Source organism: Streptomyces cellostaticus (genome assembly GCF_001513965.1).
Classification (GTDB): Bacteria; Actinomycetota; Actinomycetes; order Streptomycetales; family Streptomycetaceae; genus Streptomyces; species Streptomyces cellostaticus.
The window spans coordinates 537,124-585,240 of record NZ_KQ948016.1 but is presented as its reverse complement, the minus strand read 5'-3'; the positions used below and the strand labels follow the sequence as shown (position 1 = coordinate 585,240).

Here is a 48,117-nt window from a genome sequence, read left to right as displayed (position 1 = left end):
CGTCCCCCGAACTGTGCCCACCACGCACCCGTCCCCCGAACTGCGCCCACCACGCACCGGCCCCCCGAACTGCGCCCACCACGCACCCGCCCCACAACACCCGAACAGGCACGCCCCAAGCCACAAGCACCTGCACGGGCGGCTGCAGGCATTCCCACCACGCACCCGCCCCCCAACCGCCCCAGAGCCCCAGCCGCCCTCTCCGGTTAGGCTCTGGCCAGGACGACCGAGACCCCAGGGGAGGCCGCGGATGACGCCGGGGCGCAGGAGCAGTACCTTCACGCGGCTGCTGCGGCACGGCTTCACCGCCCCTTCCGCAGCCGAGCGCCTCCTGGACAGCGCTGAGCTGTCCCCGGTCCGCGACGACCCGGTCCTTCTGGAGGCCCTGGGCGCCACGGCCGACCCCGACCTGGCCCTGCACGGCCTGGTCCGGCTTCTGGAGGCCCAGCCCGGGCCTACCGCCCACCGCGAGCTGCTGGACACCCTGACAGCGGCCAAGCCCCTGCGCGACCGCCTCCTGGGCGTCCTCGGCGCCTCGGCCGCCCTCGCCGACCACCTCGCCCGCCACCCGAGCGACTGGCAGGCCCTGGTCACCTACGAGCCCCGGGACCTCCACCCCGGCGTGGAGGAGTTCGAGCGCGGCCTGGCCGCGGCCACCGACCCCATCTCCCTGCGTGTGGCCTACCGCCGCTGCCTGCTGTCGATAGCGGCGCGTGACGTGTGCGGCACCACCGACCTCGCCGAGACCGCCGCCGAACTGGCCGACCTCGCCACCGCCACGCTGCGCGCCGCCCTGGCCCTGGCAGGCGCCGCCGCCCCCGGGGACGCCGCAGCCTGCCGCCTCGCGGTGATCGCGATGGGCAAGTGCGGCGGCCACGAGCTGAACTACGTCTCCGACGTGGACGTGATCTTCGTGGCGGAGGCGGCCGACGGCGCCGACGAGGGCAAGGCCCTCAGATCCGCCACCAAGCTCGCCTCGCACATGATGCGGATCTGCTCGGAGACGACGATCGAGGGCTCGATCTGGCCGGTCGACGCCAACCTCCGCCCCGAGGGCCGCAACGGCCCCCTCGTCCGCACCCTCAGCAGCCACCTCGCCTACTACCAGCGCTGGGCCAAGACCTGGGAGTTCCAGGCCCTGCTCAAGGCCCGCCCGGTCGCCGGGGACGCCGAGCTGGGCCGGGCCTACGTCGACGCGCTGGAACCCCTCGTCTGGAAGGCGGCCGAGCGCGAGAACTTCGTCGCCGACGTCCAGAAGATGCGCCGCAGGGTCGTGGAGAACATCCCCGCGGCCGAGATCGAACGCGAACTCAAACTCGGCCCGGGCGGTCTCAGGGACGTCGAGTTCGCGGTCCAACTCCTCCAGTTGGTGCACGGCCGCACCGACCCCGCCCTGCGCAGCGGCACCACCCTCGACGCCCTCCACGCCCTCGCCACCGGCGGTTACGTGGGCCGCGAGGACGCCGCCCGCCTCGACGAGGCCTACCGCTTCCTGCGCTCGATGGAGCACCGCATCCAGCTCTACCGGCTGCGCCGCACCCACCTCGTCCCCGAGGCCGAGCCCGACCTGCGGCGCCTGGGCCGGTCCCTGGGCCTGCGCACCGACCCGGTGGCCGAGCTCCAGCGCGAGTGGAAGCGGCACACCGGCGTCGTACGACGGCTGCACGAGAAGCTCTTCTACCGCCCGCTGCTCGACGCGGTCGCCCAGCTCGCCCCCGGCGAAGCGAGGCTGAGCGCCGAGGCGGCCCGGGAACGCCTGGTCGCCCTCGGCTACGCCGACCCGGCCGCCGCCCTGCGCCACCTGGAGGCTCTCGCCTCCGGCGTGACCCGCAAGGCGGCCATCCAGCGCACCCTCCTGCCCGTCCTCCTCGGCTGGTTCGCGGACTCCGCCGACCCGGACGCGGGCCTGCTCAACTTCCGCAAGGTCTCCGACGCCCTCGGCAAGACCCCCTGGTATCTCAGGCTGCTCAGGGACGAGGGCGCGGCGGCCGAGAACCTGGCCCGGGTCCTGTCGGCGGGCCGTCTCGCCCCGGACCTGCTCATGCGCGCCCCCGAGGCGGTGGCCCTGCTCGGCGACGGCGACGGCGGAGGCGGTTTGGAGCCGCGCGACCGCGCCCCGCTGGAGCAGGAGATCCTGGCCGCCGTGGGCCGCGCCGAGAACGCCGAGCAGGGCGTCACCGCGGCCCGTGGCGTCCGCCGCCGCGAGCTGTTCCGGACGGCCGCCGGGGACATCGTCTCGTCGTACGGCACCGAGACCAGCCCCGCCGAGCCCGACCAGGGCGCTCTGGTGGACCGGGTCGGAGCCGCGGTGTCCGACCTGACGGCCGCGACCCTGGCGGGCACCCTGCGGGCCGTCGTACGGGGCGGCTGGGGCGACACCCTGCCCACCCGGTTCGCGATTATCGGGATGGGCCGTTTCGGCGGCCACGAACTGGGCTACGGCTCCGACGCCGACGTGCTGTTCGTGCACGAGCCCCGGGACGGCGTGGCCGAGCAGGAGGCGGCTCAGGCCGCGAACAAGGTCGTCGCCGAGATGCGCCGCCTGCTGCAGCTGCCCAGCGCCGACCCGCCGCTGCTGATCGACGCCGACCTGCGCCCCGAGGGCAAGTCGGGACCGCTGGTGCGCACCCTGAAGTCGTACGAGGCCTACTACCGCCGCTGGTCGCTCGTATGGGAGTCGCAGGCGCTGCTGCGGGCCGAGCCGGTCGCCGGGGACGAGGACCTGGCCCGCCGGTTCACCGAGCTGATCGACCCGCTGCGCTACCCGGACCGCGGCCTGGGCGACGAGGCGGTCCGGGAGATCCGCCGGCTGAAGGCCCGGATGGAGTCCGAGCGCCTGCCGCGCGGCGCCGACCCGAGGCTGCACACCAAGCTCGGCCCGGGCGGTCTCTCCGACGTCGAGTGGACCGTCCAGCTGCTCCAGCTGCGCCACGGCTGGCGCGAGCCCGGCCTGCGCACCACCCGCACCCGCGCGGCCCTGGCCGCCGCCCATGAGGCCGGGCTGCTGTCCGCCGAGGACACGGCGGTGCTGGACGAGGCCTGGGTGCTGGCCAGCCGGGTCCGCAACGCGGTCATGCTGGTGCGTGGACGGGCCGGGGACACCTTCCCCACCGAGCCCCGCGAGCTGGCCGCCGTCGGCCGCTACCTGGGCTACGGCTCCGGGCACGCCGGGGACATGCTGGACGCCTACCGTCGTACGACCCGCAGGGCGCGCTCGGTCGTGCAGGAGCTGTTCTACGCGGCCGGGACCTGAGCCGGCGCGGCGGCCGGGTCCGGGGCCGGCCTCGGCAGGGTGTACGGCAGGCTGCCGAACCAGAGCCGGGCCACGGTGAAACCGAAGGTCAGGCACAGGACCCCGCCGACCGCGTCCAGCCAGAAGTGGTTGGCCGTGGCAACGATCACCAGCAGGGTCCCCGCCGGGTAGAGCAGTCCCAGCACCCGCACCCACGGCACCGACGCCAGCGCGAAGATCGTCAGCCCGCACCACAGCGACCAGCCGATGTGCATCGACGGCATCGCCGCGTACTGGTTCGACATGTGCTTCAGATCGCCCGAGGCCATCGAGCCCCAGGTGTGGTGGACCATGACCGTGTCCACGAAGTGCCCGCCGTTCATGAGCCGGGGTGGGGCGAGCGGGAACAGGTAGTAGCCGACCAGGGCCACGCCCGTGGTCGCGAACAGCACCAGCCGGGTCGCCGCGTAGCGGCCGGGATGCCAGTGGTACAGCCACACCAGGACACCCAGCGTGATGACGAAGTGCAGGGTGGCGTAGTAGTAGTTCATGCCGATGATCAGCCAAGTCGCCGAGTTCACGGCATGATTGACCGACTCCTCGACTGCGATGCCCAGCTGGTGCTCGACGCGCCAGACCCAGTCGGCGTTGCGCAGCGCCTCGGCCTTCTGCTCCGGGACGGCGTTGCGGATCAGCGAGTAGGTCCAGTAACTCACCGCGATCAGCAGGATCTCGAACCACAGCCGGGGCCTGCGCGGGCGGCGCAGCACACCCTGTCTGTCCTCGCCCGTGACGGCCTGCGGAACGGCCACTTCCTCGCGACCTTCCTGCTCTGTCACGGTCGAGTCACTCATAGGCACAGAGTCTGCCAGAAAAGGCTTCCTCGCCAGATCATCCCAAGGTTGGGTCCGCCGTGCATGTTCTACGACATACGGAGGACTTGCGCGTACACCCCTGATTGCTGCTGATCACCCGCGATTACGGTCACTTCGGTCATGCGGGGCCGAAGCGGTTGAACCGCGCACCACCAGCTCCGGCATGAACACGAACTCGCTGTGCGGCGCGGGCGTCCCGCCGATCTCCTCCAGCAGCGTGCGCACCGCAGCCTGGCCCATCGCCGGGACCGGCTTGCGGACGGTGGTCAGCGGCGGGTCGGTGAAGGCGATCAGCGGGGAGTCGTCGAAGCCCACCACGGACATGTCCCGGGGCACGTCCAGGCCCAGCTGCCGGGCCGCCCGTATGGCACCGAGCGCCATCATGTCGCTCGCGCACACCACCGCCGTGCAGTTCCGCTCGATCAGCGCGGTCGCGGCCGCCTGACCGCCCTCCAGGGTGTACAGCGAGTGCTGGACGAGCTCCGTCCCGACCGTCCCGGCGCTCAGTCCCAGCTGGTCCTGCATCGCGCGCACGAAGCCCTCGATCTTGCGCTGTACCGGCACGAACCGCTTCGGGCCGAGCGCCAGACCGATCCGGGTGTGGCCCAGCGACGCGAGGTGGGTCACCGCCAGCGTCATCGCGGCGCGGTCGTCGGGGGAGATGAACGGCGCCTGCACCTTCGGCGAGAACCCGTCCACCAGCACGAACGGCACGCCCTGCGCCCGCAGCCGCTCATAGCGCTGCATGTCGGCGGTGGTGTCGGCGTGCAGCCCGGAGACGTAGATGATCCCCGCCACCCCGCGGTCCACCAGCATCTCGGTCAGCTCGTCCTCCGTCGACCCGCCCGGGGTCTGGGTGGCGAGCACCGGGGTGTAGCCCTGCCGGGTCAGCGCCTGGCCGATGACCTGGGCCAGCGCCGGGAATATCGGGTTCTCCAGCTCCGGGGTGATCAGGCCCACCAGACCCTCGCTGCGCTGCCGCAGCCGCACCGGACGCTCGTAGCCGAGCACGTCCAGCGCGGCCAGCACGGACTGGCGGGTGGTGGCGGCGACGCCCGGCTTCCCGTTGAGGACGCGGCTGACGGTCGCTTCGCTCACCCCCGCCTGCGCAGCGATGTCCGCAAGCCGTGTGGTCACGGCACCGGACTGTACCGGCCGCACCGCGCCTTGCACACCGACGGGACGTCGTGCGCGGGCGGCCGACCGGCCTGCCGCGGATTGCTGCGTCATCGCGCTCCTCGTCCTTCTGTGTGGGGCCTCGATCGGCAAGAGCTTGCAGAGTCTTGCACAAGTGTGTCGCTACCCGCTGAGCGGCGCCAGAACCGGGCGGCGGCGACTTGTGCACAGGTCACGACGGGGTAACCGTCGTGTTTCCTTGCACTTTTTTTCTGCAAGGTCTTTCGCGGCGCTTACATCGCTGTTACGTTCCGAGTCGCCCGGCCGCCGCAACGGCGCAGTCGGCACCACTCGGGCTTAACCCTCAAGGAGAACTCATGCGGCGTGGCATAGCGGCCTCCGCGCTGGTGGCGTCCCTCGCCCTGGCGGCGACGGCGTGCGGCGGGAGCGACAGCGACAGCAAGTCGGACGGCCCGGTCACCGTCACCTGGTGGGACACGTCCAACGCCACCAATGAGGCACCGACGTACCAGGCCCTGATCAAGCAGTTCGAGGCCGCCAACAAGAACATCAAGGTCAAGTACGTCAACGTCCCCTTCGACCAGGCGCAGAACAAGTTCGACACCGCGGCCGGCTCCAAGGGTGCCCCGGACGTGCTGCGCTCCGAGGTCGGCTGGACCCCCGCCTTCGCGAAGAAGAGCTACTTCCTGCCGCTGGACGGCACCGACGCCCTCGCCGACCAGGCCAAGTTCCAGCCGAACCTGATCAAGCAGGCCCAGTACGAGGGCAAGACCTACGGCGTGCCGTTCGTCACCGACACCCTCGCCCTGGTCTACAACAAGGCCCTCTTCAAGAAGGCCGGCATCACCGAGGCCCCCAAGACCTGGGACGAGCTGAAGTCGGATGCCGCCAAGGTCAAGGCCAAGACCGGCGCCGACGGCTACTGGGGCTCCACCCAGGCCTACTACGCCCAGACCTTCCTCTACGGCGAGGGCACCGACACCGTCGACGCCACCGCCAAGAAGATCACCGTGAACTCGGCCGCCGCCAAGAAGGCCTACGGCACCTGGCTGAGCACGTTCTCCGGCAAGGGCCTGCACAAGGCCGACACCACCGCCGACGCCTACGCCCACATCCAGGACGCGTTCGTCACCGGCAAGGTCGCCGCGATCATCCAGGGCCCCTGGGAGATCACGAACTTCTACAAGGGCTCGGCCTTCAAGGACAAGTCCAACCTCGGCATCGCCACCGTCCCGGCCGGCTCCGCCGGCAAGGCGGGCGCCCCGACCGGCGGCCACAACCTCTCGGTCTACGCCGGCTCCGACAAGGCCCACCAGGCCGCGGCGCTGAAGTTCGTGCAGTTCATGACCTCGGCGAAGTCCCAGGAGACCATCGCCCTGAAGAACTCCACCCTGCCCACCCGCTCCGACGCCTACACCGCCCAGGTCAAGGCCGACCCCGGCATCGCCGGCTACCAGGGCGTCCTGGCCGCAGCCCAGCCCCGCCCGGCCCTGCCCGAGTACAGCTCCCTGTGGGGCCCGCTGGACATCGAGCTGCCCAAGGTCGCCGGTGGCAAGGAGTCCCTCGACAAGGGCCTGAGCAACGCCGAGGTGGCCATCGCCAAGCTGGTGCCCGACTTCAGCAAGTGACGCCCACGTGGCCGTCGGATTCTCTCCGAGGGGGGGAAGGATCCGACGGCCACCCGCCTGTGCCCAGGCCCGCCCCCTGATCTCCCGAAGGTGTCGAACATGACAGTCGCCATCGACCGCGCGACCGGCAACCGCCGCGGTGACCGCGCGCCGCGGCCCGGCCTGGGCCAGCGCATCAAGAACGGAATGCAGAAGTACTGGTACGCCTACGCGATGATCGCGCCGGTCGTCGTCGTGCTGGGCGCCATCGTGGGCTATCCGCTGGTACGCGGCATCTACCTGACCCTGACCGATGCCAACAGCCTCAACTCGGCCCGCACCATCGGCGTCAACCACATCGACGCCACGTACAAGTTCATCGGGATCGACAACTACAAGGACATCCTGTTCGGCCCGCTGTCGTACGACCGGTTCTGGTCGCACTTCCTGTGGACCGTCTTCTGGACCGTCGCCTGCGTGGCCCTGCACTACACCATCGGTCTCGGCCTCGCGCTCATGCTCAACCAGAAGCTGCGCGGCCGCACCTTCTACCGGCTGCTGCTGGTCCTGCCCTGGGCCGTGCCGACCTTCGTGACCGTCTTCTCCTGGCGGATCATGCTCTCCGACTCCGGCGCGCTCAACCAGTTCCTCGGCTCGCTCCACCTGCCCCAGCCGCAGTGGCTGGAGGACACCTTCTGGCAGCGATTCGCCGCGATCATGGTCAACACCTGGTGCGGTGTGCCGTTCATGATGCTCTCCCTGCTCGGCGGCCTGCAGTCCATCGACTCCACGCTCTACGAGGCCGCCGAGATGGACGGCGCCAGCGCCTGGCAGCAGTTCCGGCACGTCACCCTGCCCGGCCTGCGCTCGGTCAGCTCCACCGTCGTACTCCTCGGCATCATCTGGACCTTCAACCAGTTCGCCATCATCTTCCTGCTGTTCGGCCCCACCGGCGCGCCCGACGCCCAGATCCTCGTCACCTGGGCCTACTACCTGGGCTTCGGACAGCAGCCGCGCGACTTCGCCCAGTCCGCCGCGTACGGCGTGCTGCTGCTGTCGATCCTCACTGTCTTCACCTCCTTCTACTTCCGCTGGCTGAAGCGCAATGACCAGCTCGCCGTCTGACGCCGCAGGAGCCGCTGCCATGAGCACCACGACCCTTGAGAAGACCGAGGCCGGGCCCGCCCCCACCGCCGAGCCCCCGCGCCGCACCCGCCGGCGCGGCGAGCGTGGCCCGCTCGGCGCCGCCCTGCTGCACGGCGGCCTCGCCCTCGCGAGCCTGATCGCGCTGGCCCCGGTGGCCTGGCTGATCTTCCTGTCCCTCGGCCCGGACAAGGACGACTACCTGCACCCGGGCAAGATCCTGGGCAAGCTCACCTTCTCCAACTACAGCTTCGTGCTGCAGCACACCGGCTTCTTCGACTGGTTCAAGTCGACGATGATCGTGGCTCTCGGCACCACCTTCATCGGCGTGTTCGTCGCGGCCACCACCGGCTATGCCGTCTCGCGCATGCGCTTTCCCGGCTACAAGTCGCTGATGTGGGTCCTCCTGCTCACCCAGGCCTTCCCGATCGCCATCCTGATCGTGCCCATGTACGAGATCTTCAGCGAACTCGGTCTCATCGACACCTACTGGTCGCTGATCATCATCAACTGCACCACGGCCGTGCCCTACAGCGCCTGGCTGCTCAAGGGATACTTCGACACCATCCCCTTCGAGATCGACGAGGCCGGGCGCGTGGACGGGCTGAGCCCCTTCGGGACCTTCTTCCGGCTGATCCTGCCGCTGGCCCGCCCAGGGCTGGCCGTCGCCGGCTTCTACAACTTCATCACCGCCGTCAGCGAGGTCGCGTTCGCGACCACCTTCATGCTGGACGACTCGAAGTACACCTTCGCCGTCGGTCTGCAGACCTTCGTCAGCCAGCACGACGCGCAGTGGAACTACATGGCCGCCACCGCGGTGCTGATCGCGATACCCGTGTCCGTGTTCTTCTACCTCGTGCAGAAGAACCTCGTCACCGGCCTCACCGCAGGCGGCACGAAGGGCTGAGTCCCCTTTCCGCACAAGGGCTCCCGCGCGCCTGTCCGCGCGGGTAGGCGGCCGCGGTGCCCATCCGACCCCGCTGGCACCGCGGCCGCCTTGCACACCCGCCGCCGTACCCAGACACCCATGACCCGAACCCCGTTACGCATCAAGGAAGCCATGAGCCAGCAGCATCCTGCAGCCCCGGCCGACCACTCCGCCGTCGCCACCGTCGCCAAGCACCGCGACTGGTGGCGGGACGCGGTCATCTACCAGGTCTATCCGCGCAGCTTCGCCGACAGCAACGGCGACGGCATGGGCGACCTGGAAGGCGTACGCTCCAGACTCCCGTACCTGCGCGACCTCGGCGTGGACGCCGTATGGCTCAGCCCCTTCTACGCCTCCCCGCAGGCCGACGCCGGCTACGACGTCGCCGACTACCGCGCCGTCGACCCCATGTTCGGCAACCTGCTCGACGCCGACGCGCTCATCCGCGACGCCCATGACCTGGGCCTGCGCATCATCGTCGACCTGGTCCCCAACCACTCCTCCGACCAGCACGAGTGGTTCAGGCGCGCCCTCGCCGAAGGCCCCGGCTCGCCCCTGCGGGAGCGCTACCACTTCCGCCCGGGCAAGGGCGAGAACGGCGAACTCCCCCCGAACGACTGGGAGTCCATCTTCGGCGGCCCGGCCTGGACCAGGGTCGAGGACGGCGAGTGGTACCTGCACCTCTTCGCCCCCGAGCAGCCCGACTTCAACTGGGAACACCCGGCCGTCGGCGACGAGTTCCGCTCGATCCTGCGCTTCTGGCTGGACATGGGCGTCGACGGCTTCCGTATCGACGTCGCCCACGGACTGGTGAAGGCGGAGGGACTCCCGGACCTCGGCTCCCACGAGCAGCTGAAGCTGCTGGGCAACGATGTCATGCCGTTCTTCGACCAGGACGGCGTGCACGCCATCTACCGCCAGTGGCGCACGATCCTCGACGAGTACGCGGGCGAGCGCATCTTCGTCGCGGAGGCCTGGACCCCGACCGTCGAGCGCACCGCGAACTACGTCCGCCCGGACGAACTCCACCAGGCCTTCAACTTCCAGTACCTGGGCACGGAGTGGGACGCGGACGAACTGCGTACGGTCATCGACCGCACCCTGGAGGTGATGCGCCCGGTCGGCGCCCCCGCCACCTGGGTCCTCTCCAACCACGACGTCACCCGGCACGCGACGCGCTTCGCCAACCCGCCCGGCCTCGGCACCCAGATCCGCACGGCCGGCGACCGCGCACTGGGCCTGCGCCGGGCACGGGCGGCGACCTTGCTGATGCTCGCGCTCCCCGGCTCGGCGTACATCTACCAGGGCGAGGAGTTGGGCCTGCCGGACGTCGTGGACCTCCCCGACGAGGTGCGCCAGGACCCCGCGTACTTCCGGGGCGCCGGCCAGGACGGCTTCCGCGACGGCTGCCGGGTGCCGATCCCGTGGACCCGCGAGGGCTCCTCGTACGGTTTCGGCAGCGGCGGCAGCTGGCTGCCCCAGCCGTCGAGCTGGGCCGAGCTGAGCGTGGAGGCGCAGAGCGGCGTACCGGGCTCGACGCTGGAGCTGTACCGCGCGGCGCTGAGCGTGCGCCGCTCGCAGCCGGACCTGGGCGCCGGCGACGCGGTGGAGTGGCTCCGTGCCCCCGAGGGCGTCCTGGCCTTCCGCCGCGGCGAGTTCGTGTGCGTGGCGAACACGACCGGCGAGTCCGTGACGACCCCGTCCTACGGCCGCGTCCTGCTCACCAGCGGTGAGCTGACCGAGGCGGACGGCGAGACGAAGGTGCCGGCCGACACGACGGTGTGGTGGACGACCGTGGCCTGACGGCCCGTCTGAAAGTTCTTGCATAAACTTCACAACGGCCCGCTGTCTTTCGGACAGCGGGCCTTTAACATCTGCGTCACCGCAAGTTTGCTGAAATGTTGCAGCAAGCGCCTTCAAGGACGAAGGACCCCCACATGGCACGCAGAACCCTCCCCACGGCACTCACCCTCGCGACCGCAGCAGCGATTGGCATGTACCCGACGGAAGCCCAGGCCTCCCCGCCCGGCACCAAGGACGTCACCGCCGTCCTGTTCGAGTGGAACTACGCCTCGGTGGCCCGCGAGTGCACCACCGCCCTCGGCCCCGCCGGCTACGGATACGTCCAGGTCTCCCCGCCCGCCGAGCACATACAGGGCTCGCAGTGGTGGACGTCGTACCAGCCGGTGTCGTACAAGATCGCGGGCCGCCTCGGTGACCGCACGTCGTTCCAGAACATGGTCAACACCTGCCACGCGGCCGGCCTGAAGATCGTGGTCGACACCGTCGTCAACCACATGGCGGCCGGATCGGGCACGGGTACCGGCGGCTCGTCGTACACGAAGTACAACTACCCCGGCCTGTACTCCTCCTCCGACCTCGACGACTGCACGAGCCAGGTGACGAACTACGCCGACCGCTGGAACGTCCAGCACTGCGAACTGGTCGGCCTGGCCGACCTGGACACCGGCGAGGAGTACGTCCGCAAGACGATCGCGGGCTACATGAACGACCTGCTCTCCCTGGGCGTGGACGGCTTCCGCATCGACGCGGCCAAGCACATCCCGGCCGACGACCTGGCCAACATCAAGAGCCGCCTGACCAACCCCTCCGTCTACTGGAAGCAGGAGGTCATCTACGGCGCGAACGAGGCCGTCCAGCCCTCCGAATACACCGGCAACGGTGACGTCCAGGAGTTCCGCTACGCCTACGACCTCAAGCGCGTCTTCACCAACGAGAAGCTGGCGTACCTGAGCAACTACGGCGAGGGCTGGGGCTACCTGAAGAGTTCGGTGGCAGGCGTCTTCGTGGACAACCACGACACGGAACGCAACGGCTCGACCCTGAACTACAAGGACGGCGCCAACTACACCCTGGCCAACGTCTTCATGCTCGCCTACCCCTACGGCGCCCCGGACATCAACTCCGGCTACGAGTGGTCGGACGCGGACGCGGGCCCGCCGGACGGCGGCACGGTCAACGCCTGCTGGCAGGACGGCTGGAAGTGCCAGCACGCCTGGCCGGAGATCAAGTCCATGGTCGCCTTCCGCAACGCGACACGGGGCCAGGCCGTATCCAACTGGTGGGACAACGGCAACAACGCGATCGCCTTCGGGCGGGGCAGCAAGGGGTTTGTGGCGATCAACCACGAGTCCTCGTCGCTGACCCGCACGTATCAGACCTCGCTGGCGGCCGGCACGTACTGCAATGTGCAGAACAACACGACGGTGACGGTGAACTCCAGCGGGCAGTTCACCGCCACTGTGGGCTCGAACACGGCACTGGCGATCTACGCCGGCAAGTCGGGCTGCTGACGAGGCCAGGGGGCGTCAGACGTACATGGCATCCTCTGATCGTGGCCCATACAGACACGATCGAAGACCGGTACGACGACGAGTTGCCCCCTGTTCCGGCACCCACCACCCCCGCCGAGTGGGACGGCCTGATCGAGGAGTGGGACGAGATCCGGCACGGCTACTACCTCGGCGATGCGCAGCGCGCGGTAGTGGAATGCGCAAGGAACCTCGAGGTGAGTGTGGCGGCCGGCGGACCGGAGACCCCCCTGTGGACGCTCGGGCTGGTGCTGACAGGCCCTTACGTGGTCTACGCCCGCCCGGACGCGGCGGCCGAGACCCGCGTGCTGGAGGCAATGGGCGTGGTCGAACGTGCTCTTGGGGAGACCCCCTGTGCCCATGAAGCGCATCCCTGTGACGACATGCCGCTCGATGCCGAGCTGGACAACTTCCGGTACGTCCTGGAGATGCTGGCCCATCCGGAGCGGGACGCCGCCCATGAAGCGGCCCTGGCCGATGAGGAGAACTGGCCCGACGAGGACTCGGAGAACTGGTACGAGCGCCTGATGACGCGGGAGATATGGGCCTGCCCGCGCAATCTCGCCGGGTTTGCCCGGGCCTTTTCCGACTGAGACCGCCGGCGGAGTCGGCACACGCAGCGGCGCCGGTCCGCTCCGAAGGGGAGCGGACCGGTGGACCGGTTACTTCCAGGTGTCGCTCGTCGTGTAGCCGGACGAACTGCCCGTCGTGTACGAGCGGTTCGTTCCGGACTCCCAGGTCACGTTCCCGGAGCTGTCCTTCTTCAGGTACTTGTACTCGAAGGACGTGCTCTTGGGGACGATGACCAGCTTGCTCCAGGTCGGGTAGGACGCCGACGACAGCGCAATGGCGTCGCTCGTGTTCCAGGAGCCGAGGGAGGGGACGGAGCCGACGACGTAGACGTCGGTGCCCAGGTCGGTCGTCGCGGTCTCGTTGAAGGTGATGTCGGTCGCGCTCGCGTTCGCCACGTTCCAGGAGTTGTTCAGCGACAGCGCCGAGGTGGTCGTGGCGGCCGATCTGTTGGCGTTCGACTCCCAGGTCACATGGCCCGAGCTGTCCTTCTTGATGTATTTGAATGCGAACGAGGTGTTGACCGGCACGCTCACCTCCCCCGACCAGACCGGGTAGCCGGAGGACGACAGCTTGACCGCCTTCGAGGTGTCCCAGCCGCCCAGCGCCGAGAGGGACCCGACGACGTACACGTTCGTGCCGGACGCCGTGGAGGCGTACTCGTTGAAGGTCGCGCTCACCGTCGACGTCGAACCGCCGCCGCCCGTGTCGCCGCAGCCCACCGTGCAGGTGTAGGACGCGTTGGAGAAGGCGACCGCGCCCTTTGCCGGGATGGTGATCGAGGCGCTGCCGCCCGACACCGTCACCTTCGTCGCGCCGCCGTCGATGACGTTCGCGTACGTGCCGTCCGCCATGCCCGTCGTGAAGGTGTACGTCGCCGACGACGAGCCGTTGTTCAGCGCGAAGAAGCCCGCGCCGCTGCGGCCGAAGCCGATCACCGACGACGACTTGGTCTGCCGGTCGGAGACGGCCGCCGTGTCGACCGCGTTGTGCCAGGCCACCATGCCGACGACGGCGGTGTCGCGGTCCAGGCAGTACCAGGAGCCGCTGGAGCAGTCCGTGTCCGTGACGAAGCCCGAGGAGTTCGGCGGGGCCTGGTCGCTCTGGGTCCACTCCCAGCTGGCGTACACCGTGGGGGTCGACCACTTGTAGGCGAGCTGGAAGAGGTTCGCCAGCTTGTAGGTGTCGCCGTCCTTGTACGACATGTGCAGGCCGTTGCGCTCGGTGTCGTGGTTCGTCACGAACGACACCGAGTCGGCGGCGGGCAGGATGCCGCTGCTCTCGATCGAGGACAGGTCGCTCACGTTGCCCTGGAACGCCGACTTCAGCCTGCTCGCGTAGGTGAAGTCCAGGACGTCACCGGAGGCGTAGTAGTCCGAGGGCTGTGGGGTCGAGCCCGGGTAGATCTCCTGGAAGACGTACGGCGCCGAGCCCGACGTGGTGTTCGTCAGCTTGGACTCGATCGCCGCCAGGTCGGTCTCGGGGATGTGCTTGGCCGCGTCCACGCGGAAGCCGTCGACGCCGAGGGCGAGCTGGCTGTTGAGGAAGTTCGCGATGCCCGCGCGGACCGTGTCCGAACCCGTCTTCAGGTCGGGCAGGCCCAGGAGCTCGCAGTTCTGGACCTGGGTGAGGTTCGAGTAGTCCTGGATCGTCAGGTCGGACGTGGGGCACGACGTCGAGTCATGGTAGTCGGAGCGGTCCCACTGCGGGGTGTCGTACTTGTTGGTGACCGTCGTGCCGTTGTAGCCCGTGCCGGTCTGCGCGGCCGTGTGGTTGATCACCGCGTCGGTGTAGACCTTCACACCCGCCTGGTGGCAGGCCGTGATCATCGCGGCGAACTTCGCCTGCGATCCGAAGCGGCTGTTCAGGTCGTAGGAGTACGGCTGGTAGACGTCCCACCAGTAGGAGCTGGACTGTTTGAGGGACTCCGCCGGCGGCGCCACTTGCACCGCGCCGTAGCCGGCCGGGCCCAGTATGTTCGTGCACTCCGAGGCGATGGAGTCCCAGTTCCACTCCCAGAGGTTGGCGATCACGTCGCCCTTGGCGGTGGTGTCGGCCTGTGCGGGTTGTCGCCGGCAGGGCGATGGCTCCGGCCAGTGCGAGGGCGCCTGCGGCTGCGGCGGTCGCGGTGCGGCGGAGGGCACCCGGGGGTCGGTGTCTGTTCATGTGCGGCTCCGAACGGATCTCCGAAAAAAGGGACAGCGTTCAACAACCCGTGAGCGTGGGGCAGTTGAGAAGCCCGCGTCAAGGTTGACGTTGAAACTCCTTGCTATGAATTTCAAGGGTCTTGCTGTAAACCTTTCGCCAGCGGTACGGTCGCGCGGGGTCGGACCCAAGAGAGCCGCATTCGCTAGGAGTTACCGCCTGTGATACCCAGAGCGAGACGGGCCGCGGCCGTCACCGCCGTAGCCCTCGCCGCCGCACTGATCCAGCCACTGGCCGCCCATGCCGCCACCCCGCCCGCGCCCCCCTCGGACGCAGCCCTCGCCGCCCAGCCCGCCCGGCACGACGACACCCGCGACCAGTTCTACTTCGTCATGCCGGACCGTTTCGCCAACGGGGACAGGTCCAATGACCGGGGAGGGCTGACCGGCTCCCGCCTCAGCACCGGCTACGACCCCACCGACAAGGGCTTCTACCAGGGCGGCGACCTCAAGGGCCTGACCAAGCGGCTCGACTACATCAAGGACCTCGGCACCACCGCCATCTGGATGGCGCCGATCTTCAAGAACCGCCCGGTGCAGGGCACGGGCAGCAACGCCTCGGCCGGCTACCACGGCTACTGGATCACCGACTTCACCCAGGTCGACCCGCACTTCGGGACGAACAAGGATCTCCAGACCCTCATCTCCAAGGCGCACGCCAAGGGCATGAAGGTCTTCTTCGACGTCATCACCAACCACACGGCCGATGTCGTCGACTACGAGGAGAAGTCCTCCGACTACCTCTCCAAGGGCGCCTTCCCCTACCTGACCAAGGACGGTCGGCCCTTCGACGACGCCGACTACGCGGACGGCACCAGGAAGTTCCCGGCCGTCTCCGGCGCCTCCTTCCCCTACACCCCCGAGGTCACGAGCAACAGCAAGGTCCCGGCCTGGCTCAACGACCCGACGATGTACCACAACCGGGGTGACTCGACGTATGCCGGTGAGTCCACGACCTATGGCGACTTCTCCGGCCTGGACGACCTGTGGACCGAGCGTCCCGAGGTCGTCCGGGGCATGGAGAAGATCTACGAGCGATGGGTGCGGGACTTCGGCGTCGACGGCTTCCGGATCGACACCGTCAAGCACGTCGACCTGGATTTCTGGACCCAGTGGGCCACCGCGCTCGACAAGTACGCGGCCGCGCAGGGGCGGAAGAACTTCTTCATGTTCGGCGAGGTCTACTCCGCGGACACGAACATCACGTCCCCGTACGTCACCCAGGGGCGCCTGGACGCCACCCTCGACTTCCCCTTCCAGGACGCGGCCCGCGCCTACGCCTCCCAGGGCGGCAGCGCGCAGAAGCTGGCGAGCGTCTTCGGTGACGACTACAAGTACACGACCGACAAGGCCAACGCGTACGAGCAGGTCACCTTCCTCGGCAACCACGACATGGGCCGCATCGGGTACTTCCTGAAGCAGGACAACCCGAAGGCGACCGACGCGGAGATCCTGCGCAAGGACCGGCTCGCCAACGAGCTGATGTTCCTCAGCCGCGGCAACCCGGTCGTCTACTACGGCGACGAGCAGGGCTTCACCGGCTCCGGCGGCGACAAGGACGCCCGCCAGACGATGTTCGCCTCCAAGGTCGCCGACTACCTGGACGACGACGAGATCGGCACCGACCGCACTCACGCGAGCGACTCGTACGACACGAGCGCACCGCTCTACAAGGACATCGCCGCCCTCTCCCGGCTCCGCAGGGCCGACCCGGCCCTGACGGACGGCGTCCAGACCGAGCGGTACGCGGCCGACGGCGCCGGCATCTACGCCTTCACCCGTACGGACGCGAAGACGGGCGCCGAGTACGTCGTCGCCCTCAACAACGCGGGCGAGGCGAAGTCGGCCACCTTCGCAACCGGCTCGGCGGGCATGTCCTACCAGGGCATCTACGGCACGGACGCGACGACGAAGACCGACGCCGACCGCAAGCTCACCGTCACCGTTCCGGCCGGTTCCGCCGTCGTCCTCAAGGCCACCGGCGCCCTCGCCGAGCCCGCCGCCAAGCCGGCCCTCACCCTGAAGGCCCCGGCCACCGGGGCGACCGGGACCGTGGACGTCACGGCCGGTGTGGACGGTGGTCAGCTCAACCGGGTCGTCTTCGCCGCGCAGGTCGGCAACGGCCGGTGGAAGACCCTCGGCTCCGCCGACCACGCCCCCTACAAGGTCACTCAGGCCATCGGCAAGGACGTACCCGCCGGCACCGCCCTGCGCTACAAGGCGGTCGTGACCGACTCGGCCGGGCATACCGCGAGCGCCCTGGCGAGCAGCACCACCGGCACCCCGCCCGCGCCCGAGGCCCCCACGGCCTCCTCCCGGGACTATGCGGTCGTCCACTACAAGCGCACCGACGGCGACTACGGCAACTGGGGCCTGTACGCCTGGGGCGACCTGGCCGACGGCGAGTCGACCACCTGGCCGAACAGCCACCCCTTCGTCGGCCGTGATGCCTACGGCGCCTTCGCCTACGTCAAGCTCAAGCCCGGCGCTTCCCACGTCGGCTTCCTGGTCATCGACAAGGACGGCAACAAGGACGTCTCCGCCGACCGGTCCATCGACGTCACCAGGACGGGCGAGGTCTGGATCGAGCAGGGCAAGACCGACGTCCTGACGGAAAAGCCCGGCTCTCCCGCGCAGGACAAGACCAAGGCGGTCATCCACTACCACCGTGCCGACGGGAACTACGACGGCTGGGGTCTGCACGTCTGGACGGGTGCCGAGAACCCCACCGACTGGTCGAACCCGCTGAAGCCGGTGAAGACTGATGCCTATGGCGCGGTCTTCGAGGTACCGCTCACCGCGGGTGCCACCAGCCTCAGCTACATCATCCACAAGGGCGACGACAAGGATCTCCCCACCGACCAGTCCCTCGACCTCAAGTCCAACGGCTACGAGGTGTGGCTGTTGAACGGCCAGGAGAAGTACCTGCTGCCGCAGCCCGCGGGCAGTGCGGCCGCCCTCGACCTGACCACCTCCAAGGCGGTCTGGATCGACCGGAACACGGTCGCCTGGAACGGCGTCGACGGCGCCGCCTCCACTCAGCTGCTCTACTCCCACGACGGCTCGATCGCCGTCAAGGACGGTGCGCTGACCAGCGACGACGAGCGCTGGCTGCGCCTGACGAAGACCACGCTCAGCGACGCCCAGAAGGCGAGGTTCCCGCACCTGAAGGACTACACCGCCTGGTCCGTCGACCCGCGCGACCGGGACCGGGTGCGCGCGGCGCTCGGCGGGCAGCTCGTGGCCTCACAGCGCGCGGCGAACGGTGCCGTGCTGGCCGCGACCGGTGTGCAGATCGCCGGGGTGCTGGACGACCTGTACTCCGGCGCGACGAAGAGCGAGCTCGGGCCGGTCTTCCACGACGGCAGGCCGACCCTCTCCGTGTGGGCCCCGACGGCCCAGTCGGTGCACCTCGACCTCGACGGCACGGCCGTGAAGATGCGCCGGAACGCCACCACCGGCGTCTGGTCCGTCACCGGCCCGGCGTCCTGGAAGGGCAAGCCCTACCGGTACGTCGTGAAGGTCTGGGCGCCCAGCGTCCGCAAGGTGGTCACCAACAAGGTCACCGACCCCTACTCGGTCGCCCTGACCGCGAACTCCGAACGCAGCCTGGTCGTGGACCTGAACGACAGGTCCCTCGCGCCGAGCGGCTGGTCGGGTCTGCGTAAGCCCAAGGCCGTACCGCTGAAGGACGCGCAGATCCAGGAGCTGCACATCCGGGACTTTTCGGTCGCCGACAAGACCGTCCCGGCGAAGGACCAGGGCACCTACCTGGCCTTCACCGACAAGAACAGCGACGGCTCCCAGCACCTGCGGCAGCTGGCGAAGGCGGGCACCTCGTACGTGCACCTGCTGCCCGCCTTCGACATCGCCACCATCCCGGAGAAGAAGGCCGACCAGGCCAGAACCGACTGCGACCTGGCCTCCTACGCGGCCGACTCCGACAAGCAGCAGGAGTGCGTGGCGAAGATCGCCGCGAAGGACGCCTACAACTGGGGCTACGACCCGTACCACTACACGGTCCCCGAGGGCTCCTATGCCACCGACCCCGACGGCACCGCCCGTACCGTCCAGTTCCGCAGGATGGTCCAGGCGCTGAACGGGGACGGCCTCAGGGTCGTCATGGACGTCGTCTACAACCACACCGCCGCCAGCGGCCAGGCGGACACCTCCGTCCTGGACCGGATCGTGCCCGGCTACTACCAGCGGCTCCTCGCCGACGGCTCGGTGGCCGACAGCACCTGCTGCTCCAACACCGCGCCCGAGAACGCGATGATGGGCAAGCTGGTCGTGGACTCGATCGTCACCTGGGCCAAGGAGTACAAGGTCGACGGGTTCCGCTTCGACCTCATGGGCCACCACCCGAAGGCCAACATCCTGGCGGTCAGGAAGGCCCTCGACGCGCTGACCCCCGACAAGGACGGCGTCGACGGCAAGAAGATCATCCTGTACGGCGAGGGCTGGAACTTCGGGGAGGTCGCGAACGACGCCCGTTTCGTGCAGGCCACGCAGGCGAACATGGCCGGCACCGGCATCGCCACCTTCTCCGACCGCGCCCGTGACGCCGTGCGCGGCGGCGGCCCCTTCGACTCGGACCCCGGCGTCCAGGGCTTCGCGTCCGGGCTGTACACCGACCCCAACACGTCCACCGCCAACGGCACTGCGGCCGAGCAGAAGGCCCGGCTGCTGCACTACCAGGACCTGATCAAGGTCGGTCTGACCGGCAGCCTGAAGTCCTTCACCTTCACCGACAGCGACGGCAAGGAGGTCAAGGGCTCCGAGGTCGACTACAACGGAGCGCCCGCGGGCTACGCGGACGCGCCGGGCGACGCCCTCGCCTACGTCGACGCGCACGACAACGAGTCGCTGTTCGACGCCCTCACCTACAAGCTGCCCAAGGACACCTCCGCGTCCGACCGGGCCCGCATGCAGGTCCTGGCGATGGCCACGGCCGCCCTCTCGCAGGGTCCGGCCCTCTCCCAGGCGGGCACCGACCTGCTGCGCTCGAAGTCGCTGGACCGCAACTCCTTCGACAGCGGCGACTGGTTCAACGCCATCCACTGGGACTGCGCCGACGGCAACGGCTTCGGCCGGGGGCTGCCCATGGCGGCCGACAACCAGTCCAAGTGGAGTTACGCGAAGCCGCTGCTCGGCACGGTGAAGGTGGGCTGCCCGCAGATCACCGGCGCCTCGGCCGCCTACCAGGACCTGCTGAGGGTCCGTACGACGGAGAAGGCGTTCTCCCTAGGCACGGCCGCCCAGGTGCAGGACCGGCTGGCCTTCCCGCTGTCCGGGAAGGAGGAGACACCGGGTGTGATCACCATGCAGCTCGGTGACCTGGTCGTCGTGTTCAACGCCACCCCGGAGCGGCAGGACCAGCGGATCTCCGCGCTGGCCGGTGATCACTACCGGCTGCACCCGGTGCAGGAGTCAGGTGCCGACCCGGTGGTGAAGACCTCCTCCTACGCGGCCGGCTCGGGCACGTTCACCGTGCCGGCGCGGACCGTGGCGGTGTTCACCCGGGCGGCGAAGTAGGGTCGGTCGGGTCGTCGCCGTAGAACAGGAGTGCCCATGCCGCAGATCACCGTCGACTACTCGCACACGATGGAGGCCGCCTTCGACCGCGCGGGTTTCGCGCGGGCGCTGCACGAGGCGACCGTGGAGATCGCGGCGGCCAAGCCGGAGGCCTGCAAGACGCAGTTCCGGCCCGGCGCGTTCACGGCGTACGGATACGAGGACCCGGCGGAGCACGGGCACGCGATCGTGCACGTGACCATCGGGCTCCTCGCCGGCCGCAGCGACGAGACGAAGGCGAGGCTCACCCAGACCGTGCTGGAACTGCTCCGGGGCCACGTGGCGGAGAAGGGCTTCGCCCTGCACGCCTCCGCCGAGATCCGCGACCTGGATCCCTCGTACCGGAAGTTCGACCGCTAGAGGCCGGGCCCTCAGGGGGCCAGGGACATCAGTCGGCCGACGAGCTCTGCGAAGGGCCCGTCGGCCGGCTCGTCCTTGACCATCCTGTTCAGCAGGGCGGCCATCTCGGTGTCGTAGGCGGCGCTCACCGCCGCCAGCGCGGCGAAGTCGTGCACGAGCTGGAGTTCCAGTTCGGCGCGCGGGATGCGCCGGCCGTCCAGCCAGATCAGCGCCGTCGACTCGGCGAGCGAGATCCAGGAGCGGACGAGCAGTTCCATGCGCGCGGGTGCCTCGGAGACGCCCAGATGCGACAGGATCTGTTCGTAGGCTGACTGGCGTACGGAGTCGATGAGCGCGTTGGTCGTCGAGGAACCGACGGCCGGGCCGCCGCGCATCAGCGCCGAGAAGCCGGGGCCGTGTCCCTCCACGAAGTCGAAGTAGCGGCGCATCACGCGCAGCAGCCGGGCCCCCAGCGGACCTTCCTGCGGCTCCGCGAACCGGCCCGCCAGATCCTCCGAGGCACGCTTCAACGCGGCTTCGTACAGGCTGAGTTTGCCGGGGAAGTAGTGGTAGACCAGCGGGCGCGAGATGCCCGCCGCCGACGCTATCTCGTCTATGGAGACCTCGTCGGGCGAGCGGCGGCTGAACAGGTCGAGCGCGACGCCGATCAGCTGCTGCCGTCGCTCCTCGACGCCCATCCTGCGGCGAACCCCGGTAGTCATGCAAACACCTTACCGACCGGATTCGGCCGTTCGTGTTCACATGTCGAGCACCAAGCGATCACTCCGGGCCCGGGATACGCAGATCAGCATCGACTCGTGCCGTTCCGCGTCCGTCAGCAGCTCGTCCCGGTGCTCGATCTCGCCCTCCAGCACCCGCTGTTGGCAGGTCCCGCAGAATCCCTGCTCGCAGGAGTAGGCGGTGTCCGGCAGTTCGCGTCGTACGGCGGCCAGGACCGTGGAGTCGGCCGGGACCGTCAACGTCCGTTCGCTACGCCGGAGTTCGACCGCGAAAGCGTGGTTGCCCCCGGCGTTCGCGCGCGGCGTGAACCGCTCCAGGTGCAGGGTGGCACCCTCGGGCAGGTGCGCCTCCACCGCCGCCATGAGGCCTTCAGGGCCGCAGCAGTAGACGGCCGTCCCCTCGGGTACCGCAGTGAACAGCGCGGCCAGGTCCGGGCGTCCGTCCTCGTCCTCGGCGACGAGCGTCAGCCGGTCCCCGGCGAGCTTGCTCACCTCCTCCAGGAACGGCATCGAGGCCCGGCTCCGCCCGCCGTACAGCAGCCGCCAGTCGGTGCCGTCCGGCAGGGCCCGCAGCATCGGCAGGACGGGCGTGATGCCGATGCCGCCGGCGACGAACACGTACGCGGGCGCCTCGACGAGCGGGAAACGGTTCCGCGGTCCGCGCACCTCCAGCTCCATGCCCTCGGCGAGCTGCTCGTGCACCTCGCGCGAGCCGCCCCGCCCGTCCTCGACCAGCCGGGTGGCGACCGTGTACGAGGAGGTGTCCTCGGGGTCGCCGCACAGCGAGTACTGCCGTACGAGCCCCGACGGCAGCACCAGGTCGAGGTGCGCACCGGGCTCCCAGCGCGGCAGCCCGCTGCCCTCCAGGCGCAGTTGTACGACCCCGTCGGCGACGGCCTCGTGGGCGGTGAGCAACAGCCGCAGGGCCCGTGAGCGGGGACGACCGGACAGGGGCGGGTCCAGGGCGGGCAGGGGCCACAGCGGCGAGGCCTGGACCCTGCGGCGCAGGGCCCGCCGGGTCAGCAGGGCGGCCCCCGCGACGAGGGCGACGGTGCGCAGCTTCGGCATCACGACACCGCCTTCTGCGCCGCGAGCGCGGCGGGGGAGGAGGCCAGGTAGGAGACGGCCTGCGCGGTGGAGCCCTCCTGGGAGGGGTGGTAGGAGCGGCTGAGATAGCGCGGGATGGACTTCAGCATGTCGCCGGTGGCGGGCAGGGTGCCCTCGCGGCCACGCACGTAGAGGTCCTTCAGGGAGGCCTTGGGGCCGGTGAGGGTCGGGTCGTTCTCCAGGAAGAAGCGGACTCCGCGCTGCCACAGGAAGACCAGGGTGCTGAAGGCCGTGGCCCAGGTACGCGCCCGCCGCCGGTAGCTGCCGTCGACGTGCTCGAAGAGGTCGAAGGCGACGGAGCGGTGCTCGACCTCCTCGGCGCCGTGCCAGCGCAGCAGGTCCAGCATGGTCGGGTCGGCGCCGCGCCGGTCCAGTTCGGCTGCGTTGAGCACCCAGTCGCCGAGGAAGGCGGTGTAGTGCTCGATCGCCGCGATCAGCGCGACCCGCTCCAGCAGCCACCAGCGGCTCGCCCTGCCCGGCGGCAGCGTGCGGTCGCCGAGCAGCTTCTCGAAGAACCAGTCGACCTGTGCGGTGTACGGCGTCGGGTCGAGTCCCTGCTCGCGCAGGTGCGGCAGGACCTCGTCGTGGGCCTGGGAGTGCATCGCCTCCTGCCCGATGAAGCCGACGACGTCCTCGCGCAGCTGGTCGTCCCGGATGAGCGGCAGCACCTGCTTGTAGACGTGCACGAACCACCGCTCCCCGGCGGGCAGCAGCAGATGCAGCACGTTGATGGTGTGCGTGGTGAACGGGTCGCCGGGCACCCAGTGCAGCGGTGTGTCCTCCCAGGAGAAGGACACCTTGCGGGCCTTGAGCGGTATGCGCTCGGACTCCACCGGCCGGGCCTGCGTGTTAGACATGGCGTCAATGTACTGACGGGTAGGTCGTCTGAGAACCCCCGTGCAGGACCTTGTTGACGCCAGTGTCAGCTAGTGGAGTCCGTCGATCGGCCTACCGTCCCGCAGCGTGCCCTTCAGCTGTGCCTGTGCCCCCTGCTTGGCCCGGACGGCGAGCAGCGGTCCCTTTCCCGAAGCGGTGACCCCTGAGCTGGTCCGGATCGAGGCGGTGTCCGGGCCGCCCGCGGCCAGCAGGTACCAGTTCCCGGCCTTGGCCTTCCACAACACCCCGGCCAGCACGTTCGGGTCGCGCGGACCGCAGGCCGGCACGTCCGTGCCCTTGGCCACGACCGCCCCGACCGCCCCGCCCGGCGTCTGGAACTGGGCCAGCGCGGCCGTACCGTCGCCGCGCCAGGTCTCGGCCCGGGTGCACAGCCAGACACCCGTCCCGCCCGCCTCGGGCAGGGGCTGGTTCGCGAACGCCCACGCGTTGATGCTGCGCACGCCCGCGGAGCGTTCCATGGACAGCGAGCAGGCGAACGGCGCCCAGGCGCGCAGTCCGTCCGGGGTGGACGCCTCGACGACGGCGCCCGGGTGTCCGGCGGTGAGACGGGCCGGGACCAGCTCACCCAGGTCGGTGGCGAGCCGGGTGCCGGAGGCGTCGGTCAGCTGGAGCACGTCCCACGAGGTGCAGCTGCCGGTCTGCAGCGCAGGGCTGGCCAGGGGGGCGGTGACGCCGTGGGTGACGGTGAGGGGCGTCGGGGCCGAGCCCGGCTTCATCAGGTCCCGCTCGGCGGCCGTCTTCACCCAGGGGGCGGTCAGATACCGGACGTTGCCGTCGGAGCGGCCCAGCACCAGCGCGCTCGCCTCGGCGCCGGTCGCCCCGTCGGCGCGCGCGAAGTCGAGGGCGGCGCCCGTGCTGCTGTCCTTGCCCTCGGCGTAGCGGGCGATGCGCAGGCCGTCGTAGAGGATCACCACGCGCGCGTTGTCCACCGGGCCCGCGTACAGCAGCTGGGGCGGGCCGGCCGGGCCGCCGGTCTGGGTGCCGGGGGTGGCCGAGACGCGGACCGTGTCCCCGGGGCGGGCCCAGACGGCGAGGGCGCGGCGCAGCAGGGCCCTGTCGCCGGCGAGCGGGCCGCGTGCGGGCCACACGGAGAAGTCGGTGCGGGCCGCGGACCGCCACGCCGTCGGGGGGACCCGGATCAGCTTGCCCGGGTCCAGGGCCGCCTCGGCCGCCGGGTTCTGCGCATACAGGGGCGCGGCGGCGCCGTCGGGGCCCCAGCCGCCGCCCGGCATGACCACCAGCGCCCCGCACACCGCGAGCGCGGCCGCCGCGGCGAGCGCGGCCTTGGTGTGCTGGCGGCGGCGCATCAGGTCGGTGGGCCGGGCCTGGAGCGAGCAGGGGTCGTACTCGGGGGAGGAGAGCAGGTCGTCCTGTCCGGGCACCCCGTTGGCCTCCGTCAGCGCGGACTCGGGCTCCTCGGCCCCGGCCGCCTCGAGGATCTTGCGGATGTCGGCGTCGGACAGCTTCTCCAGGCCGCGCAGCACATACGCGGCGCGGGCCGGGCCGGACAGGCCGGACAGCCGCTGGTCCAGGGCGAGTTCGTCGGCGCCGCCGGAGCGCGGGAACAGGCGCAGGCCCCACACCTGGGGGAGCAGCGGCGGCAGCTGCGAGAGCTTCGGCAGGCCCTTGCGGGGGCGGGCCGCCTCCAGCGCCGCACGCAGGACGCGCAGACGGAGGAAGGCGTACCCGGGGTCGCCCTCCCGGCCCGAGGACTGGGCCGGGATCACGGACGTCTGCTTGCGGCCCCGGGGCAGGGCGCGCTGGGTGAGCGCGTGTGCTGTCAGCACCCGGCGGCTGCGGCCGAGGCGGGGCGGCAGTACGAGGTAGGCGAGCCGGACCAGCCGTGGATAGTGCTCGACGAGCGCGGCTTCGGCCTGCTCGACGTCGACTACCGGGCCGATGGCCCCGGCGGAGGCGGGTTCCTTGCGCTGGGCTACATCCTGTGACTGCACGTCCGGGAAAACGAGCGAATCGTTGGTTGGTCACCGGCGTGCCGGTCTGCCTCCGCCGTCGGCGTGCGGGTGGGTCGGTCCGGTGGATTTGAGCGCACCGCGTGCGGCAGCCGTATCCAGGGGCGGGGCTCCTCGCCGGGGCTCTCTGCGGCATGCTTCTGCGCACCAGGACCGGAGGAACAGATGAGGTTGACGCGACCGATGCTCGCCGTTGCGGGTGCCGCGGCCGTACTGGCGCTGACGGGCTGCGGCTCCGGCGGGGACACGCACAAGGTGCCGCCCACCGCCACCGGCAGCCTGGAGAGCCTGGCCGCCGAGGTGAAGTGCAAGCCGAACATGCAGACCGACGCCGACGAGATCCGCCAGGCCATCTGCAAGAACACCGACGGGAAGTTCATCCTCGCGACCTTCGCCACCGACCGCGGCCAGCGCGAGTGGATCAACGACGCCAAGGACTACGGCGGTTACTACCTGGTCGGCCGCAAGTGGGTCGCCGTCGGCGACAACGGGGTCGTCAAGGCGCTGCGCGGCACGCTCGGCGGTGACGTGGAGCTCGGGACCGACCACCACGCGCACGCGCACAGCGGCTGACCGTCCCGCCGGCGTCGGGGCACAAGAAAAGCGGGCGGTGGGAGATTCCCACCGCCCGCTTTCCTAGGGGGTTGTCACTACGCGCACCGCTGGCCGGTGTTGATGCAGTTCGCGATCTTGTTGGCCAGGCCGCCGGTCGTGACGCTGATGAAGTCGTCGTGGTCGGTGGCCGGCTTGTGGAGCTGCTCCGGGAAGCCGTCCACCGCGAAGGCGTTCTTCACCTGGCCGTTCTGGATGACCGGCGGGGTGATGTTGTACACGAGGCGCATCGTCAGCTGCGGGATCGCCTTGAAGCCGTTCCCGCAGACGCCGCTCGCCGGGTCGGGGAAGGCCACGTGCGTACGGTGGTTGGCGCTGTCGATGTTCTGCCCGTCCCAGCAGCTCTGGAAGGCGAACGTGCGCACCACCTGGCTGCCCTGCGGGCAGATCGGGTACTGCGTCGTCAGCTGGACCTTGTTCTCGAAGCCCGTGCAGCTCCAGTGCGCGTTGGCGTTCGCCAGACCGTTGGTCGTGGTCTTGGCGTCACCGGTGATGATGCGCAGGAACTGCGGCATCGCGACGACCTTGCTGGCCGGGCTGCCGACGTACTTGATCTGCGCCTTCACCGGCGTCAGGATCTTGCCGACGTTGCCTTCCTTGCCGCCGCCGTCCGCGTTCTGGTCGAAGTCCTGCGAGCCGTCCTGGACGCGGACCACCGGCCAGTAGTACGCCGACAGGTCGCTCCTGTTCTGGCAGCTGGTGCCGCCCTGCAGGAACGTCTGGTTGCTGGAGAAGGCGTTGACCTTCTGGTTGCCGACGTAGTCGTGCAGGTGGTGCGCGCCGTTGGTCACGCCGGGTGCCACGATCACGTTGTCGGTGTTGTGGTTCTTGTTGGCGTTCACACCACAGCGCGTGATGAACGTACCCGTCGAGGCGTTGCCGGTGTTGCGCGGCTTGCCCTGGACGTTCGGGGCGACCTTCGTGATGTCCACGAAGTCGGCCGCGACCGGGCCGTTGCCGGCCTGCCCGCCGACGTTCTGCTGCTGACCGGCGTTGCCCTGCTGCTGGCCGCCGTTCTGCTGCTGCCCGCCGTTCTGCTGCTGCCCGCCGTTCTGCTGCTGCTGGCCGCCATTCTGTTGCTGGCCACCGTTCTGCTGCTGCTGGCCGCCGTTCTGTTGCTGGCCACCGGCGGTGGTCTGGTTGGCGGTCTGCGTCGTACAGGCGGCGAGCTGGCCCAGCCAGTTGTTGACGGAACCGCCGACCCGCTGGATGTCGATCCTGATCCGGTCGATCGTCGCGGCCCGCTTCTCCTTGAGGGGGCCGACGATCGCGTTCTGCACGAAGCTCGGATCGTTGGTCTGCGCCTGCCGGGTGGAGGCGAGCCGGGAGTAGGCCTCGGTGATCTGCTTGTCGAGGTTCGCCAGCTCCGTCGCCACGCCCTGGCGGGCCGCGTTCGGCACGTTCGTCAGCTTCTGGCCGACGTCCGGGCAGGAGATCGTCGCGACCTGGGCCGTGGCGGCCTTGGTCTGGTTGCCTCCCCACGTTTGGTTGTTCGACTCGTGCGCCGAGGCGTAGAAGTTCGCCCAGATCAGCCCGCCCCCACCGAGCGCTAGGGCCGCCGATGCGGCTATGGCCTTGGTGGCCAGCGGCGTACGGCGTTTTCGTGTGTTGCGTCCCATGGAACTCCTCTGACTTCCTTGCGGGGCAGCATCGGGGCGCCCGACAGGAGTGAAGCGGCGTCCTTCCATACGGACGCCGCCTCAGAGGTGTTCAGCCGTCTCACAAATTAGTCAGAGGATTGGCCGGGCCGCAGGCCTCAAATGCCCTCTGAGCAGCGGAAGTTGAACAGAACATCAGTGGTCGCGGTCGAGGTGGGCGAGCACGGCCAGAACGCGGCGATTGTCGTCGTCCGACACCTCCAGGCCCAGTTTGGTGAAGATGTTGGAGGTGTGTTTCGCGATGGCCCGTTCCGTCACCACCAGCTGCGCGGCGATCGCCGTGTTCGACCGGCCCTGCGCCATCAGCTCGAGGACCTCCAGCTCCCTGGGGGTCAGACGGCCGAGCGGCCGGTCGTCGGCCGCCCTCCGCGACAGCAGCTGCTGGATCACCTGCGGGTCCATCGCCGTACCGCCCGCGGCCACCCGCTGCACCGCGTCCACGAACTGCTCGGCGTCGAACACCCGGTCCTTGAGCAGATAGCCCACCCCGCCGCTGCCGTCGGCCAGCAGCTCCCGCGCGTACAGCTGCTCCACGTGCTGGGACAGGACCAGCACCGGCAGCCCGGGCCGCTCCCGCCGGGCCTGGAGCGCGCACTGCAGGCCCTCGTCGGTGTGCGTGGGCGGCAGCCGTACGTCGACCACGGCGACGTCCGGCCGCAACTCGGCCAGTGCACGGGTGAGTTCCGGACCGGACTCGACGGCCGCCGCGATCTCGAAGTCGTAGGCCTCCAGCAGCCGGACCAGTCCGTCGCGCAGCAGGAAGAGGTCTTCGGCTAGGACAACGCGCACGGAATCTCCATGGTCACCAGGGTGGGACCGCCCGCGGGGCTGCTGACGGCCACAACGCCGTCGAATGTACCCAGTCGCCGCTCGACCCCGGTCAGCCCGGACCCCGCGCCGATCACGGCGCCGCCCCTGCCGTTGTCGGTGACCGTGATCCGCAGCATGCCGTCGGCGTGGTGCACGTCCACCCAGGCCCGGTCGGCACCGGAGTGCTTGACGGCGTTGGTGAGGACCTCGCTGACCGCGAAGTAGGCGGCCGACTCGACCGGTGCGTCCGCGCGGCCGGACAGCTCCACGCTCACCTCGCTCGGCAGCGGAAGCCGCAGCGCCAACGCCCGTACCGCGTCCCCGAGTCCGCGCTCGGCCAGCACCGGCGGATGGATACCCCGGACCAGGTCGCGCAGTTCCTCCAGGGCCTCGGCGGAGTTCCGGCGGGCCTGGGCGAGCAGCTTGCGCGCCTTGGCCGGGTTCTTTTCGAGCAGTGCCTCCACGGTGCCGAGGTCCATGCCCATGGCGACCAGCCGGGCCTGCGCCCCGTCGTGCAGATCCCGTTCGATGCGGCGCAGTTCGGCGGCGGAGGTGTCCACCGCGTCCCGCCGGGTCTCGGTCAGCACCCGCACCCGCTCGGCGAGTTGGGCCTGGCCCGGGGCGAGGACGGCGCGGGTGAGGCGGAAGTGGGCGGTCAGGAGAGAGGGCGTGTAGCGGTGGGCGACCACGAGGAGTACGGCGGCCACGGCGGCGGCGGCGAACGCGGTCACGTTGCTGCCGACGGGCACGAAGGTGTACCAGTAGGGGCCGCCCTCGGCCTTCGACATCACCCGCCACAGCCCGGCCGCCAGCGCGAACCCCTCCAGCGGGTAGAGCACCAGCAGGGCGGGCAGCAGCGCGGTGAAGAACCCGGCGGTCATGTGCACCGGCAGCCACCGCAGATCCCGCCAGGTCGCGGGGTCCGCCAGCATCAGGACCGTGCGGGTCCAGGGGTTGGCGTCCTTGGGCACCGGCCGGTACGTCACCGGGATGCGCACCCCGCTCCACTCGGCGGCCAGGACCCGCTGCCAGTTCGCGAAGGAGCGCACACCGGTCAGGACCCACGGCGTGGTGAAGATCCCGACGCCGGCCGGGACGAGCGCGACGGACACGGCCGACAGGGTGAAGCAGAGGACGGCCAGGGGCAGCGAGACCACGGCCAGCACGAACCCCCGCCCGGCGGCCCGCAGCACGTCCCGGACGCGGGTGCGCAGGCCACCGTTCTTCGTGTTGGTGTTCATGACGTCAGTCTCGCCGACCCCGGCGCCCGAGAGCACTGGCCCGGGGCCCCCTCTCAGGGGGTGGTGTCAGCACCACCCCCGGCACCGGCCAGCACCTTCGCCTCCACCTCCGGATCCAGGCCCACCGGCGGCCGGTCCGGGCGCTGCGGGGCGATGCCGCCGATGGACCGCAGCCAGGTCCAGGTCTCGGAGACCGTCTCGGTGACGGGGCGGCAGGTCAGACCCGTCGCGACGGCGCGGGAGACGTCCGCGCCGTGCATCGCGTCGTGCATGTCGGTGCCCGGCGGCACCCACACCGGCAGCTGGGTCCACGGCGCGATGCCCGCGCCGAGCACGACATCCGGTTCGGTCCAGCGCAGCTCGGCGTCCGCACCGGTGACGGCCGCGCACGCGTCGAGCAGCTCGCCCATCGTGGCGTGCCCCTGCGGGCTCATCAGGTTGTACGGCCCGCTCAGCTCCTGCTCGGCGGCGCCCAGAATCCATGCGGCGAGGTCGCGGACGTCGACGTACTGGAGAGGCAGGTCGCGCGGGCCCGGCGCCAGCACGGGACCGCCGCGCGCGATCCGGGTCAGCCACCACGGCAGCCGCCCGATGTTCTCGTACGGCCCGAGGATCAGCCCGGCCCGCACGAACACCGAGCGGTCCGCGCCGAAGGCGTCCAGTACGGCCAGCTCACCGCCCCGCTTGTCCTGCGGGTACTCGGTCTGCTCGGCATCGGCCTCGGCGCCCTCGACCAGGGGCGCGTCCTCGGCGTAGCCGGCGGGCGGGGCCCACGCGTACACCGAGCAGCTCGACACGTACACGTACCGCCGGGCGCGGCCCCGCAGCAGCCGCGCCGCGTCCCGCACCGCGCGCGGCGCCTTCGACCAGGTGTCGACGACGACGTCCCACTCGCCCTCGGCCAGGGCGGCGAGCCCGTCGGGCGCGGTGCGGTCGCCGCTCAACGCCCTTACCCCGGGCGGGGGTTCGTGCCGCCCCCGGTTGAAGACGGTCACGTCCCAGCCGCGCCCGAGCGCCGCCTCGGCGACGGCCCGTCCCGCGAACTCCGAACCACCGAGCATCAGAAGTCTCATACCGGTGACTCTGCCCGCCGAAGCCGCGGGACGGAACCGCGCTCTGCCGTCAGCAGACGATCAGCGTCCGGTCGGCGGGGTGTACTTGTAGCCGACCCGGCGCACCGTCTGGATCGTCTGGCGGTGCTGGGCGCCCAGCTTGCGGCGCAGCCGGGCGATGTGGACGTCGACGGTGCGGCCGTCGCCGACGTGACCGTACCCCCACACCGTGGTGACCAGCTGGTCGCGGGTGTGCACCCGGTGCGGGTGCGCCACCAGATGCTGGAGCAGCTCGAACTCCAGGTAGGTGAGGTCGAGTTCACGGCCCTCGACGCTCGCGGTGCGCTGCACGGAGTCGATCCGCACCAGCGGGGCGCCGCCCGCCTCGGCGGCCGGCTCCGGCGCGTCCGGCACCGCGACCGGAAGGAACGGGGGCCGCTGGTCCGCCGGGACCAGCACCAGGTACCCGACCATGGGCGGCTGTCCGGGGAGGGCGGGCAGGGTGTGCTGCGGTGCGGGCAGCCAGGTGGCGCCCGGCGGCAGGAAGTCCGCGACATTCACCACCTCGTCCCGGTCGACGGCGCGCAGCCGGTGCCGGGCGGGGGCGGTCAGAGGGGAGGCGGAGGGGAGGGAACGAGTGTTCGCCATGAGAAGTCAGCTCTTTCGCGCGAGAGGTTCGCCGGAGGACGTACGTCGTTGCGCGCTGGCCGAAGGCCGGGGGTACGGCTTTAGAGGGCCTGCGCGTTCATCGCGCGGCAACACACCCGGTCGAAGTCGTGGTGCTGACGGGAAGGCCAGAACGGCTCGAGGTCATGACGACCCGTCGCGATGTGTTTCTGGAAGCCGACCATGGGCCCATTGAAGCAGACAAGGTGCCACACAGGGAGTCAGTTGTCTCACTATGCGGACAGCGGTGGACGATACGCCGAAGGGGCGCCCGCCAAGACGGCGGGCGCCCCTTCGGGAAGCGGGTCGGATCAGACCTGGCCGGCCTTCTCCAGTGCGGAGCAGCAGGTGTCGACCAGCAGGCGGGTCACCACGTACGGGTCGACGTTGGCGTTCGGACGGCGGTCCTCGATGTAGCCCTTGCCGTCCTTCTCGACCTGCCACGGGATGCGGACCGAGGCACCGCGGTCGGAGACGCCGTAGGAGTACTCGTTCCACGGGGCGGTCTCGTGCAGACCCGTCAGGCGGTCGTCGATGCCTGCGCCGTAGTTCTTGACGTGGTCGAGCGGCTTGGAGCCCTCACCGAGCGACTCGCAGGCGGTGATGATGGCGTCGTAGCCCTCGCGCATCGCCTTGGTGGAGAAGTTGGTGTGCGCGCCCGCGCCGTTCCAGTCGCCCTTGACCGGCTTCGGGTCCAGGGTCGCGGAGATGCCGAAGTCCTCGGCGGTGCGGTACAGCAGCCAGCGGGCCACCCACAGGTGGTCGGAGACCTCCAGCGGGGAGACCGGGCCGACCTGGAACTCCCACTGGCCGGGCATGACCTCGGCGTTGATGCCGGAGATGGCCAGGCCCGCCTTCAGGCAGTTGTCCAGGTGGGCCTCGACGATCTCGCGGCCGAAGATCTCGTCGGCGCCGACACCGCAGTAGTAGCCGCCCTGCGGGGCCGGGAAGCCGCCCTCGGGGAAGCCCAGCGGGCGGGCGCCGTCGAAGAAGGTGTACTCCTGCTCGATGCCGAAGATCGGCTCCTGCGCGGCGAACCGCTCGGCGACCTCGGCCAGCTCGGCGCGGGTGTTGGACGCGTGCGGCGTCATGTCGATGTCGAGGACCTCGCACAGGACGAGGATGTCGTCGCCGCCGCGGATCGGGTCCGGGCAGGTGAAGACCGGCTTGAGCACACGGTCCGAGGAGTGGCCCTCGGCCTGGTTGGTGGAGGAGCCGTCGAAGCCCCAGATCGGCAGCGCGTCGAGACCGGCCGGGGCACCCGTGATGATCTTCGTCTTGGAACGGAGCTTGGCCGTCGGCTCGGTGCCGTCGATCCAGATGTACTCAGCCTTGAAGGTCACGGGGCCACATCCTTAGAGGGTGGGTCGGGCGCACTCGGTGCGGGTGCTGCGGCGCTGCGGCACTGGGGCGCCGCTCGATCTGCCCGGCAGCCTGTCAACAGGCGATTTCCCGGTCATTGCTCCTCTGTGAACCCCGTGTTACCTGGTGGTTCTGTGCTGCGGCTCACGTTGTGAGGCGAGTTCCGGAAGGGTATGGACGCCCCCCGTGGCCTTACTCCCGGCCCTCGGCGGCAGCCTCCCGCACCCCGCCGAGGAAGCCCCGGATCGCCGCCAGCTGCCGCTCGTCGTATGCACGCAGCAGTTCCACCGAGCGCTCGATCAGCGGCCCGAAGAAGGCCTGGCCCAGCTCGACCGCGCGCTCCTCCACCTCGATCACGACCCGGCGCCGGTCCCGCTCCGCGCGCACCCGCCGCACCTGCCCGGCCTGCTCCAGCCGGTCGACGAGCGCGGTGGTCCCCGCCGAGTTGAGCCCCAGTACGGCCCCGAGGCGCCCGGCCGTCATCTCCTCGCCCGCGCGCCGCGCGTCCATGAGCGCGATCAGGGCGCGTACGTCCGTGGGGTGCATGCCGTTCTGGTTCGCGAACCGGGCACTGTGCAGGCCGAGTTCGACGGTGACCGCGCGCAGCAGATGGACGATCTCCATCTCGGGCGCCGGGTCGGGGCTGGACGGGGTCGGCATGCGGGTTCTCCCAGCTATTATCTCGCCGAACGAGTATCTTGCTGAGCGAGATAATAGGGGGTTTCCATGCCGCGGACGAGCGGGTACGACGCCGACGCCTTCCGGGTTGCGTACGACAAGGTGCTGGCGGCATGGCCGGCGGACCGCGAGGCGCTGACGGTCGCCACGCCCTTCGGGGACACCCGGGTCAACGCCTGCGGCCCGCGTGAAGCACCCCCGCTGCTCCTGCTGCCGGGTGGCGGCGGAGCGGCCTCGGTGTCCTGGTACGCCCAGCTCGCGGAGCTGGCCCGGACCCGCCGTGTCTACGCCCCCGACCTGATCGGCGCCCCCGGCCTGAGCGCCCCGGCCGGCGACCGCCACCCCCGCACGGTCGCCGACCTGGCCGCCTGGCTGGACGCCCTCCTGGACGGCCTGGCCGCGACGGCGGCCGACGTGGGCGGACACTCGTACGGCGCCTGGATCGCCCTGCACTACGCCCTGCGTGCACCTGCCCGGGTACGCCGCCTGTTCCTCCTGGACCCGACCCAGTGCTTCACCGGGTACAAGGCGGCGTACCTGCTCCATGCCCTGCCGATGCTGCTGCGGCCCTCGCCCCGCCGGGTCCGCGCCTTCCTGGAGTGGGAAACCGGGGGAGCAGTCCTGGATCCCGGCTGGCTCGCCCTCCAGGAGGCGGCCGCGGGCTTCCCGTCCGCGAAGCCGGTGACGGGCCCGCGGCCGGCACCTCAGGCGCTGCGCGCCCTCGACGTGCCGGTCCTGCTGCTCGTGGCCGCGAACAGCAGGACCCATGACCCTCGTGAGGTGGCGGCCAGGGCCGCCGCGATGCTGCCGCACGTGGAGACCGCCGTACTGCCGGATGTCTCACACCACGCGCTGCCGCAGGCAGCACCCGCGGCTCTGGCCCGCCGCCTCACCGACTTCCTGTCGGGCTGCTGAGCCTCACCCCACCTTCTCGATCACTGCGCGGCGGATGAGGAACTTGCCGGGCTCCCGGACCTGCTCGAAGGCCGCGTTGTTGAGCAGGACGCAACTGCCGGAGACCGAGGTGACCTTCACCGTCGTGGACTTGTTGTTGTCCAGGTTGGTGACCTTCAGGGTCGTCCCCGCCGGGAACTGGCTGCTGGACGCCGCCGGGGCGCCGCCCTCGCCGGAGAGCGTGACGGTCGAGCCCTTGCACACCTGCTGGCCGGAGGCCGCGGCAGCGCCGCCGCCGTTGTTTCCTGCGGCACCGGTCTGCGCGGGCTGCGTGCTCTGCTGACCTCCCTGCTGACCTGCCTGCTGACCTGCCTGCTGGCCCGCCTGCTGACCGGCGCCCTGCTGGGCGTTGCCGTTCTGCGCCGCCTGGGAGCCCTGAGCCGACTCCCCAACGGTGCAGCCCGCCGCCTTCTGCTGGACCTCGATCTGCTTGATGACCGCCTCGCGGTTGGCGATCCGGGCCGCCGACTGCGCGTCCGGTTTCGCCTTCTGGTCCGCGATGAACCTGTCGTTGTTGCCGTGGGCCGTGGCCAGCCCCTGGCAGACGGTCGAGTCACCGGCGGACAGCGTCTTGGCGTTCTGCGGGCTCTGCGCGGCGTTCGAGGTGGACGCCAGCGCGAAGGCTCCGCCGCCCGCCACCGCCGCGGCGCTGACGAGCAGCGCGAGCTTCTTCTTCGTGCCGAGAGTTCTCCTGCGCGACATAACGCGCCTCCTGAAGAGGTAGGGGAGCGTACGCCGCTATGTACGAGATACCGAACGAGGTTACTCAGCGGTTTACAGGAGTCACCGAAGTAACCTGCATCACAATGGAGTTGAGCGTCGCTCAGCTCTCGTTCCGGGCGAGCGCCTCCTGTACGGCCTCGTCGGTGCGGGCCACCAGGGCGGTTCCGTCGTCGGCGGTGATGATCGGGCGCTGGATGAGCTTGGGGTGCTCGGCGAGGGCCGTGATCCACCGGTCCCGCGAAGTCTCGTCCCGCGCCCACTCCTTGAGCCCCAGCTCCTTGGCCACGGCCTCCTGGGTGCGGGTGATGTCCCACGGCTCGAGACCGAGCCGGTCGAGCACGGCCCTGATCTCGTCCTCGCCCGGCACGTCCTCCAGATAGCGGCGGACGGTGTAGTCGGCCCCCTCGGCGTCGAGCAGGCTGATCGCGCTGCGGCACTTGGAGCAGGCCGGGTTGATCCAGATTTCCATGGGCCCACGGTACGCGACGCTCAGCTTCGGATATTCCCCGTAAATGCCTTTATGTTGCCGTACCCTCAGCTGCGGCTTTCCATGGAGACATGGCCGCGCGATACGTGACCGGACTCATCGAGGCGCTGGAGGGTCACGTCGGCCGCCCGGCGCTGGGTGGCGTCGGCCTCGGCGATCGCGTGCTCGACCATGGCGCGCTGCTCGAAGAGGTCTACCGGATCGCCGGTGTGCTGGGCGATGCGGGCGTGCGCCGCGGATCCGGTCTGGCGTGTGTGGTGGGTGAGAACCGGGCGGAGGTGCTGCTCCTGCGGACCGCCGCCCACGTCCTGGGTGCGCGGTTGACGCTGGTGGTGTGGAACGCGGCCGTGTGCGGGGTGGAACACCTGCTCCGGGACTGCCGTCCGGAACTGGTGGTGCACGACATTCCGGTGCCGGACACCGGTGTGCCGCGGCTGGCCCTGGCCGAGTTGGCCGCAGCGGCCGCCTGCCGTGCGGCGGTCGTGGTTCCGGTTGCGGCCCGTGAGGACGATGTGGCGCGCGTGATGTACACGGGAGGCACCACCGGTCAGCCCAAGGGCGTCGCCATCACCTTCCGCGCGCTGGCGGCACGCTCCGGCGGGCAGGTGTCACGCGCCGGGACCTACGTGTCGGTGACCTCCCTGGCCACGCGTTCCGGCGGCCGCTGCCTCGAACACTGGCGGGGCGGCGGCCGGGTGGAGGTGCTGTCCCCTTTCGACACCGGGAAGCTGATGGACGCATGCCGGAGACTGGGACCGGCGTCGACCTATCTGGTGCCGCCCATGATCTACCGGCTCCTGGACGACCCCCGGACCGCCGAAGGGATTCCGGGCCTCGAAGTGATCAGCTACGGCGCCTCGCCGGTCCTGCCGGAACGGCTGCGGGAGGCGGTCACCGCCTGGGGCTGCCGCTGGCAGCAGGGCTACGGAACCACCGAGGCCTCGGTCATCACCCGGCTGACCCCCTCCGACCATGCGGCGGCCGTCGCCGGCCGGCCCTGGTTGCTCGGCTCGGCGGGGCGCCCGGCAGCCGGCGTGGAGATCGAGGTACGGGAGACCGGAGATGCCGGGCGGCCACTGCCCGCCGGACGGGTGGGCGAAGTATGGGTGCGGTCGGCCGCCCGGATGTCGGGCTACTGGATGCGGCCCGACCTCACGGGGGAGGTGCTGCGTGACGGGTGGCTGCGCACGGGCGACCTCGGACACACCGACAGCGACGGCTATCTCTACCTCGATGACCGGGTCAAGGACATGGTGGTCGTCAACGGGTGGAACCTGTACAGCCTGCCCATCGAAGCGGCCCTCGCCCGGCACCCCGCCGTCGCGCAGGCCGCCGTGGTCGGCAGGCCCAGCACCCTGACGGGCGAGGAGGTGTGCGCCTTCCTGGTGCCGGCAACCGGCTGTACGGCAAGCCGGTCGGCCGCCGCCGAAGCGTGCGCGCTCGTGGCGTCCGAGCTCGCCGCGGCACACCGGCCGACCACCGTCTGGTGGGCGGAGCGCCTGCCCCTCGCCCCGAGCGGCAAGGTGGACAAACGCGCGTTGCGTGCCATGGCCAGGGCCGGGACCACTGCTCCCGCCGATGACTCTGTTCGAATTTGACGGCGTCTCACGCGTACCTCGCGGACCTGCTGTGACAGACGGTCAATTTGCCATCCCACCTGGACATTTGCCGGACTTCACGCACTCCCCGAATGTCAGTGGTGGCCAGTAGAATAGAGGCAGTGTTCGAGGGTGTCGCCGGAAGTTCCGGTGGGTGCCCTGACCGCGACAGGAGGATGCCCGTGCCCGCTGCCGCCCTGAAGTCCAAGCCGTTGCCGACCCAGTCCACAGCCAAGCGTTCCGTTCTGCTCGACTCGCCCTACGTGCCGATGGAGAAGCGTCCGCTGCCGGCCGGGCGGCCGCGCGAGTGGTACGTCACGCACAACCGGCGCCTGAAGGCCATGCGCCTCGCCATAGCCCTGCTCGACCTGGGGATCTACCTGCCGAACCAGGCCCACAACGAGACGATCCGCAACACGGCGGAGGAGATCGGTGTGCACCCGCCGTCGGACACGACGTGCCACATGGTGCGGGCGTTCATGCGTTACAGCCGGTGAGGCCGGTGCCGGGTGTCCCGCGCTGCTGCGGGGCACCCCGGTGCGTCACGCCGACAACTCCCGCTCCAGCGGGGTCCTGAAGCGCGGCGTGACCTTCGTCGTCCCCAGCCACCCTCGCAACCGCTCCGCCTCCACCGCGACCGCCGCCTCGGCCTCCCGGCGCGCACCTTCCTCGGTGATGCGCCAGACGATCTCGCCGTCCGCGCGCTGGGCCCAGCCGCCCACCACCCGGCCGTTCCACCACACCGTCGGCCCCACGTTGCCGCTGCGGTCGAAGAGATCCGGGCGCAGCTCCGGCGCGAGATACCAGTCCCGCTGCTGCCAGGCCATGGCCGTCGGGTCGAGGGCGGGGAGCAGCGCCGCCCAGGGTTCCCCGGGGGCCTCCACCGGGTCCGTGTCACCGTCGGCGACATAGCCCGTGCCCTCGTCCAGGGTCACCTCCTGCGCGCCGACGGCGGAAAGGGCCCGGCGTACCTCCGTCACCCGCCACCCCGTCCACCACTTCAGGTCCGCCTCCGTCGCCGGGCCACAGGCTCTCAGCCAGCGCTCCAGCAGGTCCGCCTGTGACCGGCCCGCGTCCAGCTCCGGGTGCTCCGGTGCCGGGGCCCAGCGGAACTGGCTCGACGTCCAGGAGCCGAGCGGGCGGCCGCGGACCACCTTGCCCTCGACACCGAGGACGCGCAGCAGGCGGGAGGAGACCGTGTGGACGCCCTCGTAGCTCTTCCCGGCCGCGTACACGAACTGCTCGCGCAGGCGCGGCTCGTCGGCCGACAGCTCCGCCGCCGTCGCCTGGCCGCGCCGGGCCAGTGCGGTCAGCGTGGTCGTCTCGACCTCCGCCAGCCAGGCCGCGTCCGGGGCGCCCGCCCGGGCCATGTCCTTGAGGAGGGAAGCGCGTTCACGGGCGGCCACGGTGAGGCCCGTCGAGGCGTGGACGACCGCCGTCAGCTCCGTCGGGAACACGAACACCGTGTGCCGCATACCGTGCATGCGGACGAGCGTGCCGTCCTCGTACAGCGCTCTTTCCGTCTCCGGTACCGCCTTCGCCGGGTCGGCCAGCCGCGCCGCCACCGCCAGGTACACCGTCGCCGGGTCCGTGCCGTGCAGGGCCACCAGGGAGGCGGCGACCTGCTCGGGGGCCGCCGCCCGTGCCGTACCCGCCAGGCGGTGCCGCAGGGCCAGCCGGGCCCGGCGCTCCGCCGTGCCGATGTGCCGCCGCCGTCCGTCACCCATGCCGGCCTCCCCGTCACGCTCACCTTGTCCTGCCTGCATGGTCCCCGATGCCACTGACAACCGCCCCCTTCACCCGTTCGCTCCTGCTCCGCATGCGCGGGCCCGCCCATGAGGCCTTCACTGCCAGCAGGAGGTGACGGCAGACGCGGTTAACCGCAGAAAGAGGCCGCCGTATGAGCACGCCCGAGGACCGCGCCCACCGCGGCACCCCCGAGGACCGCGCCCGGCGCGGCAGACATGCCCGCAAGAAGGTCCCCCGCTCCGTGCACGCCCTGTGGGTCCCGTCCGCCGACCGGCCCGACCCCGTCGCCGTACTGGAGCGGCAGGGCCGTGACCGGCTCCCCGAGCTGCTGCCGATCCGCTACGGGCGTATGGCCGCCTCGCCGCTGGCCTTCCTGCGCGGTGCCACCGCCGTGATGGCCGCCGACCTCGCCGTCCAGCCGCACACCGGGCTCACCGTGCAGCTGTGCGGCGACGCCCACCTGCTCAACTTCGGGCTCTACGCCTCCCCGCAACGCGCCCTGCTCTTCGACCTCAACGACTTCGACGAGACCTTCCCGGGGCCCTTCGAGTGGGACGTCAAACGGCTCGCGGCCAGTGTGGCGGTGGCCGCCCGGGAGAACGGGCACAGCAGTGCCAAGGCGCGGGCCGCGGCCCAGGCGGCCGTCACCGGGTACCGGACCGCCATGCGCCGGCTGGCCGGACTCGGGGAGCTGGCCGTCTGGTACGAGCAGGTCGACGGCGAGCGCCTGCTGCCCCTCGTCCACTCCGCCCGCCGCCGGCGCCGTCTGGAGTCCAGCCTCACCCGGGCCCGCCGCCGCACCAGCCTGCACGCCCTCGGCAAGCTGACGGAGGTGGTCGACGGGCGGCGCCGGATCATCCACGACCCACCGCTCCTCGAACCCGCCGGCGCCCCGGACACGGCCTCCCTGCGCAAGACCTTCAGCGACTACCGCTCCACCCTCCCCGAGGAGCGCCGCCACCTCCTCGACCGCTACCGCTTCGTCGACGCCGCCCGCAAGATCGTCGGCATCGGCAGCGTCGGCCTGCGCTGCTTCATCGTGCTGCTCGCCGGGCGGGACGCCGACGACCCGCTGATCCTGCAGATCAAGGAGGCACGAACCTCAGTGCTGGAGGAACACCTGCCGAGCGGGCCATACGTCCATCCCGGGCACCGGGTGGTCGCCGGGCAGCGGCTGCTGCAGTCCGCCCCCGACATCTTCCTCGGCTGGATGAGCGGGCCGCAGGGCCGCGCCTTCTACTGGCGCCGGCTGCGCGACACGAAGGGCTCCGCCGAGGTCGCCGGCATGGACCCGGGCGACCTGCTCGCCTACGCCCGCCTGTGCGGCACCACCCTGGCCCGCGCCCACGGCCGTTCCGGTGACCGCATCGCCATCGCCGCCTACCTCGGTGCGGCCGATACCTTCGATCGTGCGGTCGCCGACTTCGCGCTGGCCTATGCCGACCGGACCGTCGCCGACCATGCCGCTCTCGGTGCGGCCATTGCGGCGGGTGTGGTGGCGGCGGAGCCGGGTGTGTGAGCGGGGCTGGGCCGTTCAGCCGTACTGCTTCAGCAGCCCGCCCGGCACCTGCGGTGTCAGATCCGCACGGCCCAGCTCGCGCCCACGGCCGTTCCGGTGACCGCATCGCCATCGCCGCCTACCTCGGTGCGGCCGATACCTTCGACCGTGCGGTCGCCGACTTTGCGCTGGCCTATGCCGACCGGACCGTCGCCGACCATGCCGCTCTCGGTGCGGCCGTTGCGGCGGGTGTGGTGGCGGCGGAGCCGGGTGTGTGAGCGGGGCTGGGCCGTTCAGCCGTACTGCTCCAGCAGCCCGCCCACGTACGCCTCCAGCCGCTCGCCCAGCACCTGCGGTGTCAGATCCGCACGGCCCAGCTCGCGCCACGGCCGGGCCAGCTTCTCGGCGTCGGGAAAGTAGGCCAGGGCGTCGAGCAGCCGCCAGTACAGGTGGTCGGGCCCGTCGGCGAGCCCGTGGCCGCCGCGCTCCTCGTACCGGTCCCGGAAGGCCAGGCCCTGCGCCGGGCCGTGCAGCAGGGCCAGTGCGGTCGAGCAGTGGGCGACGTCGAGGTCGGCGGGGCCCCACGAGGTCTCCACCCAGTCGACGACCCCGCTCACCAGCAGCCCGTCCCCGGCCCCCGTGAACAGCACGTTCCCGGGGTGATAGTCCCGGTGCAGGAAGCGGCCCCGGTACGGCGGCGGGTCGCGGCGGATCACGTCCACCGCGCGTGCCCACATCCCACCGCCCGGGGTGCGCAGCCGTTCCGGTGACGTCCATGCCTCATAGGCGCGCGGACGCTCCTCGGGGACGACGGCGTGGATGCGCACCAGTTGGGCGGCGAGCAGGTCCAGCCGCCGGTCCAGGGCCGCCTCGTCCTCCTGGTCCACCCGCACCAGGCCCGGCAGCCGGGTCATCAACAGGCTGGGGTGGTCGCAGTGTTCGGCGGTGGCGTCCACGGCGACCAGGGCCGGGGCGGGGATGCCCTCCTGCCCGGCGAGCAGGCCGAGGACGGACGCCTCCCGGGACAGCAGGCCCGGAGCGTGCCGCCGGAAGAAGGGCCGCACGAACGTGCGCAGCACCAGCTCCTCCCCGTCGTCCAGGGTGAGCCCGCGTATCTGCGCCGACCAGCCGCCCGTGAGCCGCCGCGAGCCGGCGATCGTACGGCCCCCGGGCAGTTGCTCGGCCACCCAGTTCCGCGTCGCCGCCCAGCCCTGCTCGTCCAGGCCGCTCAGCAGGGCGGTCGCGAACGCCCCGCGGTCCTCGGCATGGTCGCGGAACCACAGGCCCAACCGGTGCTCGGCGTCCGGGAGTTCGAAGCGGGTGTACTGGGAGCACGCCGACAGCGCCTCCTGCACGGCCTCCGTCACCTCCGGCGGGATGACCGCGTCCGTGCCCGGCACCGCCAGCACCGCCCGCCCCTCGTAGGCCCGCAGCACCTCCAGGCCGGGCGAGCCGCGCCAGCTGCCGGGGGTACGGATGATCTCGCTGAACCGGCCCCGGCCGTCACCGAAGGGCACGTCCCAGGCCTGGGGCGCGTACACGGCGGGTGCGCCCAGGCCGACGGCCGCCACCCGGCGCCCGTAGTGTCGTACGAGGTCCGCCACCGTCTGTCCGCTCATGCTGAACCCGACCAGGACCAGCGGATCCCGCGCCGGGGCATGCGCGTCGATCACCGCCACCGCCTGCTCGAACCGCCGCCGCAGGCTCAGCTCCGCGAGCTCTCCGGAGCTTTCCCCGTGCCCGGAGAAGTCGAAGGCCAGGGCGCGGCAGCCGTGCGCGGCGAACTCGGCGAGCAGCGGCAGCAACCGTTCCTTGCTGCCGTTGCCGGCTCCGTGCAGGAGGACGACGGTCGCCCGCCCGGGAGGGCCGGCGCTCACCGCGCTGAGCCGTTCACCGTCGTATACGCAGCTGAATTCCTCGTGTTCGAAGGGGAGTTCGCTCATCACGCCATTCACTCACGGCCACTGGGCCGCAGGGAAAACGAGGTGCACCCGTGGTGACGGTCTCCCTACCCTGAACAAACGGCGCGAAGCCGACACGCCCCCCATCCACACTCACCCACGGAGGTCCGTCATGACTGGCATCGTCGTCGCCGGGACCGTCGTCCTGGTGATTCTCGGATTCGGAAACCACACCTGGTGGCTCGCCGCCGCCGCGCTGCTCTATCTGTACGCGAAGCACGGCAGGGGCTCGCCCGCTGCGCCCCCGCCGTCCGGCCCGGGCGCGCTGCCCGACTCCTACCGGGCCTACCGCGAGCGCCGGGACCGCCAGGCCAAGTGGGAGCGCCGCTACCGCCGCGAGCGCCCCTTCGAGACCCGGCGTCAGGAGCGGGAGAAGAGCAGGTGAGCCCCAGGGGCGCCGCCGGTCACAGGCCGGGGGCGCCCCACACCGGGAACCAGCGGCTCAGGTCCTGCTCGGTCCTGAGGTCGTTCGCAAGGGCCGCCTTCACCTGCAGCTCCAGCGCGTTGTCCCGGCGTTCGGCTGCGCCGGGCAGCGGTGCGAAGGGGTAGAAGGTGCCGCGCTTGTAGAGGTAGACGAGGGCCAGCTTCCGGCCGGTGTCGTCCGCGAACGAGGCCAGGGAGCAGAGCAGCTGCGGGCCGAAGCCGTTGACTTCCATCGAGCTGTTCACCGCGTGCAGGTCGTTGACCAGCTGGGGCAGCTGGTCGGGGGCCCGCCAGGAGAGCAGCCAGGAGTAGCCGTAGTCGTCCTGGCTCAGTTCCACCGGGGAGCCGGCCCGGTCGGCGTCCGCGTCGAGCAGCGCCTGGACCTCCCGGTGGGTCTGTTCAAAGGCCGCGCCCTCGACCGTGGCGAAGCACACCGCACCGCTGCCGGTCGGCGTGAACCCGGCCGCCGCCTGGAGCGTCACGGCCGCCGACGGCAGCGCGAACAGCTGGTCGAGGTCGGGCGCGACCGGCTTCGTACGACCGAGCAGGATGTCCAGCAATCCCATGCTCAGTCCGCCTTCCCGGGGGCGGCCGCCTCGCCCAGCTCCGCGGAGATCCGGCCCAGCTGGTCCAGCCGCTGCTCCAGGGTCGGGTGGGTGGAGAAGTACTGCTCGATGCCGGGCTCCTTGCCGGTCGCAGGGGTGAAGTAGAAGGCGTTGAAGGCCTGGGCCGTGCGCAGGTCCTTGGTCGGGATCCGGGCGATGTCCCCGGAGACCTTGGTGAGCGCCGACGCCAGTGCCGAGGGCCGGCCGGTCAGGTGCGCGGCGGCCCGGTCGGCCGCCAGCTCCCGGTACCGGGACAGGGCCCGGATCAGCAGGAAGCTGATCGCGTACACGGCCGCCGAGACGCCCATCACCGCGGCGAAGACGACCGCGGTGTTCTGGTCCCTGCGGCCCCCGCCGAAGACCTGCGAGTAGAAGGCGAACCGCACGATCAGTCCGGCGATCACCCCGAGGAAGGACGCGATCGTGATCACGGCGACGTCCTTGTGCGCCACGTGCGACAGCTCGTGCGCGAGCACACCCTCCAGCTCGGCGGGCTCCAGCCGCCGCAGCAGCCCCGTGGTCACACAGACCACGGCGTGGTCGGGATTCCGGCCGGTCGCGAACGCGTTCGGCATGTCCATCTCGGACACGGCGACCACCGGCTTGGGCATGTCCGCGATCGCACACAGCCGGTCGACCACCGCGTGCAGCTCGGGATACTCCTCCCGCTCCACGACCCGCCCGCGCATGGCGAACATCGCGATCCGGTCGGAGAACCAGAACTGCGCCACGAACATCGCCCCGACCAGGACGACGACCAGCAGCCAGGACTTCAGCAACACGATCAACGCGACGACGAACGCCACGTACAACAGCCCGAGCAGGAACATGGTGACCGTCATGCGCACGGTCAGCCGCCGATCGCTCCTAAAGCGGCTCTGCATCTTGCATCACCCCGCAGTCAGGCACTCGTCCCGCTGTCCAGTGTGCACCTGCGGAATGCCATGAGGAGGTCGCGAGCAGACCTAGGGGCAGCAAAGGCTTCCGGCGCGCCCGGGCGCCTCAGCCCAGGCGACACCGGGCCTGCGCGAGCAGCTCCGCGACCTCGGCGTCCGCTCCCCACGACCGGACCCGCCGCACGGTCACCCCGGCCCGCGTCAGCAGCAGCTCGTCCGCGTCGCCGAGGCGCCTGATCAGCGGGGCCAGCCGGGCGCCCGTTTCCGCGTCCAGAGCCTCGGCGAGCCGTTTCCCGGCCCCGCTCGCGTACCGGCTGCGCCCAGTCCGTGCTCCGCACGGCCACCAGCGGCACAGGACGGCGGTCAGCGAGCGCCCGCCGTCCGCCCCTTCCCAGGCGGGGACGACGTACGGCGGCAAGGACAGCTCCTCCGTCCGTACGCTCTCGTCCAGCGCCGGCCAGACGGCCGGATCGGCGGTGTCGAGGACGTCTTGCAGCACGGCACCCGCGGCCGGCCGCCGTGCGGCCGCCGCCCCGACCCCGGCCTCCTCCTGGGCTCCCCGTCCCCTAATACGGGGAGCGCATCTGCGCGTACCCCAGCAGGACTATCACCGCGGCCACACAGCCGAGCACCACGACCGTCGACACCCACGACGACCGCCGGGGCGTCACCGGCTCCGGGTCGGCGCGGAACGGTGCGGGGTCCGGCGGGTTCTCCTTCCAGCGGGCGGCGAGCATCCGGGCCCGCGCCGAGGGCTCCTTATGCTCGGCTGAATTCGCCCATCTGTGATCGAACTCGCGCTCCCAGTCGTTCTGTTCGGTCATCCCCGTTCAACCTCTCTCGTCGGACAGAACCAGGGGGATGATCCCCCAAAAGTAGGAAGCCTGGGAAGCACGGAAGGTTGCACGGGCGGCCGCGGCTGCCCCGGCCTGCTGCGGCGCCGATCCCGCCCAGGATGCTGGGTGGTCGCCGGGCGGCTAGCATCTACAGGTGAGAGCCGCGCCACAGGGTGCGCCGGATGTGCGCAATCCCCGTATCGCTGGGGACTGAGAGCCCTGTTTCCTCTACCCGGGCGGCAACACCTACGACCACGCCGGGCATCGCGCTCCGGGACCGTGGCCATCCGTCTCGTGCCTCGACGAAGACCGCACGAGGGGGTGGAAGGAGGGCAGATCGATGAAAGCACATCGCGCGAGGCGTCTTGCCGCGGTGTCCGCCATCGGCGTTCTGATGGCGAGCGGGGTCGCGATCGGCACCGCCGGTACCGCGTCGGCAGCCACCCCGACCCAGGTCTCCACCAACCGGGGCTGCTGGTGGAACAACTGCTACTACGGCGGCTTCAACAACGGCTTCAACAACGGCTTCTTCGGCTTCAACAACGGGTTCAACAACGTCCCCGTGGTCGTGGTCGTGGTGAGCTGACGGCGGCGGCACCAGGACACGGCCGAGGGCCGTCACCCGGAGCGTTTCCGGGTGACGGCCCTCGTTCTCGAACCGCGCAGGGCGGTCCGATCACACGTCGAAGTAGAGCTCGAACTCGTGCGGGTGCGGACGCAGCTGCAGCGGGGCGATCTCGTTCGCGCGCTTGAAGTCGATCCACGTCTCGATCAGGTCCGGCGTGAAGACGTCGCCCTGGAGGAGGAACTCGTGGTCGGACTCGAGCGAGTCGAGGACGGCCGGCAGCGAGGTCGGGACCTGGGCCACGTTCGCGTGCTCCTCGGGAGCCAGCTCGTAGAGGTCCTTGTCGATCGGCTCGGCCGGCTCGATCTTGTTCTTGATGCCGTCCAGGCCCGCGAGGAGCAGGGCCGAGAAGGCCAGGTACGGGTTGCCGGAGGAGTCCGGGGCGCGGAACTCGACGCGCTTGGCCTTCGGGTTCGAGCCGGTGATCGGGATACGCATCGCGGCGGAGCGGTTGCGCTGCGAGTACACCAGGTTGATCGGCGCCTCGAAGCCCGGCACCAGACGGTGGTAGGAGTTCACCGTCGGGTTGGTGAAGGCCAGCAGCGACGGGGCGTGCTTGAGGATGCCGCCGATGTAGTAGCGGGCGGTGTCCGACAGGCCCGCGTAACCGGCCTCGTCGTAGAACAGCGGGTCGCCGTTGCTCCACAGCGACTGGTGCACGTGCATGCCCGAGCCGTTGTCACCGAAGATCGGCTTCGGCATGAAGGTCGCGGTCTTGCCGTTGCGCCAGGCGACGTTCTTCACGATGTACTTGAAGAGCTGGAGGTCGTCGGCCGCGGCGAGCAGCGTGTTGAACTTGTAGTTGATCTCCGCCTGGCCGGCGGTGCCCACCTCGTGGTGCTGGCGCTCGACCTTCAGGCCCTGCTTGTCCAGCTCCAGGGAGATCTCGGCGCGCAGGTCGGCGAAGTGGTCGACCGGCGGGACCGGGAAGTAGCCACCCTTGTAGCGGACCTTGTAGCCACGGTTGTTCTCCAGGGCGCCGGTGTTCCAGGCACCCGCCTCGGAGTCGATGTGGTAGAAGGACTCGTTCGCACTGGTCGCGAAGCGGACGGAGTCGAAGACGTAGAACTCGGCCTCGGGACCGAAGTACGCGGTGTCCGCGATACCGGTCGAGGCGAGGTAGGCCTCAGCCTTCTTGGCCACGTTGCGCGGGTCACGGGAGTACTGCTCGCCCGTGATCGGGTCGTGGATGAAGAAGTTGATGTTGAGGGTCTTGTCCCGGCGGAACGGGTCGACACGGGCCGTGGACAGGTCGGCGCGCAGCGCCATGTCGGACTCGTGGATGGCCTGGAAACCACGGATCGACGATCCGTCGAACGCCAGCTCCTCGTCCGGGTCGAACGCCTCAACGGGCACCGTGAAGTGCTGCATGACGCCCGGCAGGTCGCAGAAGCGGACGTCGATGAACTTGACGTCCTCGTCCGCGATGAACTTCTTGGCCTCGTCGGCGTTCTGGAACATCCAGCTCCTCCTACTCCCGACCGTCCTCGCCGGGGTGGTAGATCGTTCGTGCTGCCAGTGCGGTGGCACACGCTGGTCTCGACCCTAGGGACGGGTGATTTCTCGGGCGTGACCCATTTGTTTCGCAGAAGTTAACCGGCCACGGTTCCACCGTAGCCCCGACACACCCCTCGGCGCTGTGTCCGAATCCGGCCGCAGTACCGTTGTCGGGTGGACAACAGGCAAGCAATCGGATCGTGGCTGTCCGGGCCGCGCGCGGCCATGGAAGAAGCCGGTGCCGACTTCGGATACCGGGGCGAGCAGCTCGGCCTCCCGCAGGAGGGACCGAACTCGATCGCCCGGCCGGGCAGGCGCCTCGGGGCGCTGGCCGTGGACTGGGGTCTGTGCGTGTTGATCGCATACGGCCTGATCACGCACGGCAACAGCCCGGCTACCAGCAACTGGGCCCTGCTCGTCTTCTTCGTGATGAGCGCCCTCCTGGTCGGCACGATCGGCTTCACCCCGGGCAAGCGACTGTTCGGCATCCGGGTCGTGGCTCTGGAGACCGGCACGGTCAACCCGCTGCGT

General features: G+C 70.5%; 40 protein-coding genes and 1 pseudogene (1 of these 41 only partly in view). 18 read left to right on the top strand and 23 right to left on the bottom strand.

All coding sequences use genetic code 11. The features are described from left to right. Positions 1-250: 250 nt before the first annotated feature. Positions 251-3,253, top strand: a complete 3,003-nt coding sequence (locus AQI88_RS06220; RefSeq protein ID WP_066993103.1) for a bifunctional [glutamine synthetase] adenylyltransferase/[glutamine synthetase]-adenylyl-L-tyrosine phosphorylase — start codon at positions 251-253, stop codon at positions 3,251-3,253. Here AQI88_RS06220 and AQI88_RS06215 read toward each other — a convergent pair. Together AQI88_RS06215 and AQI88_RS06210 are read right to left on the bottom strand one after the other, a co-directional pair. Next, positions 3,235-4,086 (bottom strand): phosphatase PAP2 family protein, encoded by an 852-nt coding sequence (locus AQI88_RS06215; RefSeq protein ID WP_208615724.1) that lies wholly within the window; start codon positions 4,084-4,086, stop codon positions 3,235-3,237. The two genes, AQI88_RS06220 and AQI88_RS06215, sit on opposite strands and share 19 nt — an antisense overlap. A gap of 114 nt (positions 4,087-4,200) precedes the next feature. Further along, complete coding sequence (locus AQI88_RS06210; protein WP_066993729.1) at positions 4,201-5,244, bottom strand: LacI family DNA-binding transcriptional regulator; 1,044 nt, start codon at positions 5,242-5,244, stop codon at positions 4,201-4,203. Between the two features lie 356 nt (positions 5,245-5,600). On the opposite strand from AQI88_RS06210, the gene AQI88_RS06205 reads away from it, so the two are divergent. From AQI88_RS06205 to AQI88_RS06180, 6 genes are all read left to right on the top strand, one after another. Continuing rightward, positions 5,601-6,872 carry an extracellular solute-binding protein gene (locus AQI88_RS06205; RefSeq protein WP_066993093.1) on the top strand — a complete coding sequence of 424 codons (1,272 nt, stop codon included), beginning with the start codon at positions 5,601-5,603 and terminating at the stop codon, positions 6,870-6,872. Positions 6,873-6,971: 99 nt separating this feature from the next. Continuing rightward, positions 6,972-7,976 (top strand): carbohydrate ABC transporter permease, encoded by a 1,005-nt coding sequence (locus AQI88_RS06200; RefSeq protein WP_066993090.1) that lies wholly within the window; start codon positions 6,972-6,974, stop codon positions 7,974-7,976. A 19-nt stretch (positions 7,977-7,995) separates the two neighbouring features. After that, positions 7,996-8,901, top strand: coding sequence for a sugar ABC transporter permease (locus tag AQI88_RS06195; protein ID WP_066993087.1), 906 nt, complete (start codon positions 7,996-7,998; stop codon positions 8,899-8,901). Between the two features lie 153 nt (positions 8,902-9,054). Further along, entirely contained in the window at positions 9,055-10,725 is a 1,671-nt protein-coding gene (locus AQI88_RS06190; RefSeq protein WP_066993084.1) for a glycoside hydrolase family 13 protein, read from the top strand. A gap of 134 nt (positions 10,726-10,859) precedes the next feature. Continuing rightward, positions 10,860-12,236 (top strand): alpha-amylase, encoded by a 1,377-nt coding sequence (locus AQI88_RS06185; RefSeq protein ID WP_208615723.1) that lies wholly within the window; start codon positions 10,860-10,862, stop codon positions 12,234-12,236. 41 nt (positions 12,237-12,277) lie between these two features. Next, positions 12,278-12,847: a hypothetical protein gene (locus AQI88_RS06180; RefSeq protein WP_066993081.1), complete on the top strand. Its 570-nt coding sequence runs from the start codon at positions 12,278-12,280 to the stop codon at positions 12,845-12,847. A gap of 69 nt (positions 12,848-12,916) precedes the next feature. Here the strand turns inward: AQI88_RS06180 and AQI88_RS06175 are convergent, their stop codons facing one another. Then, the gene (locus tag AQI88_RS06175) at positions 12,917-14,857 is read right to left on the bottom strand and encodes a carbohydrate-binding module family 20 domain-containing protein (RefSeq protein ID WP_244184050.1); all 1,941 of its coding nucleotides are present in this window, start codon (positions 14,855-14,857) and stop codon (positions 12,917-12,919) included. Positions 14,858-15,190: 333 nt separating this feature from the next. Here AQI88_RS06175 and pulA point away from each other — a divergent pair, with 333 nt between their 5' ends. After that, on the top strand, positions 15,191-20,563 hold the full coding sequence (gene pulA / locus AQI88_RS06170; RefSeq protein ID WP_066993078.1) for a pullulanase-type alpha-1,6-glucosidase: 5,373 nt from the start codon (positions 15,191-15,193) through the stop codon (positions 20,561-20,563). A gap of 36 nt (positions 20,564-20,599) precedes the next feature. Beyond that, positions 20,600-20,962, top strand: a complete 363-nt coding sequence (locus AQI88_RS06165; RefSeq protein WP_066993075.1) for a 5-carboxymethyl-2-hydroxymuconate Delta-isomerase — start codon at positions 20,600-20,602, stop codon at positions 20,960-20,962. Positions 20,963-20,973: 11 nt separating this feature from the next. Here AQI88_RS06165 and AQI88_RS06160 read toward each other — a convergent pair whose 3' ends face one another. From AQI88_RS06160 to AQI88_RS06145, 4 genes are all read right to left on the bottom strand, one after another. Next, positions 20,974-21,663, bottom strand: coding sequence for a TetR/AcrR family transcriptional regulator (locus tag AQI88_RS06160; RefSeq protein WP_107118472.1), 690 nt, complete (start codon positions 21,661-21,663; stop codon positions 20,974-20,976). A gap of 36 nt (positions 21,664-21,699) precedes the next feature. After that, positions 21,700-22,749, bottom strand: coding sequence for a PDR/VanB family oxidoreductase (locus AQI88_RS06155; RefSeq protein ID WP_066993065.1), 1,050 nt, complete (start codon positions 22,747-22,749; stop codon positions 21,700-21,702). Then, the gene (locus tag AQI88_RS06150; RefSeq protein WP_066993062.1) at positions 22,749-23,645 is read right to left on the bottom strand and encodes a metal-dependent hydrolase; all 897 of its coding nucleotides are present in this window, start codon (positions 23,643-23,645) and stop codon (positions 22,749-22,751) included. The genes AQI88_RS06155 and AQI88_RS06150 overlap by 1 nt, the downstream gene beginning before the upstream one ends. A gap of 69 nt (positions 23,646-23,714) precedes the next feature. Continuing rightward, positions 23,715-25,637: a hypothetical protein gene (locus AQI88_RS06145; protein WP_066993061.1), complete on the bottom strand. Its 1,923-nt coding sequence runs from the start codon at positions 25,635-25,637 to the stop codon at positions 23,715-23,717. Positions 25,638-25,820: 183 nt separating this feature from the next. Between AQI88_RS06145 and AQI88_RS06140 the strand changes: the two genes are divergently transcribed. After that, positions 25,821-26,228, top strand: a complete 408-nt coding sequence (locus tag AQI88_RS06140; protein ID WP_208615722.1) for a hypothetical protein — start codon at positions 25,821-25,823, stop codon at positions 26,226-26,228. Between the two features lie 77 nt (positions 26,229-26,305). On the opposite strand, the gene AQI88_RS06135 is transcribed toward AQI88_RS06140, so the two are convergent. The 7 genes from AQI88_RS06135 to AQI88_RS06105 all read right to left on the bottom strand — a co-directional run bounded on the left by AQI88_RS06135 (position 26,306) and on the right by AQI88_RS06105 (position 33,716). Then, a complete protein-coding gene (locus AQI88_RS06135) occupies positions 26,306-27,886 on the bottom strand; it encodes a DUF1996 domain-containing protein (RefSeq protein WP_066993057.1) in 1,581 nt (526 codons plus the stop codon). A 174-nt stretch (positions 27,887-28,060) separates the two neighbouring features. Further along, positions 28,061-28,714 (bottom strand): LuxR C-terminal-related transcriptional regulator, encoded by a 654-nt coding sequence (locus AQI88_RS06130; RefSeq protein ID WP_066993056.1) that lies wholly within the window; start codon positions 28,712-28,714, stop codon positions 28,061-28,063. Then, complete coding sequence (locus AQI88_RS06125) at positions 28,699-29,976, bottom strand: sensor histidine kinase (RefSeq protein ID WP_066993723.1); 1,278 nt, start codon at positions 29,974-29,976, stop codon at positions 28,699-28,701. Before AQI88_RS06125 ends, AQI88_RS06130 begins: the two co-directional genes overlap by 16 nt. Positions 29,977-30,029: 53 nt before the next feature. Further along, on the bottom strand, positions 30,030-31,049 hold the full coding sequence (locus AQI88_RS06120; protein ID WP_066993054.1) for an NAD-dependent epimerase/dehydratase family protein: 1,020 nt from the start codon (positions 31,047-31,049) through the stop codon (positions 30,030-30,032). 60 nt (positions 31,050-31,109) lie between these two features. Next, on the bottom strand, positions 31,110-31,676 hold the full coding sequence (locus tag AQI88_RS06115) for a winged helix-turn-helix domain-containing protein (protein WP_066993052.1): 567 nt from the start codon (positions 31,674-31,676) through the stop codon (positions 31,110-31,112). A 329-nt stretch (positions 31,677-32,005) separates the two neighbouring features. Next, on the bottom strand, positions 32,006-33,037 hold the full coding sequence (gene glnII, locus AQI88_RS06110; protein ID WP_066993049.1) for a glutamine synthetase: 1,032 nt from the start codon (positions 33,035-33,037) through the stop codon (positions 32,006-32,008). A 211-nt stretch (positions 33,038-33,248) separates the two neighbouring features. Continuing rightward, positions 33,249-33,716 carry a MarR family transcriptional regulator gene (locus tag AQI88_RS06105; protein WP_066993047.1) on the bottom strand — a complete coding sequence of 156 codons (468 nt, stop codon included), beginning with the start codon at positions 33,714-33,716 and terminating at the stop codon, positions 33,249-33,251. A gap of 66 nt (positions 33,717-33,782) precedes the next feature. On the opposite strand from AQI88_RS06105, the gene AQI88_RS06100 reads away from it, so the two are divergent. Then, a complete protein-coding gene (locus AQI88_RS06100) occupies positions 33,783-34,649 on the top strand; it encodes an alpha/beta fold hydrolase (RefSeq protein ID WP_066993045.1) in 867 nt (288 codons plus the stop codon). A 3-nt stretch (positions 34,650-34,652) separates the two neighbouring features. Here AQI88_RS06100 and AQI88_RS06095 read toward each other — a convergent pair whose 3' ends face one another. Continuing rightward, positions 34,653-35,390 carry an RlpA-like double-psi beta-barrel domain-containing protein gene (locus AQI88_RS06095; protein ID WP_066993041.1) on the bottom strand — a complete coding sequence of 246 codons (738 nt, stop codon included), beginning with the start codon at positions 35,388-35,390 and terminating at the stop codon, positions 34,653-34,655. A 121-nt stretch (positions 35,391-35,511) separates the two neighbouring features. After that, the gene (locus AQI88_RS06090) at positions 35,512-35,880 is read right to left on the bottom strand and encodes an arsenate reductase family protein (RefSeq protein WP_066993038.1); all 369 of its coding nucleotides are present in this window, start codon (positions 35,878-35,880) and stop codon (positions 35,512-35,514) included. 89 nt (positions 35,881-35,969) lie between these two features. Here AQI88_RS06090 and AQI88_RS06085 point away from each other — a divergent pair, with 89 nt between their 5' ends. Both AQI88_RS06085 and AQI88_RS06080 read left to right on the top strand, forming a co-directional pair. After that, positions 35,970-37,496, top strand: coding sequence for a class I adenylate-forming enzyme family protein (locus AQI88_RS06085; protein ID WP_066993035.1), 1,527 nt, complete (start codon positions 35,970-35,972; stop codon positions 37,494-37,496). Between the two features lie 182 nt (positions 37,497-37,678). Beyond that, positions 37,679-37,993, top strand: coding sequence for a hypothetical protein (locus tag AQI88_RS06080; RefSeq protein ID WP_066993720.1), 315 nt, complete (start codon positions 37,679-37,681; stop codon positions 37,991-37,993). A gap of 45 nt (positions 37,994-38,038) precedes the next feature. Here AQI88_RS06080 and AQI88_RS06075 read toward each other — a convergent pair whose 3' ends face one another. Next, positions 38,039-39,223 (bottom strand): winged helix DNA-binding domain-containing protein, encoded by a 1,185-nt coding sequence (locus AQI88_RS06075; RefSeq protein WP_066993032.1) that lies wholly within the window; start codon positions 39,221-39,223, stop codon positions 38,039-38,041. Positions 39,224-39,396: 173 nt separating this feature from the next. Between AQI88_RS06075 and AQI88_RS06070 the strand changes: the two genes are divergently transcribed. Both AQI88_RS06070 and AQI88_RS44800 read left to right on the top strand, forming a co-directional pair. Beyond that, on the top strand, positions 39,397-40,764 hold the full coding sequence (locus AQI88_RS06070) for a DUF2252 domain-containing protein (protein ID WP_066993029.1): 1,368 nt from the start codon (positions 39,397-39,399) through the stop codon (positions 40,762-40,764). Positions 40,765-40,838: 74 nt separating this feature from the next. After that, positions 40,839-41,021, top strand: a pseudogene (locus AQI88_RS44800) (DUF2252 family protein); the annotation flags it as partial. A gap of 15 nt (positions 41,022-41,036) precedes the next feature. On the opposite strand, the gene AQI88_RS06065 reads toward AQI88_RS44800, so the two are convergent. After that, positions 41,037-42,686: an alpha/beta fold hydrolase gene (locus AQI88_RS06065; RefSeq protein ID WP_066993026.1), complete on the bottom strand. Its 1,650-nt coding sequence runs from the start codon at positions 42,684-42,686 to the stop codon at positions 41,037-41,039. Between the two features lie 130 nt (positions 42,687-42,816). Between AQI88_RS06065 and AQI88_RS06060 the strand changes: the two genes are divergently transcribed. After that, entirely contained in the window at positions 42,817-43,089 is a 273-nt protein-coding gene (locus AQI88_RS06060; RefSeq protein ID WP_066993023.1) for a hypothetical protein, read from the top strand. Positions 43,090-43,108: 19 nt separating this feature from the next. Here AQI88_RS06060 and pspAB read toward each other — a convergent pair whose 3' ends face one another. From pspAB to AQI88_RS06040, 4 genes are all read right to left on the bottom strand, one after another. Continuing rightward, positions 43,109-43,693, bottom strand: coding sequence for a PspA-associated protein PspAB (gene pspAB, locus AQI88_RS06055; protein WP_066993020.1), 585 nt, complete (start codon positions 43,691-43,693; stop codon positions 43,109-43,111). 2 nt (positions 43,694-43,695) lie between these two features. Beyond that, positions 43,696-44,574 (bottom strand): zinc metalloprotease HtpX, encoded by an 879-nt coding sequence (htpX, locus tag AQI88_RS06050; protein ID WP_066993016.1) that lies wholly within the window; start codon positions 44,572-44,574, stop codon positions 43,696-43,698. 160 nt (positions 44,575-44,734) lie between these two features. Further along, the gene (locus AQI88_RS06045) at positions 44,735-45,127 is read right to left on the bottom strand and encodes a hypothetical protein (protein WP_066993013.1); all 393 of its coding nucleotides are present in this window, start codon (positions 45,125-45,127) and stop codon (positions 44,735-44,737) included. Between the two features lie 67 nt (positions 45,128-45,194). Then, the gene (locus AQI88_RS06040; protein ID WP_066993010.1) at positions 45,195-45,452 is read right to left on the bottom strand and encodes an SCO2583/SCO2584 N-terminal domain-containing protein; all 258 of its coding nucleotides are present in this window, start codon (positions 45,450-45,452) and stop codon (positions 45,195-45,197) included. A gap of 352 nt (positions 45,453-45,804) precedes the next feature. Here AQI88_RS06040 and AQI88_RS06035 point away from each other — a divergent pair, with 352 nt between their 5' ends. Next, entirely contained in the window at positions 45,805-46,050 is a 246-nt protein-coding gene (locus AQI88_RS06035; RefSeq protein WP_066993008.1) for a hypothetical protein, read from the top strand. A gap of 90 nt (positions 46,051-46,140) precedes the next feature. Here the strand turns inward: AQI88_RS06035 and glnA are convergent, their stop codons facing one another. Beyond that, positions 46,141-47,550, bottom strand: coding sequence for a type I glutamate--ammonia ligase (gene glnA / locus AQI88_RS06030; protein ID WP_066993006.1), 1,410 nt, complete (start codon positions 47,548-47,550; stop codon positions 46,141-46,143). Between the two features lie 210 nt (positions 47,551-47,760). Here glnA and AQI88_RS06025 point away from each other — a divergent pair, with 210 nt between their 5' ends. Continuing rightward, a protein-coding gene (locus tag AQI88_RS06025; protein WP_066993002.1) for an RDD family protein crosses the window boundary here: on the top strand, positions 47,761-48,117 show its 5' portion. The gene runs 111 nt beyond the window's last position; 357 of the gene's 468 nt are visible here — the first part of the coding sequence; its start codon is at positions 47,761-47,763; its stop codon lies beyond the right edge, outside the window.

Bases quoted from the DNA above. Each gene is read 5' to 3' on its own strand.
- AQI88_RS06090 (WP_066993038.1), bottom strand. From the start codon at position 35,880: ATGGAAATCTGGATCAACCCGGCCTGCTCCAAGTGCCGCAGCGCGATC.
- AQI88_RS06160 (WP_107118472.1), bottom strand. From the start codon at position 21,663: ATGACTACCGGGGTTCGCCGCAGGATGGGCGTCGAGGAGCGACGGCAG.
- AQI88_RS06205 (WP_066993093.1), top strand. From the start codon at position 5,601: ATGCGGCGTGGCATAGCGGCCTCCGCGCTGGTGGCGTCCCTCGCCCTG.
- AQI88_RS06105 (WP_066993047.1), bottom strand. From the start codon at position 33,716: ATGCCGACCCCGTCCAGCCCCGACCCGGCGCCCGAGATGGAGATCGTC.
- AQI88_RS06135 (WP_066993057.1), bottom strand. From the start codon at position 27,886: ATGGGACGCAACACACGAAAACGCCGTACGCCGCTGGCCACCAAGGCC.
- AQI88_RS06095 (WP_066993041.1), bottom strand. From the start codon at position 35,390: ATGTCGCGCAGGAGAACTCTCGGCACGAAGAAGAAGCTCGCGCTGCTC.
- AQI88_RS06085 (WP_066993035.1), top strand. From the start codon at position 35,970: ATGGCCGCGCGATACGTGACCGGACTCATCGAGGCGCTGGAGGGTCAC.
- AQI88_RS06075 (WP_066993032.1), bottom strand. From the start codon at position 39,223: ATGGGTGACGGACGGCGGCGGCACATCGGCACGGCGGAGCGCCGGGCC.
- AQI88_RS06035 (WP_066993008.1), top strand. From the start codon at position 45,805: ATGAAAGCACATCGCGCGAGGCGTCTTGCCGCGGTGTCCGCCATCGGC.
- AQI88_RS06120 (WP_066993054.1), bottom strand. From the start codon at position 31,049: ATGAGACTTCTGATGCTCGGTGGTTCGGAGTTCGCGGGACGGGCCGTC.
- AQI88_RS06065 (WP_066993026.1), bottom strand. From the start codon at position 42,686: ATGAGCGAACTCCCCTTCGAACACGAGGAATTCAGCTGCGTATACGAC.
- pspAB (WP_066993020.1), bottom strand. From the start codon at position 43,693: ATGGGATTGCTGGACATCCTGCTCGGTCGTACGAAGCCGGTCGCGCCC.
- AQI88_RS06140 (WP_208615722.1), top strand. From the start codon at position 25,821: ATGAGGTTGACGCGACCGATGCTCGCCGTTGCGGGTGCCGCGGCCGTA.
- AQI88_RS06155 (WP_066993065.1), bottom strand. From the start codon at position 22,749: ATGCCGAAGCTGCGCACCGTCGCCCTCGTCGCGGGGGCCGCCCTGCTG.
- AQI88_RS06220 (WP_066993103.1), top strand. From the start codon at position 251: ATGACGCCGGGGCGCAGGAGCAGTACCTTCACGCGGCTGCTGCGGCAC.
- AQI88_RS06070 (WP_066993029.1), top strand. From the start codon at position 39,397: ATGAGCACGCCCGAGGACCGCGCCCACCGCGGCACCCCCGAGGACCGC.
- htpX (WP_066993016.1), bottom strand. From the start codon at position 44,574: ATGACGGTCACCATGTTCCTGCTCGGGCTGTTGTACGTGGCGTTCGTC.
- AQI88_RS06165 (WP_066993075.1), top strand. From the start codon at position 20,600: ATGCCGCAGATCACCGTCGACTACTCGCACACGATGGAGGCCGCCTTC.
- AQI88_RS06060 (WP_066993023.1), top strand. From the start codon at position 42,817: ATGACTGGCATCGTCGTCGCCGGGACCGTCGTCCTGGTGATTCTCGGA.
- glnA (WP_066993006.1), bottom strand. From the start codon at position 47,550: ATGTTCCAGAACGCCGACGAGGCCAAGAAGTTCATCGCGGACGAGGAC.
- AQI88_RS06100 (WP_066993045.1), top strand. From the start codon at position 33,783: ATGCCGCGGACGAGCGGGTACGACGCCGACGCCTTCCGGGTTGCGTAC.
- AQI88_RS06190 (WP_066993084.1), top strand. From the start codon at position 9,055: ATGAGCCAGCAGCATCCTGCAGCCCCGGCCGACCACTCCGCCGTCGCC.
- AQI88_RS06115 (WP_066993052.1), bottom strand. From the start codon at position 31,676: ATGGCGAACACTCGTTCCCTCCCCTCCGCCTCCCCTCTGACCGCCCCC.
- AQI88_RS06185 (WP_208615723.1), top strand. From the start codon at position 10,860: ATGGCACGCAGAACCCTCCCCACGGCACTCACCCTCGCGACCGCAGCA.
- AQI88_RS06200 (WP_066993090.1), top strand. From the start codon at position 6,972: ATGACAGTCGCCATCGACCGCGCGACCGGCAACCGCCGCGGTGACCGC.
- AQI88_RS06195 (WP_066993087.1), top strand. From the start codon at position 7,996: ATGAGCACCACGACCCTTGAGAAGACCGAGGCCGGGCCCGCCCCCACC.
- AQI88_RS06215 (WP_208615724.1), bottom strand. From the start codon at position 4,086: ATGAGTGACTCGACCGTGACAGAGCAGGAAGGTCGCGAGGAAGTGGCC.
- AQI88_RS06040 (WP_066993010.1), bottom strand. From the start codon at position 45,452: ATGACCGAACAGAACGACTGGGAGCGCGAGTTCGATCACAGATGGGCG.
- AQI88_RS06125 (WP_066993723.1), bottom strand. From the start codon at position 29,976: ATGAACACCAACACGAAGAACGGTGGCCTGCGCACCCGCGTCCGGGAC.
- AQI88_RS06150 (WP_066993062.1), bottom strand. From the start codon at position 23,645: ATGTCTAACACGCAGGCCCGGCCGGTGGAGTCCGAGCGCATACCGCTC.